The sequence below is a fragment of the Streptomyces sp. NPDC051738 genome (genome assembly GCF_044453205.1).
In the GTDB taxonomy this organism is placed as follows: Bacteria; Actinomycetota; Actinomycetes; order Streptomycetales; family Streptomycetaceae; genus Streptomyces.
Map to the genome: position 1 here is coordinate 622536 of NZ_JBITCM010000001.1, position 53516 is coordinate 676051.

The window sequence follows — 53516 nt, forward strand, 5'->3', positions numbered from 1 at the left end:
GTGAGGCCCGACGTCGTCACGTCGATCGAGTAGTTCTGGCTGGGGGCGTACTCGCCGGTGCGGGCGACCAGTTGGAGGTCGCTCCAGCGCAGGGGCTGGGTGATGGGGTCGTAGCCCTGGCGGGTGACGTAGACGAGGAAGTAGTCCGCGCCGTGGCTGGCCTGGTCGTAGAGGTCGACCGTGAAGTTGCCTGAGACGTCCGTCGTCTTCCAAGCACCGGCCGTGTCCAGGGAGTTGTAGCGTCCGCCCTCCGTACGGCCCCCGCTGCACAGCTGGCCGTCGGGGATGACCGCCTCGAAGTCGCCCGCGGAGCCGTTGCGGTACAGGCCGTTCCAGTTCCACATGGCGTTCGGGTTGTCCTGCCATGCCTGCCAGCACATGGGGTCCTGTTGCTCCATGGCCGGGTTCTGGAAGTCGTTGCCCCAGCGCAGCCAGCAGCCGTAGTTGCGGGATGCCGGGTCCACGACCGAGCCGTGGGCAGCGGCGGTTCCGCTTCCGGGGATCAGGGAGAGGAGCAGTGCGGCGAGCACGCTCAGGAGGAGGGGGAGGAGCGGGCGGGATGCGGATCGTCCGGACTTCCCGAGGTGATTGGCGTCGAGGTGAGTGGTGTCGTGAGCATGACAGAGCAGACGCGATGAATGCAGCACGATTTCCCTCTTCTCAAGTGGGGGGAAGTGGGGGGAGTGCGGAAGGTACGGGAGGCGTGGGAGCGCTCCCGCAGTGCCCAGGCTGCGCCCCTTACGACACCTCCGCAACGCCGGATCGCGCCAGATTCACGGAACTCGCGTAGGCGCGGCCGCCGTTCCCACCCGCTCCGTCGGCGGAGGCGTCGTCGGCACAGATGACGCCCCCGATGACGGCTCCGCCGTAACCGCCGCCGAACTGTCCGGCGTCCGGGACGCGTCCGTCGCGTCGCTCGTGGCGGTCGGAACCCCCGCGGTGTCCGGTGGCACCGTCGGCGTCGGCGAAGCCGATTCCGCGGACGAGGGCGACGGCGACGGCGACGGAGTGGAGGGCAACGACGGCTCGGGCGATGTCGTACGGCTCGTCGCCGGCGGGGGTGCCAGGGGAGGCGTCGGGGTCGTGGGGCCGTCGGGCCGGGCGAAGTGCAGCGGCACCGCGATGAGGGCCGCGACCGCGCACGTCGCGCCGAGACCCGCCGCCGTACGCAGGAGGCGGCGCCGTGATGCCCTGCGGCGGACCGCCTCGTAGTGGCCGGGCGGTGCGGCGAGGTGCTCGGAGGGAGGTCGCAGGATCACCGCGAGGGGGTCGTCGGGGGACAGCTCCGGGACGTCCGGGTCCTCGTCAAAGCGTGTGGTCAAGGCTTCTCCTCAGGTGGACGCGGAGCAGTTCGCGGGCCGCGTGGAGGTCGGCCTTGACGGTTCCTTCCTTACGTCCGGTCAGCACGGACACCTCCCGGATCGGCATGTCAGCGTAGTAGTGGAGGAGGATCGGGGTGCGCAGGCGTTCGGGGAGGGACTGGACCAGCAGGCGTACGGACGGGTCCGCCGGTTCCGTATGGGAGTTGGCCTCGGCCTCCGCCGTGACCCGGCGCATCGCCTTGCGCTCGCGCTCCAGTTTGCGCCAGTGGTCCCGGACCAGGTTGGCCGCCGTGACATAGAGGAAGCCGCGCGGTTCCTCCACCCGGCTCCAGCGGGCCCAGAGCCGGGTGAAGGCCTCGGAGGCGATCTCGTGGGCCGTCTCGTCGTCGTCGACGAGACGGCGGCACCAGCCGGCCAGGCGCGGGTACAGGGCGGCGAACAGCTCGGACGCCGCCTTGTCTCGGGACCGTTTCAACGCTCTCCAGGGTGGTGATGAACACGCGCCGCACTCGCGGGGGAAGATGCCGGGCCGTCGGCCGCCGTTCCGAAAGCCCGGGATCCGTCCTGAAGCCCGGTATCCGCGCGTGCCGTGAATGCGGCGGGGTGGGCGGTCAGGGTGTCGTGGAGGTCAGCCTGGCGAACACGATCACGTTGTCCCGGTACTCCTCCCCGTCCCGCGGCCCCCCGCACGTGATCAGCCGCAGCTCCGGACGGTCTACGTCCCCGTAGACGTCGTCCGTCGGAAAGTCCGCCTTGGCGACCGTCCGTACGGCGCTGACCGTGAACTCCGCCGAGCTGCCGTCCTCCCTGCGCGCCACGATCCGGTCGCCCCGGTGCAGCCGGGTGAGGTGCCGGAACACCCCGTCTCCGTAGGCGCCCACCGTGACATGGCCGAGGAGGATCGACGGGCCGACCTGACCCGGCGTCGGCGAGTGCCGGTACCAGCCCGCGCGGTCGTCGGCCGTGATCGGCGGCACCTGCACCGTGCCGTCCGACGCCAGGCCGAGCCGTATGACGGGGGTGTCGACGTCGATCGCCGGGATCTGGAGCCGGACCGGTGACGAACGTCCCAGCGCCCGCGCCGAGTTCGCGTACGGCGAGGAAGAGGAGGAAGAGGACGAGGAAGACGAACCGTCGCTCTCGCCGCCCGCCCCCTTCGTGCCGCGCGTTCTCCGGGACCGCCCGCTCGCGGCCGGCTCCACTTCCTGTCCCTGGCCGCCGCATCCCACCAGCAGCGAGGCCATGGCCGCCGTGGCCGCCGTACCGAACGCGCGCCTGGAGAGCGGCGTGGGCGACGCCGGCCCGAACAGCGGCGTCATACCCCGTTCGCCCGCCGACGCCGTACGACGAAGACCGTCGCGCCGCCGACGAGGAGTACGGCCGCGGCACCGCCGCCGATCAGCCCGCCCGTGGTGCCGGACGACGAGGATGCCGGCGTGACTCCGGTGTCGGGCGCCCCGGACGGCACGGCGGAGACCTGACCGCCGTCCGACGGGCCCGTCGGTTCGGCCTCCGACGGTGCCGAGGGGACGGGCGAGGCGGGGCGGGTCGGCCGGGCACTGGCGTCAGTGGTCGGCTCGGCACTCGGCTCGGCGGTGGCCGGCGGCTGCGTGGCCGTCCGGCTGGGGGCCGGGGTCGGGGTGGACCCGTCGGCGAAGGCGGGGGCGGTGCTCGCCAGCAGGGCGGTGGCCGTAAGTGCCAGGGCGCTCAGGACGGTTCGGCGCATTGAGTCGCTCGCTCTCTTTCGTCGGCCCGCCCGGTACTGCCGTACGCGGCGGGCTGGATGACGGTCGAGCGGAGAGACGACGGGGCGGTAGGGCGGGTTGTAAAGAGATGGCAAAGTCGCCGAGCTTGCCGATCAGCCCGGCGCCCACCGATCAGCCCGGCGACTGTCGAGTCTGCCGATCGGTTCCGGACTCCTCGGCTCCCTTTCAAGACAGACGCCCACTCCCCCTTGATTAAGTCACGTGATTTAACTTGGCTGGGTTACATGACGGACACCGCCCCCCACACCGACCGCTCCGCCGAGACCCGCGACGTCATCATGGCCGCCGCCGAACGGCTCTACGCCCAGCACGGACTGGCAGCGGTGTCGAACCGGCAGATCTGCGAGGCGTCGGGGCAGGGCAACGTCGCCGCCGTCGGCTACCACTTCGGCAGCAAGTCGGGGCTGGTGCGCGCGATCATGCGCCGCAACGCCGAGGCGATCGAGGACGCCCGGGAGCGGATGCTCGACGAGATGGGCACGGGGGAGACCGTGCCGGAGGTCCGGGACTGGGTGGCCTGTCTCGTACGGCCCGTCACCGCGCATCTCGACTCGCTCGGCGTCCCCTCCTGGCACGCCCGCTTCTCCGCACTCGTGATGACCGACCCGGTGTTACGGGTGCTCGTCACCGACGAGGCGCTCATACGCGAACCTCTCCAGCGGACCCTGCGCGGCCTCGGCAGCCGCCTCGACTTCCTGCCCGCCGAGGTACGCGCCGAACGCGGGCGCATGGCACGCCTGTTGATCACCCACACCTGCGCCGAGCAGGAACGCGCGCTCGCCGAAAGGACCGGTGAACGCCCCCTGACCTGGGACGCCACGGCGACCGCCCTGACCGACGCCCTCACCGGGCTGCTCCTGGCTCCGCCGACACCGTCCCCGGAACCGGTCTTCTCCGACGTACGCCAATCCGCCACCCCTTGACCGAGCCCCGACGACCTCGCCCCAACCCCCTCCCACGTACGTACGCCACTCCCCTGCAAGCACGACTCGGTGGTCTACGGGCTCCACGCGCTGCTGGTGACCTTGTGACCTGGTGACCTGGTGACCTTGGCGACCGGGTGAGTCGACCGCGATCCGCATCCGTACGATGAGGGCGTGACAGCCCGCGCACAGCGACTCCGTGCGCCGCGGCTCCCGGTGACGGGGCCGTGGCGCATGTTTCTGCTGCTCGGGCTGCTCGCGGGGCTGTTCGGGATGCACGCGCTCGGGCCGGGCAACGCGGTCACCGCCGCCTCCTCCCCTCACCCGCACGCGCGTGCCATGGCTGCCGCCGCCCACATGCCCGCACGCGCCGCGACCGCCGCCCACATGCCCGCGCCCGCCATGACCGCCGCCGCCCACATGCCGGGCACCGCCGACGAGTCCGTCTGCCACGGCGGCACCACGGGCGGCGGGCACGCCCAGCACGCCGACCCGACCTGCGCCTCCGGTGCCGTCGGTGCGGGCCCGGTGCTGCCGGCCCTGCTGCCCGATCCGGCCGGTCATGCCGTCTCCGGCGACGTCGACGGCCGTTCCGTGGCCGCCTCGCCGGAGGGCGGACGCGCGCCTCCCTCACTCGCCGAACTGCAGATCCTGCGGACTTAGGACAAGGCCGAACCGTCGCCGTTCCCCCGCCTGAGGGGCGTACGAACGCACGGCACTCAGCCATGCCCGCGCCGCGCCCATCGAGGCGTGGCGACATTCACGCACTCCGCAGGAGTTCCCGCATGACCAGCACCCGTACCCTGGTCCGTCGCGCCGCCCTGGTCGCGACGGCCACCACCGCCGCCCTCGTCCTCGCCGCGTGCGGCGCCGACAACGGCTCGGACACCGCCTCCGGCGCCAAAACGTCGCCCTCGGCGAGCACCGACGCCCACAACGCGCAGGACGTCTCCTTCGCCCAGGGCATGATCCCGCACCACCAGCAGGCCCTGGAGATGGCCGGACTGGCCGCCGACCGCGCCTCCTCCGCGCAGGTCAAGGACCTCGCCGCGCGCATCCGCGAGGCGCAGGACCCGGAGATCGCGACCATGTCGGGATGGCTGAAGGCCTGGGGTGAGGACGTGCCGTCGGCCGCGCCCGGCATGGACCACTCGGGTCACTCCGGCGGTTCCGGCATGGCCGGGATGATGGACCAGGAGGACATGGACAAGCTGTCGAAGGCATCCGGCAAGGACTTCGACACCCTGTTCCTGACCCTGATGGTCGAGCACCACGAGGGCGCGGTGGAGATGGCCGAGACCGAGAAGGCGAAGGGCCGGTACGCCCCGGCGACCGAGCTCGCCGACGCCGTCATCACCGCCCAGACCACCGAGATCGAGGAGATGAACAAGCTGCTCGGCAAGACCGGCGGCTGACGCCCCGGCGGGCGGCGGGGCGTGATCCACACCCCGCCGCCCGCCCTCCGCGCATCGAACCGCCACGCTCCTGCCCCTCCCCTCAGTCCAGGCCCAACCCGCTCCGATACGACGCCCCCGGCCCGGCCCGGTCCACGATCGCGGCGCACTCCGGGCGGGCCGCGCAGTCGGCGGCGGGGTCGGCCGGGGTCAGCGGCGTGTTGCCCGTGAACTCCAGGTCGTGCGGGTCGCCGCAGTCCGGGGCGGGCGGCCAGCCTCCGGGGTGGTCGCGGCGGGGCAGCCAGTCGGGGACGGCGTCGTCCCAGAAGTTGCCGTCGTAGCGGATGTTCCGCACCAGCCGGTCGCCCCACTCCTCGCTGCATCCGCCGATCGAGGCGCGGTAGCTGTGGACGGCGTTGTCGCGCACGGTCATCCACCTGCTGCTGTCGTCGGTGTAGATACCGACGTTCCACTCGCCGTACGCGCTGCCCGTCACCGCGTTGCCGCTGACGAGAGCGCCGTCCGCGTACGACGTGCCCTGCTCGCCCCGCAGATAGCTGCCGCCGCCGTCGGCGAGGAGCCGGTTGGTCGCGAAGACCCGGTTGCCGACGATGCGGGTGCCGCGCATGAGGCCGCGCAGGTCCTCGCTGGGGCCGGAGAGGATGCCGGTTACAGGTCGCGGGCCATCCGCCAGCAGGGCTGGTCCATGGTGATCGTCGCCCGACCGCCCGGGCCGGCGGAGACGCCCGCGACACCGCAGCGGCCCTCGACGTAGTCGAACCGGAACCGCAACTCGATGTCGCGGGGCGCGCGCCAGGTCCGCGGGACGGAGCTCGTGGTGGTCAGACCGGTAGGGGTCACCTTCAGCTTGCCGGGGATGCCGTCGCCCTGACTCGTGCGCGCGGCCCGCCTCCCGTCGACGTACAGCTGCCGGGTGTCGAGCCGGCCGACGTCCGCCCGCCACACGCCCCGCCGCTCCGGGTCGGGCCGCCAGCCCCCGATCTCCCGGCCGCCGCTGAGGGCCACGCGCTCCTGCCGGGCCGTGCCGTAGCCGTACGCCTGATACACCACCCGGTGACCGCCACGCCCGGAGTCCCCCGCGGCCTCCGACATCCGCAGCGGAACGCTCAGCCGGTACGTCCCGCCGCGCAGATTTACCACGATGTCCGAGGTCATCCCCGCCGTCTCGGCCCGCACGGCCTGCTGGGCGCGGGCCGGCGTCGCGAACGGACGCTCGAAGGTGCCCTGCCACCCGTCGTTCCCCCAGGGCGCCACATACAACTGCCGCGCCGCGTGCCGACCGCCCTCCGCCGACGCCGGGGGAGCCGCCGCCCAAATCCCACCGGACACAGCCACCATCAGCGCCGATACGACCGCCCCGACCCGCAGGTCCGCCATGTTCCCGCTCCTCCCGTTCGCCGGACGGGTCCATGGTCGAGCGGGGACGCCACCGCGCGCGTCGGCCGAACGTCGCTCGCTGTGCGTCTTTGGTAGCGGCCGCGGACGCCGATGTGTGCCGGGACGACCGACCGAAGGTGCGCCACCCCGGCTACGTCGGCTCCCCCGCGCCGCATTGCGGGGGCTCGCCCGCCAGGAAGTCGAGGACGAGGCCTCGCAACGCGGCGCGCCCCGTCAGCCGGCGCTCCCGAGCCAGTACCCGAACCCCCGCCGGGTATGGACCAGCGCCGGCTCCCCCGGATCGCTGTCCACCTTGCGACGCAGCCGCGAGACCAGTTTCTCGATCGCCTCGTTCGCCCGGAAGTCGCCCCACACATGCCGGCTGATCTGCTCCTTCGACAGCACGCACTCGGCGTTGACGAGCAGATGGCGCAGCAGCCGATACTCGGCGGGGGTGAGATCGAGGGAACGGGTGCCGCGCCGGGCCCGGCAGGTGGCGTCGTCCAGGACCAGGTCGCCGTAGCGGGGCAGACCGGCATGGCGTTCCGGGCAGCGGCGGCGCAGCAGGACGTCGACCCGGGCGAGGACCTCGGCGATCCGCAGCGGCTTGGTGACGTAGTCCTGCTCGCCCGGGCCGAGTTCGGGGACGAGACGGTGGATCGAGTCGCAGGTGGTGAGGAAGAGCAGCGGGGCGGGCGGCAGCTTCGCGAAGTGCGGGAGGAGTACGGCGTCCCACACCGCCAGGTCGAAGCAGTGCTCGGTCAGCCGCACCATCCCCTCGGCTCCGGTGCCCGCCGTGCCGACCCGGTAGCCGGCCAACTCCAGCGTGGTGCTGAGCAGTTCGCTGTCCATCGGATCGTCCGCTACGACCAAGACGCACTGTCCGTCGCCGCGCGGCGGCGAGGGTTTCTCCAGGAGGGCGGGTTTCTCCAGGAGGTTCGAGAGGTTCGCGTTCATGGCGACACCCTTCGTGTGGGGGGATGCGTTGCGCGCCGGAACGGGTCGTCAGGCGGTGGGGCCGAGGTCGGCCGGTATTTCGGCGTTGGTGACGAAGTCGTCGACCAGCCGGTGGAAGAGCTCGGCGAGCTGCCGCAGGTCGTCGTCGGACCAGTCGGCCAGCGCCATGCGCATGCCGATCCGGCCTACCTCGCGGATGCGGTCCACCGCCGCTCTTCCCGCGTCGGTGAGTTCGATGCGCTGGGCCCGCCGGTCGTGCGGGTCGGCGTCCCTGATCACATAGCCGGCCCGCTCCAACTGCTGCACCTGGCGCGTGACATGGGATGCCTCCACCGCCATCAGCCCGGCCAGCACGCCGGGCCGCATCGGCTCGCTCTCGGCGAGTCGGCGCAGTATCGCCACGGCGGCCCGGTCAAGGGGCAGACCGGCCGCGGCCATCAGGTACTCGTGCTGTCTCGCCCGGCTCGCCAGGTAGGTGATCCGGGTGAGGCACTTCTCGATTTCCACGATGTGCGCCGGGACGGGCGCCGCTGCTGCGGCTGACAGTGCGGACATGGCTTCACCGTAGCAGCTACTTGCCTAAGTTAAGCAAAGTTTTCTACGTCCCAAAAGATTGCTTGACTTAAGTAACGTCAATATGCTTGCCTAAGTTAAGCAACAAGGCACTCCTGGATGTCAACGAACCGCGGATGTCAACGAACCCCGGATGTCACCGAACCCGGGTGTCACAGAAAGCGAGCTCTCCCATGGCCACCATGAGGTCCGTCCACACCGGCGCCAAGAACGAGATCGACGTCGTCGACGTCGAGCGCCCCGCCCCCGGCCCCAAGAACGCCCTGGTCCGCATCCGCGCCTGCGGCATCTGCGGTACCGACACGTTCTTCCTCCACCTCGGCGGCACGCCCCTCGGCGCCGACGGCTCGATGCGCGCCCTCCCCCTCGGTCACGAGCCCGCCGGTGAGATCGTCGAGGTCGGTGCCGAGGTCAGCGGGCTGAAGGTGGGCGACCGGGTGGTCGTCAACCCGCAGGGCGTGCCCTCCGGGATCATCGGGTGTGGCGGTGCGCACGGGGCCATGAGCGAGTACCTGCTCGTCGAGGAGGCGGAGGTCGGCAGAAACCTGGCCGTCTTCCCCGCCCATGTGCCCTTCGACGTCGCCGCCCTCAACGAGCCGATGGCCGTCGCCCGGCACTGTGTGAACCGCTCCGAGGCCCGCCCCGCCGACAAGGTGGTCGTCTTCGGCGCCGGGCCCATCGGGCTGGGCGCCACCATCTGGCTGAAGCTGCGCGGGGTCGAGCACGTGGTCGTCGCCGACGTCATCCCGGAACGGCTGGAGACGGCGCTGGCCGTCGGGGCCGACGCCGTCATCAACTCGGCGGAGGAGAACGTCACCGAGCGGCTCACCGAACTGCACGGCCAGGCCGCGAACGCGCTCGGGCAGGCCCGGGCCGGTACCGACATCTACATCGACGCCGCGGGGGCGCCCGCGGTCTTTCAGGCCACCGTGGACTCCGCGAAGTGGGGGGCCAAGATGGTCATGGTCGCCGTGCAGAAGAAGTCCGACGCGATTGATCTCGGGGGGATGCTGCGCAGTGAGCTGACGCTGATCGCCTCTCAGGGGTATCCGACCGAGATCTTCGAGGTGACCGCGGAGCTCGCGGAGCACCATGAGCGCTTCGCGAGGCTGATCAGTCATCGGGTGCCGTTTGGCGAGGTTGAGCGGGCGTTTGGGCTGGCGATGACGCCGGGGGCGGCGGAGAAGGTTGTCGTCACCTTTGGCTCGTAGGTAGTGCCACGCGGTGTCGTCGAGCGTGGTGCGGCGCCGTTGTGGCTGGTCGCGCCCACGCGGCGGAGCCGCATATCGATGCAGCCCCGCGCCCCTAAAAGACGGGCGTTGCCGTCACGGCATCTGACAGGAACCCCCTCATGGCCCCCCTCATAGCCCCTCCCCTGGTCGGCAACGTGCAGCAGCAGCTGCGTCGGCACCCCCGTGCCGTCGATGCCGGTGTTGCCCTCGCGGTGTTCGTCTGTTCCCTTCCCGGCACCGTCGTCACGCTCCCCGGCCATGAACCCGGACCGGCGTGGTGGCCCGGGGTGCTGCTGGCCGGGGTCTCCTGCCTCGCGTTGATGTGGCGGCACTGCCGGCCGCGGGCCACCGTGCTGGTGACGACGGTGGGCGCCATGGTGATGGCCGGGCTCGGCTACCTCCTGACCGTGCTGCTGCTCGGGCCGCTCATGATCGCGCTGTACACGCTGGCGCTGCGTACCGACCGGCGTACCGCCAACGCCTGCGCCGGCGCGGGGATCGTCCTGCTGGTCGGCACGACCCTGGTCCTCGACCCGTACGACGAACCCCTGTCCCTCAAGCTGCTCGGTCCCGCCGCCTGGCTGCTGTTGCCCACCGCGCTCGGCACCATGACGCGGCTGCGGGGTGCGTACCTCGAAGCCGTACAGGCGCGGGCCGAGCACGCCGAGCGGACGCGGGAGGAGGAGGCGCGGCGGCGGGTCGTGGAGGAGCGGCTGCGGATCGCCCGGGATCTGCATGACGTCGTCGCCCACCACCTCGTCCTGGCCAAGATCCAGGCGGGCACCGTGGCCCGGCTGCTGCCCGGCCGGCCTGCGGAGGCCGGGCGGATCACCGGTGAGCTGGCCGGTACGACCGACTCGGCCCTGCGCGAGCTCAAGGCCACGGTCGGACTGCTCCGGCACCACGCCGACGAGCTGGACGACCGGCCGCGACCTGGGGCCACGCCCGGGCTCGACCGGCTTGCCGAGCTCGTGGGGTCCTTCGAGGGCGCCGGGCTCAAGGTGACCGTCACGACGGAGGGGGAGCCGCGGGCCCTTTCCGCCGGTGCGGATCTCACGGCGTACCGGATCGTGCAGGAAGCCCTGACCAACGTCACCAAGCATGCCGACGGTCACTCGGCGGACGTGCGGCTGGTGTACGGCGACGACCGGCTGATGCTGAGCGTCAGCAATGGCGGTCGGGTCGGGCAGCCCCCCGGCAGCCCCGCTAACTCCCTTTCCGGACGCGGCGGTTACGGGCTCATCGGGATGCGCGAGCGCGCGCGGTCCGTCGGCGGCCGGATCCGTATGGGGCATCGGCCCCAGGGCGGTTTCGAGGTGGTCGCCGAGCTGCCGTTCCCGGCCCCCTGACCGACTCGGCCCACGGCGCCGGTCATAGCGCTGGTCACCGCGCCAGCTACCTCGCCAGTCACCGCGCCAGGTCACCGCGCCAGGTCACTGAACCAACCCGCGGACCCCACCCACTGAACCCACCCACCGCACCCACCCACTGAACCTGTGAACCAACCCCCCGATGGAGGCTCCGTCATGTCCCATGCCCTTGCCCGACCCGCCGACGCGGGAAGGAAGTCCGTCGCGCCGAACGCCGTCGTGGCCGTGTTGGCCCTCGCCGGCATCGTCGTCTCGCTGATGCAGACCCTGGTCATCCCGATCGTCCCGGAGCTGCCGAAGCTTCTGGACGCCGACGCGTCCGACACCGCATGGGCGGTCACCGCGACGCTGCTCGCCGCCGCCGTGGCCACCCCGGTCGTCGGGCGGCTCGGTGACATGTACGGCAAGCGGCGGATGCTGCTGGCGAGCATCGCCCTGCTGGTGTCCGGGTCGGTGGTGTGCGCGCTGGCCGACTCGCTGGTGCCGATGATCGTCGGGCGGACCCTGCAGGGGCTGGCCGCCGCGGTCGTCCCGCTCGGGATCAGCATCCTGCGGGACGAGCTGCCCGCCGACCGCCTCGCCGGCTCCACCGCCCTGATGAGTGCCTCGCTCGGCGTCGGTGGCGCGCTCGGTCTGCCCTCCGCCGCGTTCATCGCCGACAACTGGGACTGGCACCTGCTGTTCTGGACCTCCGCCGCCCTCGGCGTGCTCTCGTTCCTGCTGGTCCTGGCCGTCGTACCGGCGTCGAAGGCGCGCACCGGCGGCCGGTTCGACCTGGTCGGCTCGCTCGGGCTGTCGGCCGGTCTTGTCACCCTGCTGCTGGCCGTCTCGAAGGGCGCCGACTGGGGCTGGACCAGCGCGACGACGCTGGGTCTGGGTGCCGCGGCGGTCGTGATCCTGCTGGCCTGGGGCTGGTGGGAGCTGAAATCGCGGCAGCCGCTGGTGGATCTGCGCACGACCGCACGGCCGCAGGTGCTGTTCACCAACCTCGCCTCCGTCGCACTCGGGTTCTCGATGTTCGCTATGTCGCTGGTGCTGCCGCAGCTGCTCCAGCTGCCGGCGCAGACCGGCTACGGCCTGGGCAAGTCGATGCTCACCGTCGGTCTGGTGCTGGCCCCGCAGGGCCTGGTGATGATGGCCATGTCGGCCGTGTCCGCGGCGGTCACCAAGGCCAGGGGTCCCAAGGTCACCCTGATGATCGGCGCGCTGATCGTGGCCGCCGGGTACGGCCTGAACATCGTGCTGATGAGCGAGGTCTGGCACCTGATCCTGGTGTCCTGCATCATCGGCGCGGGCGTCGGCTTCACCTACGGGGCCCTGCCCGCCTTGATCATGGGTGCCGTCCCGGAGTCGGAGACGGCCGCGGCCAACAGCCTCAACACCCTGATGCGCTCGCTCGGCACCTCCTTCGCCAGCGCCATCGCGGGCGTCGTCCTGGCCCAGATGACCACCGACTTCGGTGGCTTTGCGCTGCCCTCGGAGAACGCCTTCAAGGTCGTCATGGCCATCGGTGCGGGCGCGGCCCTGCTGGCCTTCGCGGTCGCCACGTTCATCCCGAAGCAGCGCGGGGGCGCCGCCGGGCGGCCCACCACCGAGGACGAGCCGCGGCTGGCGGTGGTCAAGTCGGGCTGATGAGAAGTCACGACGGGTCCAAGCAGGCTGAGGGCGAGTCACGGCAGGTCAGCAGGTCACGGCAGGTTGAAGAAGATCATGGGGTTGTCGTGGCTGTCCCGCAGGGACAGGCCGAGCGCCAGTGACCGCTTGACGTCCCTCAGCCGGTCGTAGGTCTCCGGGGCATGAGCGCGGGACGCCGTGAAGTACGGCGTCCCGCGCTCCGCCAGCCACCGCAGCACCACCGCGCCCTCGGTGAACGGCAGAGCGCGGCGACCGTGGAAGACGTCGTGGACGCAGACCGGGATGCCGGGCGTCAGGCGCGGGAACAGGTGCTGGAGGTACCAGCGGGCGAAGCGGGCCGAGTGGGCTGCGTCGACGAAGAGGAAGTCGGCCGTGTCGGGGATTTTCGCGAGGTTCTCCCGGGCGTCGCCCTGGGTGAAGGTCCAGTGGCCGCGCGCGAGTTGGGCCGGGACACCTCGTACGACGTTGTCCGTGATGTCGTACGAGTGCAGGTGACCTGTGCCGTTGTCGCGCAGGGCCTGGAGTATCCAGGTCGTGGACCAGCCGTGGAAGGTGCCTATCTCGACGACCGTCTCGGGGCGGGACCCGCGTAGCAGGAGGTAGGTGATCTCCGCCTCGATGTCGTCGAGTTGGGCCTTCATCGAGTGCGGCGGCGCGAGCAGGCGGCGCTGCTTCTCGCGGACGCGGTCGAGGTCGTCGGCGTAGGTGCGGTAGAGGGTGCTGATGTGATCGAGATCGAGATCGAGATCGGCGTTGATGGGCTGGGACTCGGGCTGAGGCTTGAGCGGGGACTTCGGCTGGGACTCGGGGTGCATGCGCTGCTCCTGGGTGGGGCTCGGTGTGCTCGACACCGGGACAGTAAGAGGGCGCTTTGTGCGGATACGTCACACTGGGGTGCCAAGTGCTATGTCGTACTGGGGTATTACGAAGCACCGGTTCGCTCAGGGCCGTTCCTCGGGTGTCACCAGCCCCGACTCGTAGGCGAAGATGACGAGTTGGGCCCGGTCTCGGGCGTCGAGCTTGGTGAGGAGGCGCGTCATGTGCGTCTTCACGGTCTGCTCGGCCACGACCAGCTCGGCGGCGATCTCGGTGTTCGACAGGCCCTGCGCGACCAGAGACAGGACCTCCGTCTCGCGCGGGGTGAGGCCGTTCAGCTTCAACCGGGTCTCCCTGCGGCGGGCGGGGCGGCGCCGGGTGTAGCCCTCGATGAGGCGACGGGTGACCGACGGGGCGAGCAGGGCGTCGCCGGCCGCCACGACCCGTACGGCGTGCAGGAGTTCGGCGACCGGGGCGTCCTTGAGGAGGAAGCCGCTGACGCCGGCGGCCAGTGCCTCGTGGACGTAGTCGTCGAGGTCGAAGGTGGTGAGCATCAGCACCTTCGGGCGGTGTGTGACGCCGGGTGGTGGGTCGAGGAGGTGTCGTGCGGCCTCCAGTCCGTTCATGCCGGGCATCCGTACGTCCATCAGGACCACGTCGGCGTGCGTGCGGCGGGCCACCTCGACGCCGAGGGCGCCGTCGGGGGCCTCGCCGACTACGTCGATGTCGCTCTGTGCGGCGAGCAGGGCGGCTAAGCCGGAGCGCACCATGTCCTGGTCGTCGACGATGACTACGCGGACTGCGGTGGGCGTCGTGCCGGGCGGCCGGGCGGCCTGATGAGACATCGACGACATCGACGTGCTCCTGGGGCGGGTGGGGTGCTGGCCTCCACTGTGGCGGTACGCCGGGCCGGTCCGCCTCGGCCGAACGGCCGGGTTCGGTGGCCCGTGCCGGCGGACGGCTCCGCCGAACGGACGAGTTGGTGGTGGGGGGCCGTGGGTATTCGCCCCCGCCCCGCCCGGGAATCACTCACCGGCTGTCCCGGTTCTCAACGCACGACCGCCCACAAGCCGAGGAGGGGCCGCAGATGTCCGACGCACGACCGGCCGATCACCCCATACGCGTCCACGAACTCCGCCTGGTCGTCACCGCGGCCGACTACGACGAGGCGCTGCGCTTCTACCGGGACGTCCTCGGCCTCCCCGAGCGCGGCGCGTTCTCCTCCCCCGGCGGCCGGGTCACGATCCTCGACGCCGGCCGGGCCACCCTGGAGCTGACCGACCCGAACCACGCCGAGTTCATCGACGAGGTCGAGGTCGGCCGACGGGTCGCGGGCCACGTCCGGGTCGCCTTCCAGGTGGACGACTCGACGACCGCCACGGCCAGGCTGGCCGCCGCCGGAGCCGAGGTCGTCGCGGAGCCCACCCGCACGCCCTGGAACTCCCTCAACTCACGCCTCGAAGCGCCCGGGGCTCTCCAGTTGACGCTCTTCACGGAGCTGGGTGAGGGGTCGGACGAAGGGCGGGACGAGGGCTGGCAACGCGCGTAGATCCGGGAGGAGAAGCGGTTCCGTGGTTCCCCGGCCCCTCCAGGAGCTTATTCGGCCGTTTCGGTGATAATTGGGGCATGAGTACGACGACGTTTGTACTAGCGGCCACGTCGAGTGAAGTACTCAACGTGATCGCCGCCTTCGTGGGTGGCCTGTTCATCGCCGGCGCACTGGTCTGGGCCGTGCAGTTCGGCATGCGGGTCCGTGATCGAGAGCTGCCCCGGCCCACGGCCGACGAGCAGCCGCATCTCCCCGACACCGGTGCAGTCCACGAGATCCGGGAGATCCGCGAGCCGGACGAGGTGCCGCACGCAGTGGGCAAGGAGCGGCTCCTGCCGCACGAGCTGCACCACGCGGGCAGCCGGCGCAGCGAGGACCAGCACCGCAAGCGGTGGCTGCCGGGCAAGAGCGGAGCCTTCGGCGGAGGCGGGCTGGGGCACGGCTGAGCCGCCGGTGAACCGCCGGGAAATACCGGCGACGCAGCCGCCTGCGCGATGTCACCCTGTCCGGACGACGTACCACTATGTACGACTAGTGCGTTCGTGCACCTGCACGTGTCCGGACAGGGGGCGGATTGAGTTCTGCCCCGACGACCTGCTGGCCGAGCTGAACGGCCGCAAGGACCCAGCCAGGATCAACGACCTGCTGAGGCGCTGCCGTGCGTTGAAGCGCTAGAGGTGTCCGCGATGTCCTGGGCCGTCGCCAGGGCCAGGATCACGAAGAAGTCGATGCCGACCATGATCACCGACCACACCGGCGTGTACGGCAGGAAGAGAAAGTGGAGCACCATGCTCAGTGACGCCACGAAGATGCCGGTGATCCGCGCCCACCAGGCTCCCTTGAGGATGCCGTAGCCGACCGCTGCCACGACGGCCCCGAGGACGAGCAGGGTCCAGCCCCACCCCGTGAGGCTCATTCCGAAGACGTAGTCGCCGACACTGCCGTAGACGTCGTCCTCGGCGATCGCGGAGATGCCCTGGAGGACGGCCAGCAGACCGTTCACCAGCATCAGTACGCCCGCGAAGACGAGTCCGCCGGTGACCCAGCCGGGGACGGCGGATGCGGGCCGCTGCCCGCCGGTCGTGCCGGGGGTGGGCGTGGGGCCCGGGGCTCCGGGGTGGCTGTGGGCCGCGTCGGTTGCCTGTGACTGCGGCTGCGACTGCTGCTGACTCATGGCTGCCGTACCCCACTTCTCGCGTGTTCTGCGGTTGTTCTGCGGTTGTTCTGCGGTCGGTACGACGATGGGTTCGGCCGAGGGCGGTCACCACGGGGCGAGGGCCGAACGGGTGACGGCCGGGGTGCGGGCGCGGGCGTGCCGACCTTCACTGGAGGAGCCCGGACAGACAGGGCCAGGTCCCGGTCCCGGCACGATCCGGAACGCATCCGCTGGAGGCTCCATGCCCGGTCACCGAACGCGGTCGACGACGACCACCACGATCCTCACGACGACCGCCACGCTGGCCGCCGCCCTCCTGACCGCATGCGGCGAGGGCGACACTCCCTCCTCTGTGGCGAGCAAGGCCGCGTCGGCCGTCGCCTCGGCGACAGCGGAGGCGGGTCGCCAGTTGGACGACATCAAGGGCGGTATCGACGCCAAGGACGCGGTGAAGCTCGCCGAGCCGAAGACCGACTCTGACGGCCGTACGACCGTGGAGGTCACGGCGGACAACACGACCGACGCGACCCGGTCCTTCGGCGTGCAGATCAACTTCCGTGACGAGGACGGCAATTTCCTGGACGCCACCGTGGTGACCGTGTCCGACGTACCAGGAGGCAAGTCGGGGAAGGGCACCGCCCGCAGCACCCGCAACCTGAGTGGCGAGATACGGGCCGAGGTGGCGAGGGCGCTGCGCTACTGACGGGCACTACTGACAGGCGCTGCTCTCAGGCGCTACTCCCAGGCGCTACCGACGGCGAGCAGCGTCCGGCTGCCGGGGCTCGGGCGCTCCCGACACGGTGATGTCGATCTGTTCGCTCGTCGCGCTGACGCCGTTCATCGTCGCCGTCGCCTGGAGGCGGCCCGGACCGGGCTTGAGGGCGAGGGCGGGCAGGCAGTGCCAGATGCCGTTGGGGGCGGCGGTGGTCGCGCAGACCTCGTTCTCCGCCGCGTCGCGGACCGTCACCTGGGCGCCGGGATAGGCCGTGCCGATCATCCTCGACAACGCGCTCACCGGGACGCCCGACTGGGGGCGGGACAGGGTCGGCGCGGGCAGCCCGACCGTCACGGTGCAGGTGCCCCTCTCCCGCACGGTGCCGTCGGCGTCCCGCAGGACCAGGGTGCAGTCGGGCAGCCGGGTGCCGGGTTCGGCGTCCGAGGGGACCGACAGGACGAAGGGGAACGTACGGCTCTTCCACACGGGCACCGCCTCCCTCGCCGAATCGGGCACGCCCGCGAAGGTGTACGTCCCGCTGGCCCCGCCCTGCGCCACCGCCCCCCGGTACCCGAGCGCGGCGAACGGCAGACCCGTCACCCTCGTGGTCGCCGGCGCGGACAGGGTCAGCGTGGAACCCGCGCCCAGCGGCGCCTCCATTGCCGGAACCCCCTCGTAACCCCCCACCTCGACGAGCCCCTCCCGCCCTGGCTCGATGGTCGCCGCCGCCCACAGATCACGGCCCACCGAGCCGACCGAGGCCACAGGTGCGGTCGATTCGGTCGTGCGCTCCGCGGCGTACGTCACCCCGGTCCCACCGGTCACCCCCGAGATGGGCACAACGCCCGCGACAGCGAGCGACCCGAGAACCGTCGTCTTCCAGGACCTGCTCATCTTCGGCGGGGCTCCTCACATACGTCGGCAACACCACTGCCTGCGATTCTCGCGGCACGTTCCGCAGGTCACGCGTGCTGTTCGGCCGTACGGACCGGTAAAGCGGCGCGCACCACCCGTCCGGCGGCCCGGCCGGGGCCCTCGGTCGACGCGGGCGAACCGGCGGGCGGCCGACGTCAGCAGGTGCAGGGACGGGACGATCACGAGGGCCAAGTCCAGGAGGACCGGCGGGGTCCAGCGATACCGGTGATCCGACATCCCCTTCCCCGCCAATCCGACTACGGCTGAGTCCCCTGCTCCGGATGCCGAGCCGCCTTCTTCACGTCCTCCTCGGTCTCGGTCCGCGAGGTGCCCTGTTCCTTCGCGTACTCGGTCACCACCGTCTGGACATCGCGGGCGAGGTCGCGCCAGGCCCGCCAGGCGGTCTCGTAGGTGTCGGTCTGGAGCTCGGTCCACGGGGTGTGGGCGGGCGGCCCGTACTGGTCACGGAGCTCCTCCACCCTGGTGTGCGCCTGGTCCGCCGCCCGCTGCATGGCGACCAGTTCTTCGAAGGTGCGTGCCACGCGTCCGGATCCTTGGGCAGGGGGCCGCCCCGGGCGGTTCGCCACGCGCGGGAGCCGCTCCCCTCCACTCAGACGGAGTCGGACCGTGCCGCCAGTCGGGCCTCCAGGCCGTCGAGGATCGTCTCCACGCCGAACGCGAAGACCTCCTCCACCTGCTCCGCAAAGCTCTGCCCCCGCCGCGCCTGCGCCTCCGCACTGGCGGCCAGCCGTGGGTACTTCGCCGCGATGGCGTGGGCCCGCTCGACGACCGCGGCCTCGTCCTCGGGCTGCTCGGCCCCGTCCCGCGAGGCCCGCTCCTTGATCTCGGCGGCCTCGGTCGAGGTCATGAACGCCAGCCCCGTCACGAACATGAAAGGGGTGCTCACGGCCCAGTCGAGGTCGGCGTCCCGGAACCCGGCGGCCTCGAAGGTCTCGTACGCGCACTCCTGGAAGCGGGCCATCCCCTCGCTGTAGCCGACGTACGTGGTGATCACCCGCACCAGCCAGCGGTGCCGGTCGCACAGCTCGCGTGCGGCGAACATCAGCTCGCGCGCCGCCGCCCGCCAGCCCACCGCTGGGACTTCCGGCAGCCGGACCTCGTCCCACACCTCGTCGGCCGCGAGTACCAGCAGGTTCTCCTTGTTGCCGACGTGCCAGTACATCGCCGTGGCCGCCGAGCCCAGCCGCTGGCCGAGCTTGCGCATGCTCAGGCCGTCGATGCCCTCTTCGTCCAGCAGCTCGATCGCCGCCCGGACGATCTGTTCACGGTTCAAGGTCTCTCGCGCCATGGGACCAGCGTAACTGCCTCTTGCACGCTGTAAAAGTTCCTGACCCAAAGGACTTGCACACCGTGCAAGTCAAGTTTTACGGTGTTCAAGTCCACGGAGTTGCACACCGTAAAAGTCCCCGTAGAAGTCACCGTAGAAGTCGCTGAGGAGAGTCATGACCGCCATCCACGCAGAGGGCCTGCGCAAGTCGTATGGGGAGAAGTTGGTGCTCGACGGCATCGACCTGCGCATCCCCGAGGCGTCGGTCTTCGCCCTGCTCGGCCCGAACGGCGCGGGCAAGACCACGACCGTCCAGATCCTGTCCACCCTGATCGGCGCTGACAGCGGAACGGCCCTCGTCAACGGGTACGACCTCGTGCGGCAGGCCGACGACGTACGCCGGTCCATCGGTGTGACCGGCCAGTTCGCCGCGGTCGACGGGCTGCTGACGGCGGAGGAGAACCTCCTGCTGATGGCGGACCTGCACCACCTGAGCCGCGCCGAGGGCCGCCGGATCGCCGCCGAGCTGCTGGAGCGCTTCGACCTGGCCCAGGAGGCGAAGAAGCCGGCCTCCACCTTCTCCGGCGGTATGCGCCGCAAGCTCGACCTCGCGATGACCCTGGTCGGCAACCCGCGGATCATCTTCCTCGACGAACCGACCACCGGCCTCGACCCGCGCAGCCGCCGCACCGTGTGGGAGCTGGTCCGCGGCCTGGTCGCCGACCTGGGCATCACGATCTTCCTCACCACGCAGTACCTGGAGGAGGCCGACCAACTCGCCGACGGCATCGCGGTGCTGCACGGCGGCCGGCTCGTCGCCCAGGGCACCGCGGAGGAGCTCAAGCGCCGCATCCCCGGCAGCCACATCCGGCTCCGGTTCGCCGACGAACGGCAACTCGACGCCGCCGCCCGGGTGTTCGAGGTCGCTCAGCGCGACCCCGAGAACCTCGCCCTGAACGTCCCCGGCGACGGCACCCCCGCCACCGTGCGCGCGGTCCTCGACCTGCTGGAGGCCGCGACGGTCGAGGCCGAGTCGCTGACCGTGCACACACCCGACCTGGACGACGTGTTCCTCGCGCTGACCGAGAGCCGGCAGAGCAGCACCACGACCGCCGCCTGAACCGCCGCCGCCCGTCCCGAACCGACCCGTCCCGTCCCGTCCCGTCCCTGAAAGGACACCCCGATGACCACCGCCACCACCGCCACCCCCACCCCCGCGCGCGCCCGCTCCTACGCCTTCCGCGACTCGATGACGATGCTGCGCCGCAACATCAAGCACATGCTGCGCTACCCATCCCTGACGGTGCAGATCGTCACCTTGCCCGTCCTGATGCTGCTGCTGTTCGTGTACGTCTTCGGCGGCGCGATCGGCGAGGGAATCGGAGTCGGCGACCGCGACGCCTACATCAACTACCTCGTCCCCGGCATCATCGTGATGGCGGTGACCTCCGGCACGATCACGGTCGCGGTGACCGTGTGCACCGACATGACCGAGGGCATCATCAACCGGTTCCGCACGATGGCGATCTGGCGAAGTTCGGTGCTCACGGGGCATGTGCTGGGCAACATGATCCAGATCGTCTGCATCCTCGCCCTGGTGACCGGGGTGGCGTACGCGATCGGTTTCCGCCCCGACGCCACCGCCGTCGAGTGGGTCGCCGCGCTCGGTCTGCTGATGTTCCTGGCCTTCGGCCTGAGCTGGCTGTCGGCCGCGATGGGCCTGAACTCGAAGACCATCGAGGCCGCGAGCAACGCCCCGATGCCGCTGATCTACCTGCCCTTCCTCTCCAGCGCCTTCGTCACCCCCGACTCGATGCCGACGGGACTGCGGTGGTTCGCCGAGTACCAGCCCTTCTCGCCCATCAACGAGACCCTGCGCGGCCTGCTGCTCGGCACGGAGATCGGCAACGACGCGTGGATCGCCCTGGGCTGGTGCGCCGGCCTCGGTCTGGTGGGCTATCTGTGGGCGCGTTCGACCTTCCGAAAGGGCGCGTAGGCGCTCCGCTGGGAGTGCCGCGATGTGTGGTCGTTCGTCTGCGGCGCCGTCGTGGCTGGTCGCGCAGTTCCCCGCGCCCCTGAGCGGCGCTGCCGAACCGCCGCCTATTTCGCCAGGGACGCTTACAGACATCGCTTTGCCGAGCCTGTACCAAGCCAAAAGGCCCCCCACGCCCCGGGGCCCGTACCTCCGTACGACGACCCCGGGGCAGGAGGCAGCACGGTGCGTATCACTCGACAGGCAACCGGCACGTTCTTCTTGGGCGGCGCGCTGAGTCTCACGTTCGCCGCCCTCGCCTATCCCTCGATGCTCGGCTTCAGCACGGTCTCCAGTTCGCAGACCCGGGTCATCGCCCGGACCCCGACCGGCCCCTTGACCGAGGCCGACCGGGACTTCGTCGTCAAGGTGCGGGCAGCCGGGCTGTGGGAGTACCCGGTGGGGAAGATGGCCCTGCAGAAGGGCACGACCGCGGCGGTGCGCACGGCCGGTCGGCATCTGGTCGCCGGGCACGCGGGGCTGGACGCCACCTGCCGCAGGATCGCCGCGCGGCTGAACATCACCCTGCCCAACCGGCCCAGCCCCCAACAGCAGGGATTCGTCGCCACGCTCAACTCGGACGCAGGCAAGCAGTTCGACAGCGACATGGCCAACATCCTGCGCACCACGCACGGCCAGATCTTCTCCACCGTCGCGAAGATCCGGGCCACCACCGAGAACACCCTCGTACGGCAACTGGCCGACCAGGCCAACGACACCGTGCTCGACCACATCACGGTCATGGAGAAGACGGGGCTGGTCGACTTCGACCAGGTCCTGTTCCAGGAGACGACCCCGCCGCAGCTCCCGTCCCAGGACCTGACCCCGCCACCACCGTCGGCGGGCGAACCCCAAGTGACGCTCACACCTTGAGCTACGCCAGCCAGACCGTCGTGTCCGGCCTCAGCAGACCCCCCTCCAGCGGCCCGCTGCAGATCAGCACCTCACCGGGCGGCATCTCGACCGCCGTACCGGAGAGGTTGGCCACGCACCGCCACCCCGCCGAGCGGGCGAAGTGCAGGACGCCGGGCGGGCCGTCCGCCGCCCACTCCAGTTCCTCCCCCTCCAGCAGCTTGCGGCGCAGGCGCAGGGCCTTGCGGTAGAGCTCCAGGGTGGAGCCCTCCACACCGTCCTGGGCCGCCACGGCGTACGCCGCGAAGCACTCCGGCTGCGGCAGCCAGGAACCGCCCGCGCCGAAGCCGTACGACGGTCCCGTCGTCGTCCACGGCAGCGGCACCCGGCAGCCGTCGCGGCCCTTGCGGACGCGGCCCGTCTGTTCCCAGATCGGGTCCTGGAGGACCTCGAAGGGCAGGTCGCCGACCTCGGGGAGGCCGAGTTCCTCGCCCTGGTAGACGTACGACGAACCGGGCAGCGCGAGCATGAGGAGGGTCGCGGCGCGGGCGCGGCGCAGGCCCTCCGACTCGTCGACGGCCGGGGCGTGGCCGCCGGAGAGCAGCCAGGCGTTGTCGTCGGTGCCGGGCGGGAGCATCAGTCGGGAGGTGTGGCGTACGACGTCGTGGTTGGAGAGGACCCAGGTGGCGGAGGCGCCGGCCGAGCGGGCGGTGGCGAGCGAGTCGGTGATGATTCGCTTGAGCTCGTCTGCGTCCCAACTGCCCTGGAGATACTCGAAGTTGAAGGCCTGTCCCAGTTCGTCCGGGCGGGCGTACAGGGCGCGGCGGGAGGACGGGTTCACCCAGGCCTCGGCGACCGCCATGCGGGGCGGGCGGTAGGCGTCGAAGATCTTGCGCCAGTCGCGGTAGATCTCGTGGACCTCGTCGCGGTCGTAGAAGGGGTGGGTGCCGGGCGGGAACCGCACGAGTTCGTCCTCGCGGCTGAGTTCCGGGGCGCCGAGGTCGCGCAGCGGCTCGCTCAGGTCCTTGGCGAGGGCGTGGGCCACGTCGACGCGGAAGCCGTCGACGCCGCGGTCGGACCAGAACCGCAGGGTGGTGCGGAAGTCGGCGCGGACCTCCTCGTGCGCCCAGTTCAGGTCGGGCTGCTGCGGGGTGAACAGGTGGAGGTACCACTGGCCGTCGGGGACGCGGCGCCAGGCGCTGCCGCCGAAGACGGACTGCCAGTCGGTGGGCGGGAGTTCGCCGTGCGGGCCGCGGCCGTCGCGGAAGACGTAGCGGTCGCGCGCGGGCGAGCCGGGGGCGGACCGCAGCGCCTCCTGGAACCAGACGTGCTGGTGGGAGGTGTGGTTGGGGACCAGGTCGACGATGACCTTCAGGCCGAGGCGGTGGGCCTCGGCGGTCATGGCGTCGAAGTCGTCGAGGGTGCCGAGGCGGGGGTCGACGTCGCGGTAGTCGGCGACGTCGTAGCCGCCGTCGGCCAGTTCGGACGGGTAGAAGGGGCTGAGCCACAGGGCGTCCACGCCGAGGCCGGTGAGGTGGTTCAGGCGCTGGGTGACGCCCTTGAGGTCACCGAGCCCGTCGCCGTCGCCGTCGGCGAAGCTGCGGGGGTAGACCTGGTAGATGACGGCCTGGCGCCACCAGTCGGGGTCGCGGGACGAGAGGTCGGGCGGGGTGGTGCGGACACTCACGCGGTCTCCTCAAGGGTGCGAAGGGACGACAGTGAGAACTCTGTCCACTTCGCCGGAAAAGCGAACACCACGTAGAGCGGATCAGATCGTTCCCGGTGTGACGGAATCGTGATTGCGCTTTGAAGTTCCGTTGCGTTCTCGCAGGTTGACAGCGTTCTTCCGTCGCCCGACGATGTGCTCACCACTGTGGCGCATGTGACCAATGAGCCCAGTGAGTCTGTGTTTCTTCTTCGTCGATTCCATTTCGTCGATTCTTCGTCGACCACTCACCCCACGATGGGATACGCATGTCCATAGCGAGACGTGTCATGGCGCGACGCCTGTTGGGGACGGGCGCCGCGTCGCTCGTCCTCAGCGCGGCCACGGTCGCCGCCGCCTCCGGTGCCTGGGCCCACGGCACGCACGGCGGTGACGGCTGGAAGTCCGGCGGCACCTACAAGCCCGGCACCGGCGCCGGCACGGAGACGGCCACCGACCGCTGCCAGTTCTCGCTCGACGGCACGAACTTCTACGATTCCGTCAAGGTCGACGACCAGAACCTGAAGGTCACCGACGACGGCAAGGTCCACGTCTCCGTCCGCGCCGCCGCCGACGCGACGACGTGCACCGCCTCGCTCGCGTCCTACCTGGCCCACGGGCCGACGTTCGCCACCTCCGGCGAGCAGGTCTTCGTGGACTTCGACACGGTCACGGTCAAGCCCGGCCAGACCGACACCCTCGACATCGCCGTCCCGGACGCGGGCTGCTTCGCGCAGATCGACCTGTACCGGGGTGCGGTGAAGTTCGACGGCAAGCTCGACGCGGGCGACGGCTTCGAGCACGGTGACCTGCCCAAGGGCCCGGACCGCCCGGTCATCAAGGACAAGCTGATCGCGGCCTGGAACGGCGGCACGAAGGACTGCACGACGGAGCCGCCGGCCACCGAGGAGCCGCCGACCACTCCGCCTGCCGAGCCGTCGGAGCCCGCGACCGACGAGCCGTCGACCCCGGCCGAGGAGACGACGCCGCCGGCCTCCGAGACCCCGTCCACCGAGACCCCGACCCCGGAGCCCTCGGAGTCGACGTCCGCCCCGGCCCCGTCCCCGAACGGCGGCGGCGACCTCGCCCAGACCGGCGGCAGCAGCGCGACCGGCCCGATCGCGATCGGCGCCGTGGTGCTGGTGGCGGGCGGCGCGGCGTTCGTCGTGGCGTCGAAGCGGCGGCGCGCGGCGCGTTCCTGATCGACGGCACGTCCGATCGACGGCACGTCCCGATCGACGGCACGTGAAGGGGCCCGGGGTGATTCCCCGGGCCCCTTTCCGTTCCGCACGGTCGCACCTCAGCCGGTCGGGGCCTCGCGGCGCGAATACGCCCAGTAGCCTGCCGCCGTCAGCGCCGCCGTGTAGAGCAGGAAGACCAGCAGGGCCACCGGGGTCGACACATCCGACCCGACCATGGCCTCCGCGAACGATCGCTCGTCGCCGGCAAATGCCGACAGGTCGGTGAGCATCGCCCGGCCGACCGTGAAGGGCAGCCAGTCGCCCACACCGTCCAGCCCGGGGACGTACCCCAGCAGCAGACCGGCCAGCCGTTCACCCAGCACGGGCCACAGGCACAGCGCCACCACCGCCATGGTCCTGTTCCGCATCAGCGCCACCAGCGCCATGCACAGCAGCGCCCAGCAGCCCATCCACAGCACGAACCGCAGCACGGGCACCACAACCGCACTCCACGCCGGCTGCGGCGCACCCGACACGGCGAGGACGGCCGCTGCCGACACCCCGCCCACCAGCGCACTCGTCGCCGCCACACCGGCGCCCACCAGGAACCCGACCACGCTCTTCGCCAGATACGCCGTCCGGCGGCCGTTGACGGCGAGCCACGTCGTGCGCGCCGCGCCCCGCACCAGGTCGGTGGAGACCGGACCCGTGCCGAGGACCAGCACGAAGAAGCACAGCATGGGGATCTGGGTGGTCATCGGCGCCCACGCCAGCACGTCGCCCATCGACGCGGCGCCGATCGGATGCGTCCTGTCCAGGTCGATCAGGAGGCCCGGGCCGGTGAGCAGGCTCAGCGCGGCCACCACGGAGAGGAGCACCCAGGTGGACCGCAGCGCGGTGAGATGGCGCCACTCGTACCGGCACGCGTTGCGCAGCGCCTCGCCGGCCGGGACCGTCCGTGGGGTGGAAGCAGGGGAAGTGGCGGAAGTAGGGGAAGCAGGGGAAATAGGGGACAGCGGCCCATCGGCAGTGGGCGGGGTGTGTGTCAGGTGTGCGGTCACGAGATCCTGAACTCCTCTTCCGCGATGGACAGGTAGAAGTCCTCCAGCGACGGCGCGTCCTCCGACAGCCAGTGCAGGGCCACGCCACCGTCGGCCGCGAGGGCGGCGACCCGGATCCGGTCCAGCCCGGTGATGTGCGCGCTCGGCCCGCCCGTCGGCTGCAGCCGCCCGCCCTTCTCCTCCACCAGGCGCGTGAGCTCCGGCAGATCCGGCGTCTGCACGGTCACCACGTTCCGGCTGCCCGCCCGGGACAGCAGCTCCGCGATCGGCGAGGCGGCCACGACGCGGCCGCGCGACAACACGACCACACGGTCCGCGAGTTGCTCCATCTCGCCCAGCAGGTGGCTGGAGACCATGACGGCCCTGCCCTGCGCGGCCTGGTCCCGCAGGAACTCCCGCAGCCAGCGGATCGCGTGCGGATCGAGGCCGTTCGCGGGCTCGTCGAGAATGAGCACCGGCGGATCGCCGAGCAGCGCCTGCGCGATACCCACGCGCTGGGCCATTCCCAGGGAAAGCTGGGACAGTTTCAGCTGGGCGGCCTGGGTGAGGCCCACCAGTTCCAGCATGTCGTCGACGCGCCGGTCCGACGCGCCGCACCCGGCGACCACCATCCGCAGATGCGACCGCACCCGGTGCGCCGGATGGCCGGCGATGCCACCGAGGACCGCACCCACGACCTTGCCCGGAGAGCCCCAGGCATGCAGCGGGCGGCCGAGGAAGTGCGTGGTGCCCTCGCCGTGGGCGAGGCCCAGCATGAGGCGGATGGTGGTGGTCTTGCCCGCGCCGTTGGCGCCGACGAAGCCAGTGACCTCGCCGGCGCGCAGCGTCAGCGACACATCGTCGAGGACCGTTCTGCTGCCGAACGAGCGTCTCAGGTCCCGTGCTTCGGCAAGTACTTCGCCTTTCGGCACAGCGTGTTCCTCCGTGCGCGGATCTGACATACGAAGCGGATCTGACATACGAACCTGTCACTGACGGAACGTCAGGACCAGGGGAAGCCTTTGTTGATGGCGAAGAGCACGGTGAACAGCACCATTGCTCCCATCGGAACGATCACGAACGAGTCGGGCCGTTCACGCCGGGCCGCGCCCCAGACGAGGGCGACAAGCGGCCCGATGAGCCCGGCGGCCATCAGAGCCCAGCCGGCGTCCTTGTTCCCGACGACGTGGAACGCGATGAACGCCGCCGTGATGAAGCAGAACGGCGAGGCCCACAGGTTCTTGAGCGTGGTGGACATTTCGGTGGTGGAGGCCATGGGTTGTTCCTCGCTATTTCCTCGCTATGGGACGGGGTGCCCGGGCGTCGGCCTTTTCCGGCCGCCGCCCGGACGCCACCTCAATTACTGGAGCAGGGCCTAGAACAGGCTGTTGATGTAGCTCCACAGCGCGTACTGCACTTCACCGCCGGCGGCGACCCAGGCGATCCGGACCGGGTGGTACCAGGGCAGGCCGTTCATGTAGCCACGGAACTTGCCCCAGCCCGACTTGGCGGCCTTGACCGCGTCGTCCCAGAGCTTGCCGCCGTGCCGCTTCATCAGGTTGTACAGAGCCTTGACGGCGCTGCTGGCCGCACCTCGGGTCTGGGCCTTCGTCGCCTTGCCGTCGGCCACGGCACGCACCGACTGCGCGTCCCGCGTGCTCAGTTCGGCCTTGACGGCCGGGCCGGCGAGAAACGTACGGGCCTGAGCCGCGGACAGGCTCACCTCGGCGGTGGACGCCGTACGGGCGTGAGTGGCCTCCGAAGCCTGCGCCAGAGCGGCACCGGCGCCGAGCGTCACCGCGGCCATAGCGGAAACAGCCGCCATACGCAATGTATTGCGGGTCATGTAGAATCTCCCTTGCGTTCAATCGCAAGGGGAGGAAGCCCGTGCGGGCGACCTGAACAGGCGTGGAAACCGAAAAGGGTCCCCCCGGACTTCTTCCCCCGATTACTTCTCTGCGGACACACCGCAAAAAGCCCCCAAGGGCGACCGAAAAGCCCAAACGGCCAAACAGCCAAACCCACGGGTGCTGGATTACGGGTCCTTGCGTCTCAACGCCGCTGGTCAGGGCGGGTGTTCGACGCGGGGAGAACGTAACACAGCTTTAAGCCACTTGGCCAGAAACCGAGTTTGCGCGCACGGGGCACGTAAAGGCCTCCCGCTTCGGTTGCCAATTCAATTCAATTGGCAACCTTTTAATCGAGAACCGTCTCCAGGTACAGCTTCACGAAACGCTCCACGTCCACGTCCAAAGCCACGTCCACCAACGCCTGTTCGCGCGCACCGGCGTGGATCTCGGACTCACCGTGCCGGGGGCGGCGGTCGACGATCGTCTGGCCGCGCGTCGGCCCCGGGGCGAGGGAGACCTCCACGGGGAGGAGGCGGGTGGTGATGCCCGCCGGGTCGACGACCGCGCAGACCGCGCCCGCGTCGCCGATGCCGCCGGCCTCGGAGTCGGCGCCGACGTCCGGCGTGGCCGGGCGGTGCGACAGCAGCTCGCCGGCGAGGCGGGCACCGGGTTCCGCGCTCGCGCGCAGGCGCCGTACGTCCGCGCCGGGGACGACGACCCGCTGGAAGACGTCCAGGCCGTACATGGTGATCGGCACCCCGGCGGTGAGCAGGATCGCCGCCGCCTCCGGGTCGTGCCACACGTTGAACTCCGCGACCGGCGTGGCGTTTCCGCAGGCCACCGCGCCGCCCATGAAGACGATCCGCTCGATGTTGCGGGTCACCTCCGGGTGGGTGCGCAGCAGCAGGGCGATGTTGGTGAGGGGCGCGGTGGGGATCAGCGTCACGGGCCTCGGCGAGGCGAGGATCTCGCGGCGCAGCAGCGTCACCGCGTCCACGTCGGCCGGGGTGCGCGTCGGTGCGGGCAGGCCGATGTCGCCCATGCCGTCCTCGCCGTGCACGTGCCGGGCCGAGCGCGCGGGCTCGATCAGCGGGAGCGCGGCGCCCCGGGCGACCGGGATGTCGGGGGCGCCGGCCTGCTCCAGCACGGTCAGGGTGTTGCGTACGACGCCGTCCACGTCCGTGTTCCCGGCCACGCAGGTCACCGCGCGCACGTCCAGCCCCGGGTGGCGTACGGCGAACAGCAGCGCCAGGGCGTCGTCGACGCCGGTGTCGCAGTCGATGATCACCGGGATGGGCTGACCGTCGTTCGTCACGGCGAGGCTCCTTGTGGGGGAGGGGGGAGTCCCGGGGGGGGGACTCCGGGTGGGCTCCTACTAGAGCGACCCTACGCAGGCCGTCCGGTGACGGGACTCCCGTCCCACAGTTCGGAGCCGCGTGCCGCGACGCGGGCGGCGATCCGGGCGACCAGCTCCGCGCCGGGTACGGCCCCCGGCCGACGCCCGTCCCGCAGTCGTACGGCCACGAGGTCGCCGTCCGCCGCCGCCTCCCGCTCCCCGATGACCGCCTGGTACGGCACGAGGCGGGCCGCGCGGACGCGGGCGCCCAGGGTGCCGTGTTCGGGGCCGGCGAGTTCGGCGCGCAGGCCCTGGTCGAGGGCCCGGCGCAGCAGCTTCTCCGCCGACGCGACCTGAGCCTCCGACACGGGGAGGATCAGCAGCTGCACGGGGGCCAGCCAGGGCGGGAAGGCGCCGCCGTGCTGCTCGATGAGGTGGGCGACGGCTCGCTCCACGCTGCCGATGATGCTGCGGTGGACCATGACCGGGCGGTGCTTGGCGCCGTCGGGGCCGATGTAGTGCAGGTCGAAGCGTTCGGGCTGGTGGAAGTCGATCTGGACGGTGGAGAGGGTGGCCTCGCGGCCGGACGGGTCGGCGATCTGGACGTCGATCTTGGGGCCGTAGAAGGCCGCTTCGCCTTCGGCTGCTTCGTAGGGGATGCCGGAGCCGTCGAGGACCTCGCGGAGGAGGGCGGTGGCTCGCTGCCAGAGTGCCGGGTCGGCGACGTACTTGCCGCCGCCGTCCTCGCTCGGGAGGGAGAGGCGGTGGCGGGCTGCGTGGATGCCGAGGTCCGCGTAGGCGCGGGCGATGAGCTGGAGGGCGGCGCGGGCCTCCTCCACGGCCTGGTCGAGGGTGCAGAAGATGTGGGCGTCGTTGAGGTGGATGGCTCGGACGCGGGTGAGACCGCCGAGGACGCCGGACAGCTCGGAGCGGTACATGCCGCCCAACTCGGCCATGCGGAAGGGGAGTTCGCGGTAGCTGTGGGAGCGGGAGCGGTAGATCAGGGCGTGGTGGGGGCAGAGGCTGGGGCGCAGGACGAGTTGGTCGGCGCCGGCACCCATGTCCATCGGCGGGAACATGTCGTCGCTGTAGTGGGACCAGTGGCCGGAGAGCTCGTACAGCTCGCGTTTGCCGAGCACCGGTGAGTACACGTGCCGGTAGCCGGCCTCGCGTTCGGCCTCACGGATGTACTCCTCCAGCACGTGGCGGACGACGGCCCCGTCGGGCAGCCAGTACGGCAGGCCCGCGCCCATCAGGGGGTCGGTGTCGAAGAGGTCGAGTTCGCGGCCGAGGCGGCGGTGATCGTGCATGGCTGCTCCTCCGGGTGAACGGACGAGCACCACGACAAAGCCCCGGGGTGCTCGCCCCGGGGCTTGGGTATTCGCTCAGCTGTCAGCGCGCCGGGACGGGGTCCGGCGTCGTCGTGAGAGACGGATTGGCGCGCTTCATGGGGGCGACGGTAACAGCGGGCGGGTGGGTGCGCGATTGATTTCACAACCTGGCGGCGCTGATGACGGACGGGATGTTCTCGCGGCTGGTGGGGCTGGCGCAGCGCATGATTGTCAGTCAGTCCCGTTACGTTGACCGGCATGACTGACGTCGGCTTCTGGACCGTCCCGCCCGACCGTATGGTGCGCGGCTCCATGGGCCACTGCAACCTCACCGTCCTGCTCCCGCCGTTCGACGTGGACGCTCGCGCGTTTCCCGCCAACGACCCTGTCCGGGCCGCGGAATTCGCCGCGTCGTTCGGGACCGTCGATGCGGTCCTGGAGGAGATCGGGCCCCGTTCCGTCCTCGACGTGCCGTACCCGGACACGCGGGCCGACCTGGACATCGTCCAGGCCGCCGGATGGGGGCACGTCCTCGGGATCAGTGACCCCGCGCTGGCCGACGACGGCAACGACACCCCCCTCCTGACGGAGGCCCGCACGTTGCGTGAGCGCTACCCAGACGCTCGGATCGTCGGCGTCCATTTCCACGGCGGGGCGTCCCACACCGAGGACGTCGTCTGGCTGCCCGACGGGGCCATGTTCCACGCCGCCGGCTGGCCCGGGGACGAGCCGTTCGAGGTGACCGGCGACCCGTTCGCCATCGCCTCCGCCCTCGGCATCTCCACGGAGGCGTTGCACGACCTCGGTCTGGACGAGGAGGACCCGGCCGACGTCGAATGGGCCGACTTCGCCGCACTGGCCCTGGGCAAGGCCGACCCTTGGGGGTGGGGGCAGATACAGACCACGGCCTTCCGCGTGCGGCACACCGAGTTCGCCACGTCCACGATGGAGGATCAGTACTTCACGGGCGGCTGACGCAAAGTCGCCCGGCGGATCACGTCGCCGCCGCTCAGGGGGTGGCGAGGGCGTGCTTGCCCTGAAGGTCCTCGGAATCATACGTTCCGGGCTTACCGGACAGCTTGAGCGTGAAGGCGGAGTAGAACGTCCTGCCCTTCACGGTCTTGGGGTCGGAGAGGGTGATGGTCCCCTTCAACGGCTTGTCCAGGCAGGCCGGCAGGCACCAGGTACCGCCGACCTCGCCGGTGCCGTAGGCCTTCTTCGCGCCCCACTGCTTCCACTTCACGTTGTTGATGTGGGTGAACTCGGACAGCACGAGGTTGGCGGGGCGGCGCTCGGGGTGGCCGGTGTCGGCGTACTCCTCGCCGTACAGGTTGAGGACGTAGGGGGCCGCGACGGTGCGGCCGGGCTTTCCGTCGGCGCTCGACGTGTCCGCCGCCTGCGTGGTGACGAACGCCCCGAGCAGGGCGGCGGAGATGCCGGCCGCCAGGGCGGCCTTCTTGCGGGAGAGCTTGGGGGTCTGGGTGGACGCGGTGCGGTTCATGGCTGCTGGCTCCGGGCTTCGTTGGTACCGATGTGTTGTTCATCGGCCGGTGCTCAGAAGCCATGAGGGGTACGTCGTAGACGGCGGGTGGCGCCGCATGGCGCACCGTGGCGCCACTTGGCGCCAGGTGATGCCATACGGCGCCACCTCGCGCCACCCAGAGCCACCCGCCGCCATTCCCCGGGGGTTGCACGTGGCGCCAATGTGGTGCCATGATGGCGTCATGGACCTCACCCCGTATGTCGACACCCTCCGCCGCGAACTCGCGGTGGCCGCCGAAGCCGGTGGCGACGAAGCCCGCGAGCTGGCCGAGAGGCTCACCGCTCCCCTGGAGTCGGCGACCCGGCTGACCATGCTCAACGTGCTGTCCGCCGCGATGGACGAGATCACACGCGAACTCGCCCCCGGCTCGGTCGACGTACGGCTGCGCGGGCTCGACCCCGACTTCGTGGTGACACCACCGCCGCGCGACGGTGGCACCACCGTGGAGCCGGCCGCGCCCGCCGAACCGCTCAGGGCCCCGGCCCCGGCCCCGGCCGAGGGCGACGAGGGCGGCACCGCCCGCGTCAACCTGCGTCTGCCCGCCCATCTCAAGGCGCGCGCCGAGGAGGCCGCGAGCCGCGAGGGCCTGTCGGTCAACGCGTGGCTCGTGCGGGCCGTGTCGGCGGCGGTCGACGGTGGCACGCGAGCGCGGGCGACGGAGCGGGCCCAGACCGTCGGACAGAGCTTCACGGGCTGGGTGCGCTAGCCGCGCCCCGCCCGCATCGATTGACCCGCACCACTTCACCCGCACCACTTCACCCACACCACGTCCCACCTGCGGGGACGACCCAAGGACTCAAGAGGACGGGACAGCCATGCCTTCTTTCGACACTCCCGAAGCGATCTCGGTCACCGCGCGAGTGGAGGCCGGTTCCATCCAGTTCATCGCGGGCGACCGCCTCGACACCCTCGTGGAGGTGCGGCCCCGCGACCCGAAGAGGGACCCGGACGCGCGGGCGGCCGACCAGACCGAGGTCACATACGTGAGCGGCGTACTGACCGTCAGGACCCCCAAAGCCAATCTGTTCGGCCTCGGCCGCACCGGCGCCGTCGACGTGACCGTCGAACTGCCCGCGGGCTCGCACGTCGACATGACCGGCGCCTGGGCCCAGGTGCTCGGAGAGGGCCGGCTCGGCGAGGTCCGTGTGAAGACCTCGGTCGGCGACACCCGCCTCGACACGACCGGCCCGGTGAACCTGACCGCGTCGCACGGCTCGATCACCGTCGACCGGGTCGAGGGCACGGCCGAGATCACCAGCAGCAGCGGCAACGTGCGCGTCGGCACGATCGACGGCCCCGCCGTTTTGAAGAACTCGCACGGCACCACGACCGTCGGCACCGTGACCGGCGAGCTGCGGCTGAGCGGCGCCAACGGCGGCATCGACATCGCGCGGGCCGAGGCGTCGGTCACCGGCACCGCGACCAACGGCTACCTGCGCGTCGCCGAAGTCGCCAGCGGCGAAGTCCAGTTGGAGACCTCCAATGGCGTCATCGAGATCGGCATCCGCGAGGGCACCGCCGCCTGGCTCGACGTCAGCTCCAACCGCGGCCAGGTGCGCAACATGCTCGCCGAGTCCGAGGCGCCGGAGCAGACCGAGGACACCGTCAAGGTCCGTGCGCGGACCAACTGGGGCAACATCGACATCCGCCGCGCCAAGGCCTGACCCCGCGGTCACGGTCCTCAACTCACCCACCCCACCTGCCACTTCACCACCCTTCGATTGGGAGGGCTCCATGCCTTCATCTGTCATGCCCACGTCCAGCCAGGGCGGCGGTCACGCGTCCCCGGCCGCCGTCTCCACCGTCGGTCTGCGTAAGTCGTACGGCGACAAGACCGTCCTCGACGGCATCGATCTGCGCATCCCGGCAGGGTCTGTCTTCGCTCTGCTCGGGCCGAACGGTGCCGGCAAGACCACCGCCGTGAAGATCCTGTCCACGCTGATCTCGGCCGACGGCGGGCAGGCCCAGGTCGCGGGCCACGACGTCGCCACGTCACCGGACGGGGTGCGCGCCGCGATCGGCGTCACCGGGCAGTTCTCCGCCGTCGACGGGCTGATCACCGGCGAGGAGAACATGCTCCTCATGGCGGACCTGCACCACCTGCCCAAGCGGGAGGGGCGGCGGGTCACCGCCGAGTTGTTGGAGCGCTTCGACCTCGTGGAGGCCGCGAAGAAGCCCGCACAGAGCTACTCCGGCGGTATGAAGCGCCGCCTCGACATCGCCATGACGCTGGTGGGCAGCCCGCGGATCATCTTCCTCGACGAGCCGACCACCGGCCTCGACCCGCGCAGCCGCCACAACATGTGGGGGATCATCCGCGAACTCGTCTCCGACGGCGTCACCGTCTTCCTCACCACGCAGTACCTGGAGGAGGCCGACGAACTCGCCGACCGTATCGCCGTGTTGAACGACGGCAGGATCGCCGCCGAGGGAAGCGCCGACGAGCTGAAGCGGCTGGTCCCCGGCGGGCACGTACGGCTCCGCTTCTCGGACCCGTCCGCGTACCGGTCCGCCGCCGCCGCGCTGCGCGAGGTCACCCGGGACGACGAGGCGCTCGCGCTGCAGATCCCCAGCGACGGCAGCCAGCGCGAACTGCGCTCCATCCTCGACTGGCTCGACGCGGCCGGCATCGAGGCGGACGAGCTGACCGTGCACACACCCGACCTCGACGACGTGTTCTTCGCCCTGACCGGCGACACCGACCGAACCGACAAGAAGGGTGTGGCTGTCCGATGAGCTCCCTGTCCCTCACCGTGCGCGACTCGTCCACGATGCTGCGGCGCAACCTGCTGCATGTGCGCCGCTACCCGTCCCTCACCCTCAACCTGCTGCTCACGCCGGTCATCCTGCTGCTGCTCTTCGTCTACATCTTCGGCGATGTGATGAGCGCCGGCATCGGGGGCGCCGGGGCGGACCGGTCCGAGTACCTCGCGTATCTCTTCCCCGGCATCCTGATGCTGACCATCGGCGGCACCACCATCGGCAGCGCGGTGTCCGTCGCGATGGACATGACCGAGGGCATCATCGCCCGCTTCCGCACGATGGCGATCCACCGCGGGTCGGTGCTCATCGGACACGTCGTCGGCAGCGTGCTGCAGTGCGTGATGAGCGTGGTCCTCGTCGGGGCCGTCGCCGTGGCCATCGGGTTCCGGGCCAAGGACGCCACCGCCCTGGAGTGGCTCCTCGCCGTCGGGCTGCTGGCCCTCGTCTCCCTTGCGCTCACCTGGATCGCGGTCGGGATGGGCCTGTCCAGCCCGAACGCCGAGGCGGCCGGCAACAACGCGATGCCGCTGATGATCCTGCCGTTCCTCTCCAGCGCCTTCGTCCCGGTCGACGCGATGCCGGGCTGGTTCCGGCCGATCGCCGAGTACCAGCCGTTCACCCCGGCCATCGAGACCCTGCGCGGACTGCTGCTGGGCAGCGAGATCGGCCACAACGGATGGCTCGCCGTGGCCTGGTGCCTGGCACTGGCCGCGCTCGGCTACTTCTGGTCCAGGTCACTGTTCGACCGGGACCCGAAGTAGCGGGAACCGGGACCCGAAGGAACACGAGCAGACCCCCGCTGCCGCGTCGGCGCCGTCACCCGGACGGCCCGGCGCGCTGGTGGTCGTACTCCTGTGATGGTGCCTTAAGAACACGCACCCGATCTTGAGCGCACCCTCGACGCCCGCACAGGAGGCTCGCGATGCCCCGTCCCCCGGCCCGCACCGTCATCGCCTCGGCCCTCTCGGGGGCCGCCCTGCTGTCCGCGTCCGCGTGTTCCCTCGGCCGCCTGGACCAGGCGATCAGGGGCGTCCCCGCCGCGGTCTCCCCAGCGGCCTCCGCCACCGCGTCCCCCACCCCCGCGGCGGCCCCCACCCTCACCGAGGCCCAGGCCAGGGCCGCCCTCATCAGCGAGACCGACCTCGGCGAGCCCTGGGTGCCCACCATGGGGTTCGCCACCTGGCGGGACTCCATGCTGAAGGCGAGCGCCGAGTCGGCCGACTGCGGGCGGCTGCTCGACGTCCTGTACTCGGAGGAACTGTTCGGGCCGGACGCCCGTACGCGTGCGTCGGTCGGGCTGGACGACACCTGGGACGGGGCCCAGATGCGCTACCAGGTCGTGGCCCATCGGCCCGAGGACCTGGACCGGACGTTGGCGTGGCTGGGCAGCATGCCGGAGAAGTGCGGGGAGTTCATCGCGACCGCGGGCAGCGGGACGATGACCGTCGAGGTGAGCGAGGCCGACATGCCGGAGGTCGGGGACGCCCGCGTGGGTCTGCGGATCGTCCTCAGCGCGGTGTCCGAGTCCGACGACGCGCCCACGCTCACGCTGCACCTCGCCGCCGTCCGCGTGGGCGACGACGCGGTCACCCTCACCAACGGCGGCCTCGCCGACGTATCGTCCGACGCGACCTGGGCGGCCATCGAACTGGGCACCCGCCGGCTGGCCGAGGCCAGGAAGCGGGGCAAGGCGGACATCTGAGCTAGCCGCACGGCCGGCCGACGCCCAGCGTCAGCCGATACGCAGCGCCGGCCGACGCCCAGCGCTAGCTGATGCGCTCGACCGCCTCCGAGGCCTCCTCGAAGCCCGCCCCGGTGATCTGCCGGTACAGCTTGATCGCCCGGATCTTCTTGCCCTTGCGCACGAGCGCCACGACCTCGGCCATGCGCGGGTCGTCGGCATTCGGGGAGTTGCCCACTTTTTCCACCATGGTCGACGATCCTAGGCGGGGCCGGCGGGAACTGTCAGACAGTCCCTAGTCCCGGTCGAACCGCAAGCGATGGGCCACCACGTCCCCGGCCACGTCCAGAGCCGTACGGCCGTAGGCGAAGGCGTGGGCGCGCAGGCGGGCCAGGGCCTCGTCCGTGCCCACGCCCAGCTGGGCCATGATCATGCCGGTGGCCTGGTAGACCTGATCGTGGTCGGTGGCGAGGCCGCTCAGCCAGAGTTCGTCGTCCGGGCCGCCCGCGTCCTCCGCGCGCGACAGCGCCATCAGCGCCACGGTCATCATCCCGGCCATCAGCCGCGCCGTCCGCAGTTCGTGGTCGGTGAGGTCACCGGGGGTGTCGCTGTAGAGGTCGAGCGTGCCCACGCACACCGAGTCGTTGCCGAGCGGCATCGAGTACACCGCCCGTACCCCGGCGGCGGTGGCCTGCTGGGCGAAGACCGGCCAGCGCAGTACGTCCCGCCCGGCCGTCAGATCGCGGGCCAGCACCGCCGCGCCGCTCGCCGCCGCGGACTGGCAGGGACCGTCGCCCAAAGTGGCCTGGATCTCGGTCACATACGCCGCCTGCGCGTTGCTCGCCCCCAGCTGGACCGGCATGCCGTCGGTGTGCAGCGACACGCTCGCGCCGGTCACGGGCAGCAGTCGTACGGCCACATCGCACAGCCGCGCCGGGATATCACCGGGCCCCACGTCGTATACGCCCCCGGCGATCGCGTCCGCGGCACCGGCACAGTCCCGGCCCCGCTCACCTCGATGCTCGTCTCTGGGCCGCACGGCAGCCTCCTCGTTCCGAGCGCGGCCTGCTTGGTCCAACCTGGTCCAAGGCGCCTCGACGGCCACCTCACCGCCCGCCCCGGACGACGCCCGACTACCCGAGGCCCGCCCCGCGAAACCCGTCGGCCGCCCCGGCGACCGCCCGTTCCCGCGCCCTTAACGCCTCTCATACGGGTTCGACGGCTGGGCGATCCGCCGCACCGACGCGGCGTCCAGAACCGGCGGCCAGGCCGCGTCCGTGCCGAGCTTGCCCTTGGGGTGCCAGGTGCCGGTGACGGTGACCCAGGCGTCGACGGGCGGGGCGTCCGCGCCCCGGATCTCGACCTTGCTGGTGGTGGCGTCGGCGGCGCAGCAGGCGACGAGGAGACGGGTGACGTACCAGGTGCCGTCGCCGTCGTCGTCGCGGGTGACGAAGCCGGTCAGCCGGACCGTGCGGCCCGCCAGCGACCGTCCGCTGTCGTAGATCGCCCGGGAGCTGAATTCGGCGAGCGTCAGATCCACCGGGTTCCCGGACGACAGCGCGGGGAAGGCCCCGACCCCTTGCGCCGCCTGCTGCGCGGCCTCGCGTTCGGCGCTGTAGGAGCCGAGGGCGGGCGGCGGGAAGAGCAGGAGCGCGAGGGCGGGGAGGGTGAGGAGCCAGGCGATGCGGGGGCTGTGGCCGTGGTCGTGACCGTGGCTCGCCCCCTCCTCGTCGTGGTCGTGCGCGGGGGCGTGGTCCTCGCCGTCGTACTCCTGCCGTTCGTCCTCCGGCCGCTCCCGCCGCCGTACGACCGCCGCCACCAGCCCCAGCCCGACCAGCACGCAACCGGACACCACCAGATACGGCCGCAGCGCCTGCTGCACATAGCGCAGGTACAGCTCGCCGAAGAGGGAGATGCGCAGGATCGCCGCGCCCGTCAGGAGCAGCAGCACCGCCGGACCGTAGCGCCTCACAGCAGCCACCACCCGACCAGCGCGCTGCTCAGCACGGCCACCACCCAGGTGACGGCGGAGAACCGGACGGCGAAGGACCGTCCGAAGGTCCCCGCCTGCAGGGCGATCAGCTTCAGGTCGACCATCGGGCCGACCACCATGAACGCCAGCCGCGCGGTCGGCGAGAACCCGCTCAGTGAGGCGGCGACGAACGCGTCCGCCTCGCTGCACACGCACAGGACGACCGCCAGCAGCGCCAGGAGCAGCACCGACAGCCAGGGCGAGCCGGTGAAGAGGTCCAGGACCGTGCGGGGTACGGCGATGTTGAAGGTCGCCGCGGCCGCCGCGCCGAGCACGAGGAAGCCGCCCGCGTGCAGGAAGTCGTGCTGGAGCCCGGCGGTGAAGGCGCGCAGGCCGGAGGCGGAGTGGCCGGTGGGCCGTTTCGGCAGCCGCAGCCACTCCTCGCGGCCGAACCGTGCCCACAGCCAGCCCATCACGACGGCCGTGGCGAGCGAGGCGACGAGCCGGCCGAGGACCATCTGCGGCTGCCCGGGGAAGGCGACGGACGTGGCGACGAGGACGACCGGGTTGATGGCGGGGGCGGAGAGGAGGAAGGCGAGGGCGGCGGCCGGGGCGACCCCGCGTCGCATCAGGCTCCCGGCGACGGGCACGGAGGCGCACTCGCAGCCGGGCAGGATGACACCGGCCGCGCCGGCGACGGGTACGGCGAGGGCCTGGTTACGGGGGAGCAGGCGGCTGAAGACCTTCTCCGGTACGAAGGCGCCGATCGCCGCCGAGACGACCGTGCCGAGCAGCAGGAAGGGCACGCCCTGCACCGCGATCGCCGTGAAGACGGTCCACCAGGCGGCGACGGGCGGGGTGTAGAGGTCGAGCGCGAGCATCGGGCCGAGCACCGAGGCGACCGTGGCGATGGCGACGAGCGCGGCGCCACCGAGCACGGCGTACACGAGCGCGCGTACGACGACTCGCAGCCCGTCGGCCACGGTCCGCTGGTTCTCCACGCGCCTGTCCCCACCTGTCCGGATGTCCCGGGACCTGTCCGGATGTCCCGGGGAAGGCTAACCGGTGGGACCTGTGCGCAGCCTTGGGTTCCTCGGAGAGGGAGCTGTGCTTACCGAGGCTTGCAAAAGGTTCACAGAGGTGGCTGTGCGGGTGCGGGGCCGAGGGTGGTGGTGCCGGGGGCCGTGCGGTGGCCCAGGCCCGTCCGGTACGCGTCCAGGGCCGCCTCCACCCGGCCGGTGCGGCGGAGCAGGTCGCCGAGCAGGCGGCACAGGTCGGCGAGGTCGCCGGCCGCGCCCGCGCGTTCCAACAGGCTCAGGGCGCGGACGTAGTGCTCCTCGGCGGTCTCGGTGTCCTGGGCGTCCTCGGCGATGATGCCGAGGAGGCGGTGGGCGGCGGCGGAGTGCAGGGCGCCGCGTTCGGGGCTGAGGTCGCTGAGCACCTCGTGGAGGAGGGCGGCGGCCTCGTCGGACTTGCCGCGCCGGTGCAGTACGTCGGCGAGTTCGACGGCGACCTGGCTGGTGTAGAGGGCGGCGCGCTGGGCGGTGAGCATGGTGCGGGCCTCGCGCAGTTCGGCCTCGGCGCGCTCCAGTTCGCCGTTCTGGGCGTGCACGTAGCCGCGCATCCAGTGGCAGTTGGCGAGTTCGGTACGGATCTGGAGCTGGCGGTACAGCTCGGCGGCCTTGGCGAGGGAGGCGTCGGCCTCGGCGACCCGGCCCTCGGCGAGGAGGGTGCGGGCGACGGAGCGGTGCATCCGGGCGACCAGGGCGGGGTCGGCCGCCTTCGGGGCGAGGGCGAGGGCGTACTCGGCGGCCTGGGCGGCGCGGGCGTGGGCGCCCATGTCCATATAGGGGCCGATGACGCTGGCGTAGAGCAGCAGGAGGGCGTCGGGGTCGTGCAGTCCGCCGCGGTTCAGCTCGTCGAGGGTGGATTCGAGGAGGTAGACGGCGTAGCGGAGTTCTCCGGCGAGGTAGTGGGATACGGCACGTCCGCGCAGCGCCGGGACGCGGGCGGGGAGTGGGGCGTCGGCCTCGGCGAGCAGCTGCTCGGCGCGCTCGAAGTGGCGCCGGGCGGAGGTGAGTTCACCGGCGTCGATCGCGCACTCGCCGAGTCCGAGCAGCGCGACTGCCCGCTCCTCGACGAACCCGTGCGCCTCGGCCTCCGCGAGCAGTGCGGCGTACCGCTCGGCCGCCGTCTCGGCGTCGCCGGTGGCGAGGGCGCGCTGGGCCTCGGTCAGCCTCAGGCGCAGGTCGGTGACGAGGTGCGCGGGGCGTCCGGTGGCGAGTTCCTCGAAGGCGACCCCGAGCCGCTCGGCGATGTGCCGGAGCGCGTCGTCGGAGGCGCGCACGCGGCCGGCCTCCAGGGTGGAGATGTACGCGGGGGTGTACGCCGGCTCCGCCAACTGCCGCTGTGTCAGGCCTCGATCGGCCCGCAGCTGCTGCACTCTGCGCCCGATGGTCCCCGGGTCATCACGGTCCGACATTTCTGGACTCCCCCAACTCGCCCTGTGCCCCTTGCCGTTCGCGCCCGACAGCCTCTAGGTTAAACGGCGGATTAAACGCGATTAACCCAGGGCTGTTGCGAGGTCGCCGTGCAGCAACGCACCAGCACCACAGAGCGCTACACCCGATGCGTCGCCGCTGCGGTGGTCGCCGTGGTGACGTTGATTCTGGCGGCGAACGCGGGGCCGGCGCGGGCGGCGGTCCTTCACGCCCAAGGCACGGAGCGGGCTCAGAACTCGGCGGTGTCCAGCTCGAAACCGAGCGGGGCGGGGAGCGGGACGGCGAGGCCGATCTTGTACTTGGGGTTCTGGGTGTAGTCGTCGCCGGACGGCTCGGAGTAGACGGTGACCTCGCCCTCCTCCCGGTCGATGAGGAGGTAGACGGGGATTCCGGCACGGGCGTAGCCGTGGATCTTCTTGTCGCGGTCGCGGTCGGCGGTACTGGTGGAGGTGACCTCAGCCACCAGGACGACGCCTGTCGGCTCGTGCCACTCCTCCTGGTCGTCGAAACTGCCCTTGGGGGCGATGGCCAGGTCGGGGATGACGTGACCGGTATCGGAGGCGCCGGGGACGTGCAGGCCGATGCCCGTGTAGCGGCCCACACCCTTGTCGTGGTCCCGGACCTGACCGCTCAGCTCCGACACAACCTCTTCGTGCTCCCCGTTGGCCGGTGGCGTCACGTAGATCTCTCCTTCGATCAGCTCCACGCGCCAGCCCCGGGGGGCTGCCGCACCGATGCGCTCGAAGGCCGCCTCTACGCTCGTGTCCGAGTTGTCGGGCACGTCGCTGTCCACGTCGCTGTCGCCGTCAGGGTCGTCGTAAGGCCCATGAATGGCCTCACCCTGATACCCCGGCATGATGATCGGCTCCGCCCCCGCCATGACAGACCTCCTCCGCTCGACGCGACCCTCCCAGGGTAGACGCGGAGCCTGCACAGCGAATGCGGAGCCGTTCACTCGAACGAGCGTGCTGTTACGTTTCCCCTAAATCAGCACTTCCACGTGGCCCAGTACCACTTGCCCTTCAACGTGCCGTCCGAATGCGTCACGGGCGTGTTGATCTGGACTCCCGTCGATCCCTGGCCCGGGTAGTACCAGAAGTAGTGGCCCTGCTTGCGCTTGCCGTAGTGGACCTCGATCCAGCCCTGGGAGTGACGCTCGTACGGTGCGAACCAGTATCCGCCCGCCATGCCGGGCGGGATGGTGCCCTTGAGCGTGGTGCCGGCGCTGACCGTCCTGCCCACCTCCCACTTCTCGGTCTGCGACACGCTGGCGGACATGCCCGCTTCCAGCTTGTCCGAGAAGCCGGCGTTGACCCCCACCGTCGTCTCCTGCTGGAAGGAGTACGACGTGCTGCGGTCGATCCGCCAGGTGAGGTCGAAGCCCTGGTCCCTGCTGCCCGCGCAGTTGTACACGGGGTTGCCGACCTCGCGCCGCTTGCCGAGCTCGGTCCACGCGTTGACCTCGTGGTACTGGCACGAGTCGGCGTTGTCGTTGTTGCAGTCCCAGATCACGTCGGGCTTGTCGTCGCCCCAGCCGGGGCTGGTGTTGGCGCTGGCCGTCCCCGTGGAGAGGGGGATCATCGCCAGGGCCAGGGCCGGTGTCAGGACGGCCAGTCGGCGGCGGCCGGTCTTCCGGATTTTCATGGGGGGTTCTCCCGTCGGATTGCCTTGCCCGTTGGTCGGTCGCGCCACTGCCCCGGCCGAGGGGGGATTCGGACCGGGGCAGCGACAGGTCGATCGTCACGGGCCGGGAGTTGATCGGCCAGCCTCTTCAGCACGTCAATCAATCGCCCCTGACCAGGCGGATCAATGCCGGACGGGTCAGTCCCCGCACACCTTGCGGTACGGAACGTCGCGGACGTATCTCTGCCACTGCGCCCGCGTCAGCCCGTTGCCTCCCGTCCGGGCGCACACCGTCCCGACCGCCTTCGACGGGTCGATCGTGTAGCGCTGGAGGGGCACGTGCGCGCTTCCCGCGTACACCGTGCCGCTGTCCGCGCCGAACGCCACCGTGTCGATCGGCTCACCCGGTGTCGTGAGGGGGCGGCCGAGCGGTTGCTGGGTGGCGACGTCCCACAGTTGCAGGCTCCCCGCCTCGCCGCCCACCGCCAGCGTGCTGCCGTCAGGGCTGAGGGCGAGGGCGATGACGGCCTCGGAGGTGTCGCCTTCGATCGGGCCGATCGAGTCGATCACAGCGGCCGGGCCCTCCGGGAGCGTGGGGAAGACGTTCGGCAGAGCCCCCTCCCGCTCCCGGACCGTTCCGTCCCACAGCGTCACCCGGCCCGTCTGGTCCCCCGCCGCGAGCCGCGAACCGTCCGGAGCGAAGGCGAGGGCGCCGATCTCGCCGCCCTGGACCAGGTCGCGTCCGGTGGCCCTGCCGCCCGGCAGGCTCGCAGTGCGGTTGTCGCCGACCAGGAGCCCGCCGTCGGGACGGACGGCCAGGTGGTGGCTGGACAGGCCCGTGAGGACCGCCGTCCGGCGGTGGCCCTCGATGTCCCAGGTCTCGTTGCTGAGCTCGCCGACCGCCGTTGTGCGGGTGAGGTGGAGCGTGCGGGCGTCCGGGCCCAGAGCGATCGCGATGACCGCCCCGGCCGACGTCTTCGTCGCCAGATCCAGCGTCGTGCGGGCCCGGCCCTCGGTGACGTCCCAGATCGCCAGGCGCTGCGGGGACGCCTCGTAGCCGGTCGCGGAGACGGCGTACGCGAGCGTCTTGCCGTCGGGGGCGAAGGCCAGCAGAGGCAAGGTGTTCTCCGGGAGTACCTGCCGGGAGGCGTCGCGCGATACGGGGGGCGGCGTGGGCGGCAGTGTCTTGAGCAGTCTTCCGTCGCCGGTGTCGCGCAGCTCGAAGCGGTAGGTGTCGCCGGTGCGTCGCGCGGTGGCGAAGGTACGGCCGTCCGGGCCGATCAGCACCTTGTCCAGCGGCTGGTCCTGCCAGGCGGACGTCACGGCCGTCGCGACGGCCAGGGAGTGGACGGTGCCGCCCTCCAGATAGCGCAGCACCGGGCGTGCGGGGTCCCACTCCAGACCGTCGTACAGGAGCTGGTTGTTGAGGGAGTGGCGGAACACGGGGGCGTCGAAGCCCAGCCGCCACACCCTGATCTCCTCCCCGTCGGCGGTCGCCAGGAACTTCCCGTCCTTGCTGAAGGCGGCGTACTTCACTCCGGTGTCGGCGAGGTCGGCCAGCTGCTCCCCCGACCGGACGTCCCAGACCCGCACCCCGCTCGCGCTCACCGCGGCGAGCTTCCCCCAGCCTTCGGCCGGGGGGACCCCCATCTCGCTTCGCTCGCCGCCGCCGAGCACCAGCTGCACGCGCTCCTGGCCGCAGATGTCGCCCACGCGTTCCCAGCGCCCGGGCACGGTGCGCCCGGCCGTCAGGTCCCGTACCTGCACCGGGCCGACCGAGGTGGGGCAGAACGCGAGCAGCCGGCCGTCCGCACTCGGTGCCGGCGCCAGCGTGGTGTCCGCCTCCGTCTCGAGCAGCGGCTTCCCGTCCGCGGCCGAACGTACCTGCACCCTGTCGTTGTCCGTACTGCTCAGGACGTATGTGCGCTCGGCGAAGTCCCCGGAGGCCGAGCCCGGCAGCGGCTCATCGAACCAGCGTCCGGCGGCCGTGTCCCACAGCCGTACCCCGTCGTCCCCGTGGATTGCCAGCAGCCGCCCGTCCGGACTCGCCCCGACCGCACTGCCGCCCTTCGGCAGCCGCCCCGAGGCGATCCGCCGGTGCCGTACGACGTCCCAGGTCCGCCAGGTGTGTCCCTCGACGCTGAGCAGCGTACGGCCGGAGTCCGTCAGGTAGCGGGAGGGGCCGTCCCCGGGTGCCGGGTCGCTGAAGGTGTCCAGTTCCTGCTGGCCGAGCGAGCCCAGCAGCGCCCGCCGGGTCTCCGGCAGCTCGGCCACGCGCCAGGCGGCGACGCCCAGCAGTTGCGCGGTGCGCGGGTCGGTCGTGCGCTGGGCGTCCGCGACGGCGGCGATACGGCGGGCCTCGTCGTCGGTGCGGCGGCGCTCGTTGTCCCGGCTCTGCGTCCAGGCGGTGAGAGAAGCGACCAGCGCCACCGCGAGGACCGCCGCCAGTACGCCCATCCCGGCCCGCGCCCGGCGCGTGGAGCGGACGGCGGCCAGGCGCTCGGCCTCGAGGGCAGCCAGCGCGGCGCAGAGGAACTCGCGTTCCGGCACGGTCAGGGAGCGGTCGTCCTCGTGGTCGGGGAACAGCTCCGCCACCCGGTCCAGGCGGGTGCCCCGGTACAGGGCGCCGGGGTCGCGCTCGTGCTCCAGCCAGACCCGGGCGGCCTCCGTCAGACGGCGGTGGTGGCGCAGCCGCTCCCGGTCCTCCTCGATCCAGCCGCGCAGCCGCGGCCAGCTGGTGATCAACGCCTCGTGGGCGAGCTGGACGGCGTCCTCGTCGACGGTCAGGAGGCGGGCGCGGGCCAGCCGCTCCACCACCACCGGCACGTCGGGGCACCCCCACACCTCCCGCTCGGCCCGGTTCAGCGGGCGCCGGGTGTCGGGGGTGCCCTGGCCGGGCTCGACCATCCGCAGCAGCAGACACCGGGCGGCCGCCGCCTGGAGTGCGGTCAGCTGCCCGTACGCCTCCTCGGCGCTCGCCGCGATGGCGCCGCGCACCCCGCCGACCGCCTGGTACGCGGCCAGGGTGAGCACCCGGCCCTTGCGCCGACGCCAGGTCTCCAGCAGGGAGTGCGAGAGCATCGGCAGCCCGCCGGGCTCGTCGAGGACCTCCTCCACGATCCGCGCGGTCAGCTCCCGCTCCACCAGGAGCCCGGCCTCCTGCGCCGGCTTGACGACCGCCTCGCGCAGCTCGTCCGCCGTCATGGGACCGACCAGCAGTCCGGCGCCGCACAGCGTGTCCGCCAGGCCACGGTGCTCGCCGCAGCGGGGGTAGAAGTCGGCCCGTACGGCGATGACCACCCGCAGCCGGCTGCCGGGGTCCCTTGCGGTGAGCAGCAGGTCGATGAACCGGGCCCGCTCTGCCCGGTCCCGGCACAGGGTGAAGACCTCCTCGAACTGGTCCACCACCACCCAGCTCTCCGGCTCGTCCGGCGCCGGGGCCAGCAGATGGGCGTACGTGGCGGCGGGCCGATCGCCGGGCGTCAGCACCCGCAGCACCGCCGGGCGACCCCGGTCCGCGATCTCCTCCTGGAGCCGGGGTATCAGTCCGGCCCGCAGCAGGGAGGACTTCCCGCTGCCCGAGGCGCCGAACACCGCGGCGAACCGGTGCCCGCACACCAGCTGGAGCAGGTCCTCCGTCAGGCGGTCCCGGCCGAAGAACAGACCCTGGTCGGAAGGCTCGAACCGGGCGAGGCCCCGGTACGGCGGCGGCCCGGCGTCCTCGTCGTCCTCGCGGACCTCCCCCGCCACCTCCGCCTCGGCGTCCTTCCACCGCGGCTCCCACTCGTCCGGGTCGCCGCCGCAGGCCCGTACATAGCCCTGGACGACGGCGAGCGACGGCAGCCGCTCACCGGCCGCGGCCTGTGACAGCGTTGTCGGCGAGAAGCCCGCCGTCTCGGCCATCGCCCGGTACGAGGGGCTCCCCGCGGTCCTGCGCAGCTCCCGCAACTCGTGCGCGAGCCGCGGCACGGGACCGGCGGTCGGGTCCAGCGGTCTTTCCGGGCGCCCCATGCGCACCTCCCTGTAGTCGGCGGACAGCCGGCGAAATAGCCGACGAAAGCGGCATCGAGCGCGACGAACGTACAAGCCGCCCGGTGACGCCCAGGTTGCCTGCGAGTGACATACAGGCGATGCGACATGTGATGTCAATCAATCCCCTTCCTCCTGCGAGATTGATTGACCTGCCAAAAGGGACGTGGCAATCAACGTTCCGGTTGCGAGCGTCGGTGGGGCAAGGCCGGACTCCGGCACTCCGAACACCTGGAGGACAGCGCATGCCCCACACAGACGAGATGACGGCGGCGCCACGGCAACGCACCCGCAGGGTCACCATCGGCTCGGTCGTCGCCACCCTGGTGCTGTCGATCTTCGCCACCCTGCTCGGGCCGCTCGGCGTGCTGTCGAGCGCGCAGGCCGCCGACGGCCACATCACGTGGAAGATCGGGGACAGCGACCCGAACAGCCCGACGAGCTACGTCCAGGTCGTCAGGGCGATCCGCAACGCGGTCGACAGCGGCAACCAGTCCGCGGTGCCGGGCGCCGGATACCAGGTCATGCACACGGACACGGCCGCGAGGCAGACGTATGTCGACATCGACGTCGAGGACGCGTACAGCGACGCCTACGTACGAGTGCGGATGCGCGCCTCGGACCTGTACCTGATGGGCTGGTGGGCGAACGACGGCCGGTATCACTACGCCGACGAAGGCCAGGCCTCGACCAGCAACAGCGTGAAGGCGCCCTTCAAGGAGAACTACATCGACCTGGAGCAGAAAGCCGGGACCACGCGCTACGACGTGACGTACAACGAGTCGAACCTGAGCAACACGGTGCACTCGCTCCTGAAGGCGGGCGACACGCGGGACCAGGCGCGAGCGTTCCTGATGTTGGCCCAGGCCCTCGCGGAGGGGTCCCGCTTCCGCCCGATCGCCGACTTCTTCCGCCTCGCCTCGGCTCCGAACGTGCAGGAGTCCCGCCTGCCCTCGCAGTACGTGGACATGGAGAACAACTGGGGCACGTTGAGCGAGCGCTTCAACCGGATGATGCGCGACCAGCAGAGCGAGCCGAGCTCGACCGCCCTGTGGATCTGGTCGTTCGTCAAGTCGAAGGGCGAATGGGTCAAGATCTACCTGAACGACCCGAAGACGTTCGCCGCCTACTGCCTGCTGATCGCCCTCGGCAAGTTCAGGGGCTGAGGCGCAGGCCGCGAAGCGGCTGCCGCCGGTAGGACACCCCCCTGTCCTACCGGCGGCGCCCTACGTGGCCCACGAAGGCGACGTACGCCTCCGGCGAGAGTGTGAGGGTGCCGACCTCGGGGTTCTTGGAGTCGCGGACGGCGATGTGGGGGGTGAGGTGGGCGACCTCGACGCATTCGCCGCCCGTGTTTCCGCTGTAACTGGACTTACGCCACTGGGCGTTGGCCAGCTCCGGTGTCTTGCCCATAACGCTCCTCCAGTACGCCCTTGATCAGTTCCGCCGAATCCTCCACGGAGAGGGCGGCTCCCTGCAAGCCAGCGTAACGAAGGGCGGCCTCACGGATGGTGTCCGGGTTGGCCGTCATGTGGCCGGAGATCAGGTCCTCGGTGTAGACGACGTCCGGATCGTCGTCGAAGCGGAGCAGAGTGAATGACCCCGCCAGGCTCACGTGTTCACCCACCCCGAAAGGCAGCACCTGCAGGCGGACCCAGCGCTCGTCCTGGAGGTCCAACAGGTGCTGGAGTTGCTTCCGCATGACCTCCGGGCCACCGATCGGTCGGTGCAGCACCGCCTCGTCCAGCACCACCAACGTCAGGGGCGGATGCTCCCGCCTGAGGATGCGCTGACGTTCCATGCGGGCGGCGACCAGTTCGTCGAGCTTGTCCGGCCGCCCCGTGGCCAGCACGGCACGGGCGTACTCCTCCGTCTGCAGCAGCCCGTACACCAGCTGGCACTGATACGTGGAGATGTACGTCGCCTTCGCTTCCATGTCCGCGAATGGCTGAAACCACGTAGGCAGTTGGCTTCGCAACACCAGCCCGACGAGCCGCGAGAAACACCCGTCCGTCAGCAGCGCCGCATCCGCCCGCTCGGCGAACTCCCTGGTCGGCACCTTGTGGGCGGTCTCGATCTGGCCCACCAGGGAGCCGGTGCAGAAGATGCAGTCGCCCAGCTCCTGCTGGGACATCCCCGCCGACTCCCGGTACCGGCGGAGCTCGGAGCCGAAGTAGTCCAGCGGCGAGGCGGTGGGGTCGAGTTTGCGGATGTTGGGCATACAGCGGTCACCCCCAGGTCAGAACGCGGCGCGGCGTTCATTTCGGTCTGTAGCCGAGCGTAATCACATGACTCCACGCTGATGGCATGAATCGCGTAACTGCCTCTCACGAGGAAGGACTTGGCGCCCGGTACGGCACCGCCTTCACCCTCGGTGAGCACTCCGCCCGGCACCTGCGCCGCATCCTCCGCCTGTACCTCACGGCCTGGGGGATGGACGACCTGTTCGACCGCGCCTCCCTCGCGCTCACCGAGCTGATCGCCAACGTCGTACGCCACTGTCCCGACCGGCGTGCGACGGTGCTCATCCTGCGGCTGCCGCAGGATCGGGGACTGCGCGTCGAGGTCACCGACACGAGCCCGTGCCCGCCGTTGTCCACAGCTGTGGACGAACTCGCCGAGGGCGGGCGCGGAGGGGTGATCGTCGAGGCCGTCACGGATCGGTGGGGATGGGTCCCCTTGGCCGGCCGGCCCGGCAAGACCGTCTGGTTCGAGTGCGACGCCAAGGCCGCCGGGCAACGCGAGGTGAACGGCGAACGGCGCGAGAGGGACGGGCGTTGACGCCGCGAGGAACATCCCCCCGAAACGCCGAGGACGATTGATCGCCCTGATCAGAACATGCCTCCGATCAACGCCCCGGGCTCCAGTCTCGGTCTCGTCCCGCCGGACTCCCGGCAGAACGAACCACCACTGGAGCACCCGCATGTCGCAGACAGCCAAGCCCCGCCGACGGTCCCGCCTCACCAAGGCCGCCCTCGTCCTGGGCAGCGCCGCCGCCCTGACCGTCGGTCTGACGGGCAGCGCCAACGCCGCCGTCCTGAACCCGCTGCCGTGGAACGCGAGCACCTTCCAGAACAAGTACATGCCGTTGTTCGACTACGACGGCGACGGCTGCTTCCCCGCGGCGGCGGTGGACGCGGGCGGACAGCTCAACGGCGGCCTCAACAACAGCGGCTCGATCACCGGCGGCTGCCGGGACGGCCACCTCGGCAGAGCCAACACGTACTCGCAGTCCCGGTGCGCGAACGGCTGGTGCGCCTACGTCTACGCGCTCTACTTCGAGAAGGACCAGACGCTCAACGGCGCCGACGCCTTCGGGCACCGCCACGACTGGGAGTCCGTCGTGGTCTTCCAGAAGCAGGGCGAGGAGCGCCCGCGTTACCTGGCCGCCTCCCGGCACGGCGGCTACAGCACCCACCCGATCAACGAGGTGCCGATGGACGGCAACCGCGTCAAGATCGTCTACCACAAGGACGGTGCGAGCACGCACGCCTTCCGCTTCGCCGGGTGGGGCGAGGACACGGAGGCCTGGGGTCCGGGCAACAAGTGGGACACCCCGGCCCTGGTCACCATGGAGAACATGGACAAGACGCCGCGCGACGCCCTGTGGAACTCCCAGTGGGGCAGGGCCAACTTCCCGCTGACCAACAACCTCGTCAGCAACATCAACAAGGCCCGGCCCGCCGAGGTCCCCGCGTTCTGACGTGTCGCCCGGCACCGAGCCGCCCCCGGTGGGGACACTCCCCCCTGTCCCGCCGGGGGCTCCCCCTTGTTCTCACCCCCTCTTACGGACCGCTGTTCTCACCCCCCTCTTACGGACCGCTTCACCCGGCTGTCAGTGCCATGACCTAGCCTTCGATCACTTACGGCGAGACGCGTGCCCACTTCTGCCGCGTCCGTCCTCACTTCTTTTTCGTTCCGGGGGGTTCGAAAAGCCGTGCACAGACGCACACTCCCGGCCGCGACGGCACTCGCGGTCCTCTTCAGCTCGGTCGCCCTGGTCGCGACCGGCGCCGGGTCGGCGGCCGCCGACTCCAGCACGACCCTGTCCCTGAAGTCGACAGGCGACCTCGTGGTCGACGGGGTCCACCAGCGGGTCTTCATCAGCGACCCGACCGCCGGCCAGGTCGTCGTCACCGACTACACGGGCAAGCTCGTCGGCACCGTCGGCGCCCTGCCCGGCGTCCACGGCCTGGAGCTGTCGCCCGACTCGGGCACCCTGTACGCGGCCGTGGCGGACGCCGACGCGGTCGTCGCCATCGACACGGCCACCGCGACGGAGGCCCACCGCTACCCGACGGGCACGGCCGGCCCCGAGTACGTCGCCCTCACCGGCGGCAAGCTCTGGTTCAGCTACGGCTCCGGCGGCGACGGCAACATCGGCTCGCTCGACATCAGCGGCACCGACCCCGTCGTCACCCTGGGCCAGGACACCGGCCGTACCTTCTACGACGCCCCGATCCTGGACGCCTCCGCGGGCGCGCCGGGCACGCTGGTCGCGGGCGCGCCGGGCCAGAGCCCGGTGGTCCTCGCCGTGTACGACGTCGCCTCGGGCACCGCGAGCCGTACCGCGTACGCCTTCGACCCGGGCAACACGGGCGGCGGCAACCTCGCCGACCTGGCGGTCACGCCGGACGGCAAGGACGTGATCACGGCCAGCGGAGCCCCGTACTACCAGGCGCTCTACAAGCTCTCCGACCTGTCCTCGGACGGCAGTTACGTCACCAACACCTACCCGAACGCGGTGGACATCGCCCCGAACGGCGACGTCGCGGCGGGCACCAGCTCCTGGTACGACCCGGACGTGCACGTCTTCAAGCAGGGCGTCTCGACGCCGGTGAAGCAGTACGACTTCCCCAACACGGGCACCAGCAGCGGCTCGGACACCCTCGCGGCCAGGGGCCTGGCGTGGGCGCCGGACGAGAGCAGACTGTTCGCGATCTCGAAGAACGACAGCGACGCGTACTCACTACGCATCTTCGACGCCCCGACGAAGGCGCCCACGACCCTCACGGCGAGCGCCCCCGCGACGGCGCCCCGGGCCAAGCCGCTGACGGTGACCGGCTCGCTGACCTCGTCGGCGCCCTTCCCGTCCGGCACCACGGTCTCGGTCACCCGCACCGACGACGAGTCCCCGAGCGGCAAGGCCCTCGGCACGGCGACGGTCGCCGCGGACGGCTCGTACTCCTTCACGGACACGCCGCCGGCCGGCGAAAAGGTGACGTACACGGTCACGTACGCGGGCAACGCGGACCACGCACCTGCGACGACCTCTCGCGCGGTGACGGTCACCAAGACAGCGACCACGCTGACCCTGAACAACAACCTCAAGGTGTACGGCTACAACAGCACCGTCGCCTTCACCGCGCACCTCGGCACGACGTACAAGAACCGCACGGTGGAGATCTGGGCGGACCCGTACGGCGCCGACAAGCCGGCCGTGCTGGTGCGCAAGGGGACGGTCGACGCGAACGGCAACCTCACCGCGAGCGTCCGCCTGAGCCGGGACACCAAGGTCAGCGCGAAGTTCACGGGCGACACGCGGTACGCGGCAAGGACGACGACGAACACCGTCTACACCAAGGTGGCGATCTCGACCTCGCTGAGCGGCGCCTACAAGACGGCCACGGCCTGGAACGCGAAGTACGCGTACTTCCACCAGTCCAAGGACCCGGTCCACAACACGACGATGACGATGTACCCGGGCCGCAAGTACCAGTTCCAGATCCAGCAGTTCTACAGCGGGGCCTGGCACACGACGGCCAGCGAGTACTTCGCCCTGGACCGCTACGGCAAGGACTCCGTCCAACTGGACGACACCCCGCCCACGGGCGTCCGCTTCCGGATCCGTTCCTCCTACATCGACACGAAGTCCGGGGACAACGTCAACGCGACGACGTACGGCGGGTGGAGGTACTTCACGTTCACGAAGTGAGGTGAGGTGAGGTGAGGTGAGGTGACACGGCAGGACGGCGCCGGGAACTCAGCTCTGCGTGTGCAACTGCCGCAGCTGCTGGAGGACGTTCTCCAGAGCGCCCTGCCGCCGTCCCGGCACTCGGCCCCGCAGCTCCACGAGCACGGGGCCGAGTTCGCGCGCGGGCGCGGCGTCCTTGATCTGCCCCCACTGATGATGGGCCCGGTCGACGGCGGCCTCCACCGCGGGCGCGTCGGCAGCCTGCCCGGCAGACAGCCGAGCCGACGCAACCGTCAGCCACGTACGGCAACTACGCACCGGATCCCCCACCAACATCGCCAGATCCGCCCGCACCTCGATCCAGTGCAACGCATCCTCGGACGCGGGCCCATGAGCACGAAGCGCAACCTGCTCATGGTGAGCGGCCAACGCTTCAGCCTCCCCGTGCCGACCGGCTTCTATGGCGGCGGCGATGGTGGTGTGGGGGTCGTTGGGGGTGGGGGGCTGGGCGGAGGGCGGTGTCGGGGGATGGGTGGGGGCCGGGGGGTGGATGACGGCCTGGGGCGGGGGCTGGATGGCCGCCCGGGGATGGACATCGGCCTGGGCCGGAGGCTGGATGAGGCTCTGTGTCGGAGGCTCGACGAGGGCCTGCGTCGAGGGCTGTGTGGGACGCTGCGCCACGCCTGACACCGGGCTTTGGGCGGGGCTGTGCGCAGGCATCGGCGGAGCACTTGGCGTGGGGTTCTGCGCGGGGTTCTCCGAGGGGCGTTGCGGCAGAACCTCGGCGGGGAGTGGCGCCGACCTCTGCGGGGCCTCGTGCGGCAGGATCTGCGCGGGGCTCTGCCCCGGGGTCTGCACGGGGCTCTCCGACTGGCGCCGCGACGCAACCTCCGCCGGGCCCTGCCCCGGCAACTGCACGGGACTCTCCGAAGGTGCTTGCGACAGCGCCTCATTGAGGGCCTGCCCCGGGAGCTGCGCCGCCTCGTCCAGGGCCTCATCCGGCAAAGCCCGCACAGGACTCTGCCCCGGCACCTCCACAGAACCCTCCGGAAGTTGCTGCGACGCAACCTCCGCCGGGCCCTGCCCCGGCAACTGCACGGGACTCTCCGAAGGTGCTTGCGACAGCGCCTCATTGAGGGCCTGCCCCGGGAGCT

Annotated in this window: 57 protein-coding genes (1 of these 57 only partly in view); 23 read left to right on the plus strand and 34 right to left on the minus strand. The window is 71.0% G+C overall.

Annotated features, from left to right (window positions below):
• The 5 genes from ACIA8X_RS02780 to ACIA8X_RS02800 form a co-directional block, all read right to left on the minus strand.
• A protein-coding gene (locus tag ACIA8X_RS02780) for a lytic polysaccharide monooxygenase (RefSeq protein WP_393454764.1) crosses the window boundary here: on the minus strand, positions 1 to 536 show its 5' portion. Its footprint begins 85 nt before the window's first position; the window shows 536 of its 621 coding nt (coding positions 1–536); its start codon is at positions 534 to 536; its stop codon lies beyond the left edge, outside the window.
• A 237-nt stretch (positions 537 to 773) separates the two neighbouring features.
• Complete coding sequence (locus ACIA8X_RS02785) at positions 774 to 1322, minus strand: hypothetical protein (protein WP_399457642.1); 549 nt, start codon at positions 1320 to 1322, stop codon at positions 774 to 776.
• Entirely contained in the window at positions 1306 to 1797 is a 492-nt protein-coding gene (locus ACIA8X_RS02790; RefSeq protein WP_393454357.1) for an RNA polymerase sigma factor, read from the minus strand. Before ACIA8X_RS02790 ends, ACIA8X_RS02785 begins: the two co-directional genes overlap by 17 nt.
• 136 nt (positions 1798 to 1933) lie before the next feature.
• Entirely contained in the window at positions 1934 to 2641 is a 708-nt protein-coding gene (locus tag ACIA8X_RS02795) for a class F sortase (RefSeq protein ID WP_393454354.1), read from the minus strand.
• Positions 2638 to 3048, minus strand: coding sequence for a sortase-dependent protein (locus ACIA8X_RS02800; protein WP_393454351.1), 411 nt, complete (start codon positions 3046 to 3048; stop codon positions 2638 to 2640). Before ACIA8X_RS02800 ends, ACIA8X_RS02795 begins: the two co-directional genes overlap by 4 nt.
• A gap of 264 nt (positions 3049 to 3312) precedes the next feature.
• On the opposite strand from ACIA8X_RS02800, the gene ACIA8X_RS02805 reads away from it, so the two are divergent.
• The 3 genes from ACIA8X_RS02805 (at position 3313) to ACIA8X_RS02815 (ending at position 5426) form a co-directional block, all read left to right on the plus strand.
• Positions 3313 to 4011, plus strand: coding sequence for a TetR/AcrR family transcriptional regulator (locus ACIA8X_RS02805; protein WP_393454348.1), 699 nt, complete (start codon positions 3313 to 3315; stop codon positions 4009 to 4011).
• Positions 4012 to 4185: 174 nt separating this feature from the next.
• A complete protein-coding gene (locus ACIA8X_RS02810) occupies positions 4186 to 4674 on the plus strand; it encodes a DUF6153 family protein (RefSeq protein WP_393454345.1) in 489 nt (162 codons plus the stop codon).
• 122 nt (positions 4675 to 4796) lie between these two features.
• Complete coding sequence (locus ACIA8X_RS02815) at positions 4797 to 5426, plus strand: DUF305 domain-containing protein (protein ID WP_393454342.1); 630 nt, start codon at positions 4797 to 4799, stop codon at positions 5424 to 5426.
• An 82-nt stretch (positions 5427 to 5508) separates the two neighbouring features.
• On the opposite strand, the gene ACIA8X_RS02820 is transcribed toward ACIA8X_RS02815, so the two are convergent.
• The 4 genes from ACIA8X_RS02820 to ACIA8X_RS02835 form a co-directional block, all read right to left on the minus strand.
• On the minus strand, positions 5509 to 6033 hold the full coding sequence (locus ACIA8X_RS02820; protein WP_399457643.1) for a hypothetical protein: 525 nt from the start codon (positions 6031 to 6033) through the stop codon (positions 5509 to 5511).
• 41 nt (positions 6034 to 6074) lie between these two features.
• Positions 6075 to 6803, minus strand: coding sequence for a hypothetical protein (locus ACIA8X_RS02825; protein WP_393454339.1), 729 nt, complete (start codon positions 6801 to 6803; stop codon positions 6075 to 6077).
• A 234-nt stretch (positions 6804 to 7037) separates the two neighbouring features.
• A complete protein-coding gene (locus ACIA8X_RS02830) occupies positions 7038 to 7760 on the minus strand; it encodes a response regulator transcription factor (RefSeq protein ID WP_393454336.1) in 723 nt (240 codons plus the stop codon).
• Positions 7761 to 7808: 48 nt separating this feature from the next.
• Entirely contained in the window at positions 7809 to 8315 is a 507-nt protein-coding gene (locus tag ACIA8X_RS02835) for a MarR family winged helix-turn-helix transcriptional regulator (protein ID WP_393454333.1), read from the minus strand.
• A gap of 191 nt (positions 8316 to 8506) precedes the next feature.
• Between ACIA8X_RS02835 and ACIA8X_RS02840 the strand changes: the two genes are divergently transcribed.
• The 3 genes from ACIA8X_RS02840 to ACIA8X_RS02850 all read left to right on the plus strand — a co-directional run bounded on the left by ACIA8X_RS02840 (position 8507) and on the right by ACIA8X_RS02850 (position 12567).
• On the plus strand, positions 8507 to 9544 hold the full coding sequence (locus ACIA8X_RS02840) for a zinc-binding dehydrogenase (protein WP_399457644.1): 1038 nt from the start codon (positions 8507 to 8509) through the stop codon (positions 9542 to 9544).
• 140 nt (positions 9545 to 9684) lie between these two features.
• Positions 9685 to 10914 carry a sensor histidine kinase gene (locus ACIA8X_RS02845; protein ID WP_399457645.1) on the plus strand — a complete coding sequence of 410 codons (1230 nt, stop codon included), beginning with the start codon at positions 9685 to 9687 and terminating at the stop codon, positions 10912 to 10914.
• 177 nt (positions 10915 to 11091) lie between these two features.
• Positions 11092 to 12567, plus strand: coding sequence for an MFS transporter (locus ACIA8X_RS02850; RefSeq protein WP_393454323.1), 1476 nt, complete (start codon positions 11092 to 11094; stop codon positions 12565 to 12567).
• A 56-nt stretch (positions 12568 to 12623) separates the two neighbouring features.
• Here ACIA8X_RS02850 and ACIA8X_RS02855 read toward each other — a convergent pair whose 3' ends face one another.
• Positions 12624 to 13385: a class I SAM-dependent methyltransferase gene (locus ACIA8X_RS02855; protein ID WP_399457646.1), complete on the minus strand. Its 762-nt coding sequence runs from the start codon at positions 13383 to 13385 to the stop codon at positions 12624 to 12626.
• Between the two features lie 126 nt (positions 13386 to 13511).
• Positions 13512 to 14240 (minus strand): response regulator, encoded by a 729-nt coding sequence (locus ACIA8X_RS02860; protein WP_393454317.1) that lies wholly within the window; start codon positions 14238 to 14240, stop codon positions 13512 to 13514.
• A gap of 233 nt (positions 14241 to 14473) precedes the next feature.
• On the opposite strand from ACIA8X_RS02860, the gene ACIA8X_RS02865 reads away from it, so the two are divergent.
• Both ACIA8X_RS02865 and ACIA8X_RS02870 read left to right on the plus strand, forming a co-directional pair.
• The gene (locus ACIA8X_RS02865) at positions 14474 to 14935 is read left to right on the plus strand and encodes a VOC family protein (RefSeq protein WP_393454314.1); all 462 of its coding nucleotides are present in this window, start codon (positions 14474 to 14476) and stop codon (positions 14933 to 14935) included.
• 77 nt (positions 14936 to 15012) lie between these two features.
• A complete protein-coding gene (locus tag ACIA8X_RS02870) occupies positions 15013 to 15381 on the plus strand; it encodes a DUF6479 family protein (protein ID WP_393454311.1) in 369 nt (122 codons plus the stop codon).
• A 188-nt stretch (positions 15382 to 15569) separates the two neighbouring features.
• Here the strand turns inward: ACIA8X_RS02870 and ACIA8X_RS02875 are convergent, their stop codons facing one another.
• The gene (locus tag ACIA8X_RS02875; RefSeq protein ID WP_393454308.1) at positions 15570 to 16109 is read right to left on the minus strand and encodes a hypothetical protein; all 540 of its coding nucleotides are present in this window, start codon (positions 16107 to 16109) and stop codon (positions 15570 to 15572) included.
• Between the two features lie 223 nt (positions 16110 to 16332).
• Here ACIA8X_RS02875 and ACIA8X_RS02880 point away from each other — a divergent pair, with 223 nt between their 5' ends.
• Complete coding sequence (locus ACIA8X_RS02880) at positions 16333 to 16794, plus strand: FxLYD domain-containing protein (protein ID WP_393454305.1); 462 nt, start codon at positions 16333 to 16335, stop codon at positions 16792 to 16794.
• A 45-nt stretch (positions 16795 to 16839) separates the two neighbouring features.
• On the opposite strand, the gene ACIA8X_RS02885 is transcribed toward ACIA8X_RS02880, so the two are convergent.
• The 3 genes from ACIA8X_RS02885 to ACIA8X_RS02895 all read right to left on the minus strand — a co-directional run bounded on the left by ACIA8X_RS02885 (position 16840) and on the right by ACIA8X_RS02895 (position 19030).
• The gene (locus ACIA8X_RS02885) at positions 16840 to 17700 is read right to left on the minus strand and encodes a carboxypeptidase regulatory-like domain-containing protein (RefSeq protein WP_399457647.1); all 861 of its coding nucleotides are present in this window, start codon (positions 17698 to 17700) and stop codon (positions 16840 to 16842) included.
• 278 nt (positions 17701 to 17978) lie between these two features.
• The gene (locus ACIA8X_RS02890) at positions 17979 to 18263 is read right to left on the minus strand and encodes a hypothetical protein (protein ID WP_393454299.1); all 285 of its coding nucleotides are present in this window, start codon (positions 18261 to 18263) and stop codon (positions 17979 to 17981) included.
• Between the two features lie 68 nt (positions 18264 to 18331).
• Positions 18332 to 19030, minus strand: a complete 699-nt coding sequence (locus tag ACIA8X_RS02895) for a TetR/AcrR family transcriptional regulator C-terminal domain-containing protein (protein ID WP_393454296.1) — start codon at positions 19028 to 19030, stop codon at positions 18332 to 18334.
• A gap of 154 nt (positions 19031 to 19184) precedes the next feature.
• Here ACIA8X_RS02895 and ACIA8X_RS02900 point away from each other — a divergent pair, with 154 nt between their 5' ends.
• The 3 genes from ACIA8X_RS02900 to ACIA8X_RS02910 all read left to right on the plus strand — a co-directional run bounded on the left by ACIA8X_RS02900 (position 19185) and on the right by ACIA8X_RS02910 (position 21914).
• On the plus strand, positions 19185 to 20129 hold the full coding sequence (locus ACIA8X_RS02900) for an ATP-binding cassette domain-containing protein (RefSeq protein ID WP_399457648.1): 945 nt from the start codon (positions 19185 to 19187) through the stop codon (positions 20127 to 20129).
• A 63-nt stretch (positions 20130 to 20192) separates the two neighbouring features.
• Entirely contained in the window at positions 20193 to 21005 is an 813-nt protein-coding gene (locus ACIA8X_RS02905; protein ID WP_393454290.1) for an ABC transporter permease, read from the plus strand.
• 258 nt (positions 21006 to 21263) lie between these two features.
• Positions 21264 to 21914 (plus strand): DUF4142 domain-containing protein, encoded by a 651-nt coding sequence (locus tag ACIA8X_RS02910; RefSeq protein WP_393454761.1) that lies wholly within the window; start codon positions 21264 to 21266, stop codon positions 21912 to 21914.
• 1 nt (position 21915) lies between these two features.
• Here ACIA8X_RS02910 and ACIA8X_RS02915 read toward each other — a convergent pair whose 3' ends face one another.
• Positions 21916 to 23580, minus strand: a complete 1665-nt coding sequence (locus ACIA8X_RS02915) for an alpha-amylase family glycosyl hydrolase (protein ID WP_399457649.1) — start codon at positions 23578 to 23580, stop codon at positions 21916 to 21918.
• Between the two features lie 287 nt (positions 23581 to 23867).
• Here ACIA8X_RS02915 and ACIA8X_RS02920 point away from each other — a divergent pair, with 287 nt between their 5' ends.
• Positions 23868 to 24800, plus strand: a complete 933-nt coding sequence (locus ACIA8X_RS02920; protein WP_399457650.1) for an LAETG motif-containing sortase-dependent surface protein — start codon at positions 23868 to 23870, stop codon at positions 24798 to 24800.
• Positions 24801 to 24898: 98 nt separating this feature from the next.
• Here the strand turns inward: ACIA8X_RS02920 and ACIA8X_RS02925 are convergent, their stop codons facing one another.
• The 6 genes from ACIA8X_RS02925 to thrS all read right to left on the minus strand — a co-directional run bounded on the left by ACIA8X_RS02925 (position 24899) and on the right by thrS (position 30315).
• Positions 24899 to 25840 carry a hypothetical protein gene (locus ACIA8X_RS02925; protein WP_399457651.1) on the minus strand — a complete coding sequence of 314 codons (942 nt, stop codon included), beginning with the start codon at positions 25838 to 25840 and terminating at the stop codon, positions 24899 to 24901.
• Positions 25837 to 26751 (minus strand): ABC transporter ATP-binding protein, encoded by a 915-nt coding sequence (locus tag ACIA8X_RS02930; protein ID WP_399457652.1) that lies wholly within the window; start codon positions 26749 to 26751, stop codon positions 25837 to 25839. The genes ACIA8X_RS02925 and ACIA8X_RS02930 overlap by 4 nt, the downstream gene beginning before the upstream one ends.
• A 71-nt stretch (positions 26752 to 26822) precedes the next feature.
• Complete coding sequence (locus ACIA8X_RS02935; protein ID WP_393454275.1) at positions 26823 to 27095, minus strand: hypothetical protein; 273 nt, start codon at positions 27093 to 27095, stop codon at positions 26823 to 26825.
• 99 nt (positions 27096 to 27194) lie between these two features.
• The gene (locus tag ACIA8X_RS02940; RefSeq protein WP_393454273.1) at positions 27195 to 27665 is read right to left on the minus strand and encodes a hypothetical protein; all 471 of its coding nucleotides are present in this window, start codon (positions 27663 to 27665) and stop codon (positions 27195 to 27197) included.
• A gap of 350 nt (positions 27666 to 28015) precedes the next feature.
• A complete protein-coding gene (locus ACIA8X_RS02945; RefSeq protein WP_393454269.1) occupies positions 28016 to 28984 on the minus strand; it encodes a nucleoside hydrolase in 969 nt (322 codons plus the stop codon).
• A 71-nt stretch (positions 28985 to 29055) separates the two neighbouring features.
• On the minus strand, positions 29056 to 30315 hold the full coding sequence (gene thrS, locus ACIA8X_RS02950) for a threonine--tRNA ligase (RefSeq protein ID WP_399457653.1): 1260 nt from the start codon (positions 30313 to 30315) through the stop codon (positions 29056 to 29058).
• Positions 30316 to 30594: 279 nt separating this feature from the next.
• Between thrS and ACIA8X_RS02955 the strand changes: the two genes are divergently transcribed.
• Positions 30595 to 31311 (plus strand): DUF6333 family protein, encoded by a 717-nt coding sequence (locus tag ACIA8X_RS02955; protein WP_399457654.1) that lies wholly within the window; start codon positions 30595 to 30597, stop codon positions 31309 to 31311.
• 34 nt (positions 31312 to 31345) lie between these two features.
• Here ACIA8X_RS02955 and ACIA8X_RS02960 read toward each other — a convergent pair whose 3' ends face one another.
• The gene (locus tag ACIA8X_RS02960) at positions 31346 to 31837 is read right to left on the minus strand and encodes a hypothetical protein (protein ID WP_399457655.1); all 492 of its coding nucleotides are present in this window, start codon (positions 31835 to 31837) and stop codon (positions 31346 to 31348) included.
• 223 nt (positions 31838 to 32060) lie between these two features.
• Between ACIA8X_RS02960 and ACIA8X_RS02965 the strand changes: the two genes are divergently transcribed.
• The 5 genes from ACIA8X_RS02965 (at position 32061) to ACIA8X_RS02985 (ending at position 36344) form a co-directional block, all read left to right on the plus strand.
• The gene (locus tag ACIA8X_RS02965; RefSeq protein ID WP_399457656.1) at positions 32061 to 32585 is read left to right on the plus strand and encodes a toxin-antitoxin system HicB family antitoxin; all 525 of its coding nucleotides are present in this window, start codon (positions 32061 to 32063) and stop codon (positions 32583 to 32585) included.
• Positions 32586 to 32694: 109 nt separating this feature from the next.
• On the plus strand, positions 32695 to 33543 hold the full coding sequence (locus tag ACIA8X_RS02970) for a DUF4097 family beta strand repeat-containing protein (RefSeq protein WP_399457657.1): 849 nt from the start codon (positions 32695 to 32697) through the stop codon (positions 33541 to 33543).
• Between the two features lie 85 nt (positions 33544 to 33628).
• Complete coding sequence (locus ACIA8X_RS02975) at positions 33629 to 34615, plus strand: ATP-binding cassette domain-containing protein (RefSeq protein ID WP_399457766.1); 987 nt, start codon at positions 33629 to 33631, stop codon at positions 34613 to 34615.
• Positions 34612 to 35403 (plus strand): ABC transporter permease, encoded by a 792-nt coding sequence (locus tag ACIA8X_RS02980; protein ID WP_393454251.1) that lies wholly within the window; start codon positions 34612 to 34614, stop codon positions 35401 to 35403. The genes ACIA8X_RS02975 and ACIA8X_RS02980 overlap by 4 nt, the downstream gene beginning before the upstream one ends.
• A 161-nt stretch (positions 35404 to 35564) precedes the next feature.
• Positions 35565 to 36344, plus strand: a complete 780-nt coding sequence (locus ACIA8X_RS02985) for a hypothetical protein (protein ID WP_399457658.1) — start codon at positions 35565 to 35567, stop codon at positions 36342 to 36344.
• Between the two features lie 64 nt (positions 36345 to 36408).
• Here ACIA8X_RS02985 and ACIA8X_RS02990 read toward each other — a convergent pair whose 3' ends face one another.
• The 8 genes from ACIA8X_RS02990 to ACIA8X_RS03025 form a co-directional block, all read right to left on the minus strand.
• Positions 36409 to 36573 (minus strand): hypothetical protein, encoded by a 165-nt coding sequence (locus ACIA8X_RS02990; RefSeq protein ID WP_393454246.1) that lies wholly within the window; start codon positions 36571 to 36573, stop codon positions 36409 to 36411.
• 45 nt (positions 36574 to 36618) lie between these two features.
• Entirely contained in the window at positions 36619 to 37362 is a 744-nt protein-coding gene (locus ACIA8X_RS02995) for a GAF and ANTAR domain-containing protein (protein ID WP_399457659.1), read from the minus strand.
• 156 nt (positions 37363 to 37518) lie between these two features.
• Positions 37519 to 38295: a TIGR03943 family putative permease subunit gene (locus ACIA8X_RS03000; protein WP_393454240.1), complete on the minus strand. Its 777-nt coding sequence runs from the start codon at positions 38293 to 38295 to the stop codon at positions 37519 to 37521.
• Positions 38292 to 39296 (minus strand): permease, encoded by a 1005-nt coding sequence (locus ACIA8X_RS03005; protein ID WP_393454237.1) that lies wholly within the window; start codon positions 39294 to 39296, stop codon positions 38292 to 38294. The genes ACIA8X_RS03000 and ACIA8X_RS03005 overlap by 4 nt, the downstream gene beginning before the upstream one ends.
• Positions 39297 to 39427: 131 nt before the next feature.
• The gene (locus tag ACIA8X_RS03010) at positions 39428 to 40777 is read right to left on the minus strand and encodes a tetratricopeptide repeat protein (RefSeq protein WP_393454234.1); all 1350 of its coding nucleotides are present in this window, start codon (positions 40775 to 40777) and stop codon (positions 39428 to 39430) included.
• A gap of 248 nt (positions 40778 to 41025) precedes the next feature.
• The gene (locus ACIA8X_RS03015) at positions 41026 to 41676 is read right to left on the minus strand and encodes a Uma2 family endonuclease (RefSeq protein WP_399457660.1); all 651 of its coding nucleotides are present in this window, start codon (positions 41674 to 41676) and stop codon (positions 41026 to 41028) included.
• A gap of 107 nt (positions 41677 to 41783) precedes the next feature.
• Positions 41784 to 42440, minus strand: coding sequence for a hypothetical protein (locus tag ACIA8X_RS03020; RefSeq protein WP_393454228.1), 657 nt, complete (start codon positions 42438 to 42440; stop codon positions 41784 to 41786).
• Between the two features lie 177 nt (positions 42441 to 42617).
• On the minus strand, positions 42618 to 46430 hold the full coding sequence (locus ACIA8X_RS03025; protein WP_399457661.1) for a hypothetical protein: 3813 nt from the start codon (positions 46428 to 46430) through the stop codon (positions 42618 to 42620).
• 263 nt (positions 46431 to 46693) lie between these two features.
• Between ACIA8X_RS03025 and ACIA8X_RS03030 the strand changes: the two genes are divergently transcribed.
• Complete coding sequence (locus ACIA8X_RS03030; RefSeq protein WP_399457662.1) at positions 46694 to 47614, plus strand: ribosome-inactivating family protein; 921 nt, start codon at positions 46694 to 46696, stop codon at positions 47612 to 47614.
• Positions 47615 to 47660: 46 nt separating this feature from the next.
• On the opposite strand, the gene ACIA8X_RS03035 is transcribed toward ACIA8X_RS03030, so the two are convergent.
• Positions 47661 to 47861 carry a DUF397 domain-containing protein gene (locus tag ACIA8X_RS03035; RefSeq protein ID WP_399457663.1) on the minus strand — a complete coding sequence of 67 codons (201 nt, stop codon included), beginning with the start codon at positions 47859 to 47861 and terminating at the stop codon, positions 47661 to 47663.
• Positions 47821 to 48669: a Scr1 family TA system antitoxin-like transcriptional regulator gene (locus ACIA8X_RS03040; RefSeq protein WP_399457664.1), complete on the minus strand. Its 849-nt coding sequence runs from the start codon at positions 48667 to 48669 to the stop codon at positions 47821 to 47823. The genes ACIA8X_RS03035 and ACIA8X_RS03040 overlap by 41 nt, the downstream gene beginning before the upstream one ends.
• A gap of 86 nt (positions 48670 to 48755) precedes the next feature.
• Between ACIA8X_RS03040 and ACIA8X_RS03045 the strand changes: the two genes are divergently transcribed.
• From ACIA8X_RS03045 to ACIA8X_RS03055, 3 genes are all read left to right on the plus strand, one after another.
• A complete protein-coding gene (locus ACIA8X_RS03045; protein WP_399457666.1) occupies positions 48756 to 49229 on the plus strand; it encodes an ATP-binding protein in 474 nt (157 codons plus the stop codon).
• 142 nt (positions 49230 to 49371) lie between these two features.
• Positions 49372 to 50151 carry an NPP1 family protein gene (locus ACIA8X_RS03050; RefSeq protein WP_393454213.1) on the plus strand — a complete coding sequence of 260 codons (780 nt, stop codon included), beginning with the start codon at positions 49372 to 49374 and terminating at the stop codon, positions 50149 to 50151.
• A 234-nt stretch (positions 50152 to 50385) separates the two neighbouring features.
• Complete coding sequence (locus tag ACIA8X_RS03055; protein WP_399457667.1) at positions 50386 to 52383, plus strand: Ig-like domain repeat protein; 1998 nt, start codon at positions 50386 to 50388, stop codon at positions 52381 to 52383.
• Positions 52384 to 52431: 48 nt separating this feature from the next.
• On the opposite strand, the gene ACIA8X_RS03060 is transcribed toward ACIA8X_RS03055, so the two are convergent.
• The gene (locus ACIA8X_RS03060; protein ID WP_393454207.1) at positions 52432 to 52731 is read right to left on the minus strand and encodes a hypothetical protein; all 300 of its coding nucleotides are present in this window, start codon (positions 52729 to 52731) and stop codon (positions 52432 to 52434) included.
• Positions 52732 to 53516 lie beyond the last annotated feature (785 nt).

Coding starts and splice junctions, on each gene's coding strand:
- ACIA8X_RS02845 (WP_399457645.1), top strand. CDS start 9,685: ATGGCCCCCCTCATAGCCCCTCCCCTGGTCGGCAACGTGCAGCAGCAG.
- ACIA8X_RS02835 (WP_393454333.1), bottom strand. CDS start 8,315: ATGTCCGCACTGTCAGCCGCAGCAGCGGCGCCCGTCCCGGCGCACATC.
- ACIA8X_RS02895 (WP_393454296.1), bottom strand. CDS start 19,030: ATGGCGCGAGAGACCTTGAACCGTGAACAGATCGTCCGGGCGGCGATC.
- ACIA8X_RS03015 (WP_399457660.1), bottom strand. CDS start 41,676: ATGGCGGGGGCGGAGCCGATCATCATGCCGGGGTATCAGGGTGAGGCC.
- thrS (WP_399457653.1), bottom strand. CDS start 30,315: ATGCACGATCACCGCCGCCTCGGCCGCGAACTCGACCTCTTCGACACC.
- ACIA8X_RS02800 (WP_393454351.1), bottom strand. CDS start 3,048: ATGCGCCGAACCGTCCTGAGCGCCCTGGCACTTACGGCCACCGCCCTG.
- ACIA8X_RS02985 (WP_399457658.1), top strand. CDS start 35,565: ATGCCCCGTCCCCCGGCCCGCACCGTCATCGCCTCGGCCCTCTCGGGG.
- ACIA8X_RS03030 (WP_399457662.1), top strand. CDS start 46,694: ATGCCCCACACAGACGAGATGACGGCGGCGCCACGGCAACGCACCCGC.
- ACIA8X_RS02840 (WP_399457644.1), top strand. CDS start 8,507: ATGGCCACCATGAGGTCCGTCCACACCGGCGCCAAGAACGAGATCGAC.
- ACIA8X_RS02920 (WP_399457650.1), top strand. CDS start 23,868: ATGTCCATAGCGAGACGTGTCATGGCGCGACGCCTGTTGGGGACGGGC.
- ACIA8X_RS02905 (WP_393454290.1), top strand. CDS start 20,193: ATGACCACCGCCACCACCGCCACCCCCACCCCCGCGCGCGCCCGCTCC.
- ACIA8X_RS02825 (WP_393454339.1), bottom strand. CDS start 6,803: ATGGCGGACCTGCGGGTCGGGGCGGTCGTATCGGCGCTGATGGTGGCT.
- ACIA8X_RS02900 (WP_399457648.1), top strand. CDS start 19,185: ATGACCGCCATCCACGCAGAGGGCCTGCGCAAGTCGTATGGGGAGAAG.
- ACIA8X_RS03020 (WP_393454228.1), bottom strand. CDS start 42,440: ATGAAAATCCGGAAGACCGGCCGCCGCCGACTGGCCGTCCTGACACCG.
- ACIA8X_RS02820 (WP_399457643.1), bottom strand. CDS start 6,033: ATGCGCGGCACCCGCATCGTCGGCAACCGGGTCTTCGCGACCAACCGG.
- ACIA8X_RS03040 (WP_399457664.1), bottom strand. CDS start 48,669: ATGCCCAACATCCGCAAACTCGACCCCACCGCCTCGCCGCTGGACTAC.
- ACIA8X_RS02880 (WP_393454305.1), top strand. CDS start 16,333: ATGCCCGGTCACCGAACGCGGTCGACGACGACCACCACGATCCTCACG.
- ACIA8X_RS02975 (WP_399457766.1), top strand. CDS start 33,629: ATGCCCACGTCCAGCCAGGGCGGCGGTCACGCGTCCCCGGCCGCCGTC.
- ACIA8X_RS03035 (WP_399457663.1), bottom strand. CDS start 47,861: ATGGGCAAGACACCGGAGCTGGCCAACGCCCAGTGGCGTAAGTCCAGT.
- ACIA8X_RS03050 (WP_393454213.1), top strand. CDS start 49,372: ATGTCGCAGACAGCCAAGCCCCGCCGACGGTCCCGCCTCACCAAGGCC.
- ACIA8X_RS02875 (WP_393454308.1), bottom strand. CDS start 16,109: ATGAGTCAGCAGCAGTCGCAGCCGCAGTCACAGGCAACCGACGCGGCC.
- ACIA8X_RS02965 (WP_399457656.1), top strand. CDS start 32,061: ATGGACCTCACCCCGTATGTCGACACCCTCCGCCGCGAACTCGCGGTG.
- ACIA8X_RS03010 (WP_393454234.1), bottom strand. CDS start 40,777: ATGTCGGACCGTGATGACCCGGGGACCATCGGGCGCAGAGTGCAGCAG.
- ACIA8X_RS02865 (WP_393454314.1), top strand. CDS start 14,474: ATGTCCGACGCACGACCGGCCGATCACCCCATACGCGTCCACGAACTC.
- ACIA8X_RS02980 (WP_393454251.1), top strand. CDS start 34,612: ATGAGCTCCCTGTCCCTCACCGTGCGCGACTCGTCCACGATGCTGCGG.
- ACIA8X_RS02970 (WP_399457657.1), top strand. CDS start 32,695: ATGCCTTCTTTCGACACTCCCGAAGCGATCTCGGTCACCGCGCGAGTG.
- ACIA8X_RS02955 (WP_399457654.1), top strand. CDS start 30,595: ATGACTGACGTCGGCTTCTGGACCGTCCCGCCCGACCGTATGGTGCGC.
- ACIA8X_RS02805 (WP_393454348.1), top strand. CDS start 3,313: ATGACGGACACCGCCCCCCACACCGACCGCTCCGCCGAGACCCGCGAC.
- ACIA8X_RS02960 (WP_399457655.1), bottom strand. CDS start 31,837: ATGAACCGCACCGCGTCCACCCAGACCCCCAAGCTCTCCCGCAAGAAG.
- ACIA8X_RS02855 (WP_399457646.1), bottom strand. CDS start 13,385: ATGCACCCCGAGTCCCAGCCGAAGTCCCCGCTCAAGCCTCAGCCCGAG.
- ACIA8X_RS02850 (WP_393454323.1), top strand. CDS start 11,092: ATGTCCCATGCCCTTGCCCGACCCGCCGACGCGGGAAGGAAGTCCGTC.
- ACIA8X_RS02935 (WP_393454275.1), bottom strand. CDS start 27,095: ATGGCCTCCACCACCGAAATGTCCACCACGCTCAAGAACCTGTGGGCC.
- ACIA8X_RS02885 (WP_399457647.1), bottom strand. CDS start 17,700: ATGAGCAGGTCCTGGAAGACGACGGTTCTCGGGTCGCTCGCTGTCGCG.
- ACIA8X_RS03025 (WP_399457661.1), bottom strand. CDS start 46,430: ATGGGGCGCCCGGAAAGACCGCTGGACCCGACCGCCGGTCCCGTGCCG.
- ACIA8X_RS03045 (WP_399457666.1), top strand. CDS start 48,756: ATGAATCGCGTAACTGCCTCTCACGAGGAAGGACTTGGCGCCCGGTAC.
- ACIA8X_RS02940 (WP_393454273.1), bottom strand. CDS start 27,665: ATGACCCGCAATACATTGCGTATGGCGGCTGTTTCCGCTATGGCCGCG.
- ACIA8X_RS02815 (WP_393454342.1), top strand. CDS start 4,797: ATGACCAGCACCCGTACCCTGGTCCGTCGCGCCGCCCTGGTCGCGACG.
- ACIA8X_RS02990 (WP_393454246.1), bottom strand. CDS start 36,573: ATGGTGGAAAAAGTGGGCAACTCCCCGAATGCCGACGACCCGCGCATG.
- ACIA8X_RS02795 (WP_393454354.1), bottom strand. CDS start 2,641: ATGACGCCGCTGTTCGGGCCGGCGTCGCCCACGCCGCTCTCCAGGCGC.
- ACIA8X_RS02830 (WP_393454336.1), bottom strand. CDS start 7,760: ATGAACGCGAACCTCTCGAACCTCCTGGAGAAACCCGCCCTCCTGGAG.
- ACIA8X_RS02870 (WP_393454311.1), top strand. CDS start 15,013: ATGAGTACGACGACGTTTGTACTAGCGGCCACGTCGAGTGAAGTACTC.
- ACIA8X_RS02860 (WP_393454317.1), bottom strand. CDS start 14,240: ATGTCGTCGATGTCTCATCAGGCCGCCCGGCCGCCCGGCACGACGCCC.